The 49,366-nt window shown below is 74.8% G+C and carries 44 protein-coding genes, 1 tRNA gene and 2 pseudogenes (1 of these 47 only partly in view); 12 read left to right on the forward strand and 35 right to left on the reverse strand.

Going from position 1 to position 49,366, the window contains the following annotated elements:
- The 3 genes from selB to KJS59_RS00330 form a co-directional block, all read right to left on the reverse strand.
- Positions 1-1,416, reverse strand: partial view of a selenocysteine-specific translation elongation factor gene (gene selB, locus KJS59_RS00320; protein WP_213450149.1) — the 5' portion only. It extends 345 nt beyond the left edge of the window; only the first 1,416 of its 1,761 coding nucleotides appear in the window; its start codon is at positions 1,414-1,416; its stop codon lies off the left edge, out of view.
- Entirely contained in the window at positions 1,417-2,688 is a 1,272-nt protein-coding gene (gene selA, locus KJS59_RS00325) for an L-seryl-tRNA(Sec) selenium transferase (RefSeq protein ID WP_213450150.1), read from the reverse strand.
- 111 nt (positions 2,689-2,799) lie between these two features.
- Positions 2,800-2,895: transfer RNA gene (locus KJS59_RS00330), tRNA-Sec, on the reverse strand.
- A 59-nt stretch (positions 2,896-2,954) separates the two neighbouring features.
- Between KJS59_RS00330 and selD the strand changes: the two genes are divergently transcribed.
- Positions 2,955-3,983, forward strand: coding sequence for a selenide, water dikinase SelD (gene selD / locus KJS59_RS00335; protein ID WP_213450151.1), 1,029 nt, complete (start codon positions 2,955-2,957; stop codon positions 3,981-3,983).
- 34 nt (positions 3,984-4,017) lie between these two features.
- On the opposite strand, the gene nrfD is transcribed toward selD, so the two are convergent.
- The 4 genes and pseudogenes from nrfD to KJS59_RS30765 all read right to left on the reverse strand — a co-directional run.
- Positions 4,018-5,019: an NrfD/PsrC family molybdoenzyme membrane anchor subunit gene (gene nrfD / locus KJS59_RS00340; RefSeq protein ID WP_249713747.1), complete on the reverse strand. Its 1,002-nt coding sequence runs from the start codon at positions 5,017-5,019 to the stop codon at positions 4,018-4,020.
- Positions 5,016-5,984, reverse strand: coding sequence for a 4Fe-4S dicluster domain-containing protein (locus KJS59_RS00345; protein WP_213450152.1), 969 nt, complete (start codon positions 5,982-5,984; stop codon positions 5,016-5,018). Before KJS59_RS00345 ends, nrfD begins: the two co-directional genes overlap by 4 nt.
- Entirely contained in the window at positions 5,981-9,250 is a 3,270-nt protein-coding gene (gene fdh, locus KJS59_RS00350) for a formate dehydrogenase (RefSeq protein ID WP_213450153.1), read from the reverse strand. Before fdh ends, KJS59_RS00345 begins: the two co-directional genes overlap by 4 nt.
- 98 nt (positions 9,251-9,348) lie before the next feature.
- A pseudogene (locus tag KJS59_RS30765) lies at positions 9,349-9,570 on the reverse strand (cellulose binding domain-containing protein); the annotation flags it as partial.
- A 216-nt stretch (positions 9,571-9,786) separates the two neighbouring features.
- On the opposite strand from KJS59_RS30765, the gene KJS59_RS00360 reads away from it, so the two are divergent.
- Positions 9,787-11,115, forward strand: a complete 1,329-nt coding sequence (locus tag KJS59_RS00360; protein ID WP_213450154.1) for a LuxR C-terminal-related transcriptional regulator — start codon at positions 9,787-9,789, stop codon at positions 11,113-11,115.
- Positions 11,116-11,143: 28 nt separating this feature from the next.
- Here KJS59_RS00360 and KJS59_RS00365 read toward each other — a convergent pair whose 3' ends face one another.
- The 8 genes from KJS59_RS00365 to KJS59_RS00400 form a co-directional block, all read right to left on the reverse strand.
- Positions 11,144-12,271, reverse strand: a complete 1,128-nt coding sequence (locus tag KJS59_RS00365; RefSeq protein ID WP_213450155.1) for a DNA polymerase III subunit beta — start codon at positions 12,269-12,271, stop codon at positions 11,144-11,146.
- A gap of 93 nt (positions 12,272-12,364) precedes the next feature.
- Positions 12,365-14,032 carry a hypothetical protein gene (locus tag KJS59_RS00370; RefSeq protein WP_213450156.1) on the reverse strand — a complete coding sequence of 556 codons (1,668 nt, stop codon included), beginning with the start codon at positions 14,030-14,032 and terminating at the stop codon, positions 12,365-12,367.
- Positions 14,033-14,064: 32 nt separating this feature from the next.
- Complete coding sequence (locus KJS59_RS00375) at positions 14,065-14,943, reverse strand: phosphatase PAP2 family protein (protein ID WP_213450453.1); 879 nt, start codon at positions 14,941-14,943, stop codon at positions 14,065-14,067.
- A gap of 175 nt (positions 14,944-15,118) precedes the next feature.
- Positions 15,119-16,096 (reverse strand): hypothetical protein, encoded by a 978-nt coding sequence (locus KJS59_RS00380; RefSeq protein ID WP_213450157.1) that lies wholly within the window; start codon positions 16,094-16,096, stop codon positions 15,119-15,121.
- 139 nt (positions 16,097-16,235) lie between these two features.
- Positions 16,236-19,085: a putative bifunctional diguanylate cyclase/phosphodiesterase gene (locus tag KJS59_RS00385; RefSeq protein ID WP_213450158.1), complete on the reverse strand. Its 2,850-nt coding sequence runs from the start codon at positions 19,083-19,085 to the stop codon at positions 16,236-16,238.
- Positions 19,086-19,208: 123 nt separating this feature from the next.
- Positions 19,209-19,877: a hypothetical protein gene (locus tag KJS59_RS00390; protein ID WP_249713748.1), complete on the reverse strand. Its 669-nt coding sequence runs from the start codon at positions 19,875-19,877 to the stop codon at positions 19,209-19,211.
- 741 nt (positions 19,878-20,618) lie between these two features.
- Positions 20,619-20,822: a cold-shock protein gene (locus KJS59_RS00395; protein WP_213450159.1), complete on the reverse strand. Its 204-nt coding sequence runs from the start codon at positions 20,820-20,822 to the stop codon at positions 20,619-20,621.
- A 285-nt stretch (positions 20,823-21,107) separates the two neighbouring features.
- The gene (locus KJS59_RS00400) at positions 21,108-21,482 is read right to left on the reverse strand and encodes a tetratricopeptide repeat protein (protein ID WP_213450160.1); all 375 of its coding nucleotides are present in this window, start codon (positions 21,480-21,482) and stop codon (positions 21,108-21,110) included.
- Positions 21,483-21,790: 308 nt separating this feature from the next.
- Here KJS59_RS00400 and KJS59_RS00405 point away from each other — a divergent pair, with 308 nt between their 5' ends.
- The gene (locus KJS59_RS00405; RefSeq protein WP_213450161.1) at positions 21,791-22,495 is read left to right on the forward strand and encodes a DUF4142 domain-containing protein; all 705 of its coding nucleotides are present in this window, start codon (positions 21,791-21,793) and stop codon (positions 22,493-22,495) included.
- Here KJS59_RS00405 and KJS59_RS00410 read toward each other — a convergent pair.
- From KJS59_RS00410 to KJS59_RS00420, 4 genes are all read right to left on the reverse strand, one after another.
- Complete coding sequence (locus KJS59_RS00410; protein ID WP_213450162.1) at positions 22,464-22,724, reverse strand: hypothetical protein; 261 nt, start codon at positions 22,722-22,724, stop codon at positions 22,464-22,466. The genes KJS59_RS00405 and KJS59_RS00410 overlap by 32 nt on opposite strands.
- A complete protein-coding gene (locus tag KJS59_RS31660; RefSeq protein ID WP_283775671.1) occupies positions 22,714-22,839 on the reverse strand; it encodes a hypothetical protein in 126 nt (41 codons plus the stop codon). Before KJS59_RS31660 ends, KJS59_RS00410 begins: the two co-directional genes overlap by 11 nt.
- 116 nt (positions 22,840-22,955) lie before the next feature.
- Positions 22,956-23,816: a patatin-like phospholipase family protein gene (locus KJS59_RS00415; protein ID WP_213450163.1), complete on the reverse strand. Its 861-nt coding sequence runs from the start codon at positions 23,814-23,816 to the stop codon at positions 22,956-22,958.
- Positions 23,817-23,832: 16 nt separating this feature from the next.
- On the reverse strand, positions 23,833-24,471 hold the full coding sequence (locus tag KJS59_RS00420) for a hypothetical protein (RefSeq protein WP_213450164.1): 639 nt from the start codon (positions 24,469-24,471) through the stop codon (positions 23,833-23,835).
- Between the two features lie 31 nt (positions 24,472-24,502).
- Between KJS59_RS00420 and KJS59_RS00425 the strand changes: the two genes are divergently transcribed.
- Positions 24,503-24,679, forward strand: coding sequence for a hypothetical protein (locus KJS59_RS00425; RefSeq protein WP_213450165.1), 177 nt, complete (start codon positions 24,503-24,505; stop codon positions 24,677-24,679).
- Positions 24,680-24,836: 157 nt separating this feature from the next.
- Here the strand turns inward: KJS59_RS00425 and KJS59_RS00430 are convergent, their stop codons facing one another.
- Genes KJS59_RS00430 through KJS59_RS30775 form a run of 3 tightly spaced genes read right to left on the reverse strand, consistent with a single transcriptional unit; the run spans position 24,837 to position 27,032 of the window.
- Positions 24,837-25,445, reverse strand: coding sequence for a hypothetical protein (locus tag KJS59_RS00430; RefSeq protein ID WP_213450166.1), 609 nt, complete (start codon positions 25,443-25,445; stop codon positions 24,837-24,839).
- 19 nt (positions 25,446-25,464) lie between these two features.
- Positions 25,465-25,986, reverse strand: a complete 522-nt coding sequence (locus KJS59_RS30770; RefSeq protein ID WP_249713749.1) for a helix-turn-helix transcriptional regulator — start codon at positions 25,984-25,986, stop codon at positions 25,465-25,467.
- Entirely contained in the window at positions 25,869-27,032 is a 1,164-nt protein-coding gene (locus KJS59_RS30775; RefSeq protein WP_249713792.1) for an ATP-binding protein, read from the reverse strand. Before KJS59_RS30775 ends, KJS59_RS30770 begins: the two co-directional genes overlap by 118 nt.
- A gap of 215 nt (positions 27,033-27,247) precedes the next feature.
- Here KJS59_RS30775 and KJS59_RS30780 point away from each other — a divergent pair, with 215 nt between their 5' ends.
- Positions 27,248-27,727, forward strand: coding sequence for a hypothetical protein (locus tag KJS59_RS30780; protein WP_249713793.1), 480 nt, complete (start codon positions 27,248-27,250; stop codon positions 27,725-27,727).
- 35 nt (positions 27,728-27,762) lie between these two features.
- Here the strand turns inward: KJS59_RS30780 and KJS59_RS31970 are convergent.
- Positions 27,763-28,503 (reverse strand): annotated as a pseudogene (locus KJS59_RS31970) (ATP-binding protein); the annotation flags it as partial.
- On the opposite strand from KJS59_RS31970, the gene KJS59_RS00440 reads away from it, so the two are divergent.
- Both KJS59_RS00440 and KJS59_RS00445 read left to right on the forward strand, forming a co-directional pair.
- Positions 28,433-29,299, forward strand: a complete 867-nt coding sequence (locus KJS59_RS00440) for an NAD(P)H-binding protein (RefSeq protein ID WP_213450167.1) — start codon at positions 28,433-28,435, stop codon at positions 29,297-29,299. The pseudogene KJS59_RS31970 and the gene KJS59_RS00440 sit on opposite strands and share 71 nt — an antisense overlap.
- A gap of 62 nt (positions 29,300-29,361) precedes the next feature.
- Positions 29,362-29,814 carry a MaoC family dehydratase gene (locus KJS59_RS00445; RefSeq protein WP_213450168.1) on the forward strand — a complete coding sequence of 151 codons (453 nt, stop codon included), beginning with the start codon at positions 29,362-29,364 and terminating at the stop codon, positions 29,812-29,814.
- Positions 29,815-29,943: 129 nt separating this feature from the next.
- Here the strand turns inward: KJS59_RS00445 and KJS59_RS00450 are convergent, their stop codons facing one another.
- The 5 genes from KJS59_RS00450 to KJS59_RS00470 form a co-directional block, all read right to left on the reverse strand.
- Entirely contained in the window at positions 29,944-30,813 is an 870-nt protein-coding gene (locus tag KJS59_RS00450; protein ID WP_213450169.1) for a carbohydrate ABC transporter permease, read from the reverse strand.
- Complete coding sequence (locus tag KJS59_RS00455) at positions 30,810-31,802, reverse strand: carbohydrate ABC transporter permease (protein WP_213450170.1); 993 nt, start codon at positions 31,800-31,802, stop codon at positions 30,810-30,812. The genes KJS59_RS00450 and KJS59_RS00455 overlap by 4 nt, the downstream gene beginning before the upstream one ends.
- Before the next feature lie 40 nt (positions 31,803-31,842).
- Positions 31,843-33,135, reverse strand: coding sequence for an extracellular solute-binding protein (locus KJS59_RS00460; protein WP_213450171.1), 1,293 nt, complete (start codon positions 33,133-33,135; stop codon positions 31,843-31,845).
- A 758-nt stretch (positions 33,136-33,893) separates the two neighbouring features.
- Positions 33,894-35,348 carry a lipopolysaccharide biosynthesis protein gene (locus tag KJS59_RS00465; protein ID WP_213450172.1) on the reverse strand — a complete coding sequence of 485 codons (1,455 nt, stop codon included), beginning with the start codon at positions 35,346-35,348 and terminating at the stop codon, positions 33,894-33,896.
- Positions 35,341-36,558 carry a glycosyltransferase gene (locus KJS59_RS00470; protein ID WP_213450173.1) on the reverse strand — a complete coding sequence of 406 codons (1,218 nt, stop codon included), beginning with the start codon at positions 36,556-36,558 and terminating at the stop codon, positions 35,341-35,343. Before KJS59_RS00470 ends, KJS59_RS00465 begins: the two co-directional genes overlap by 8 nt.
- Positions 36,559-36,697: 139 nt before the next feature.
- On the opposite strand from KJS59_RS00470, the gene KJS59_RS00475 reads away from it, so the two are divergent.
- Positions 36,698-37,630, forward strand: a complete 933-nt coding sequence (locus KJS59_RS00475; protein WP_249713750.1) for a 5'-3' exonuclease — start codon at positions 36,698-36,700, stop codon at positions 37,628-37,630.
- A gap of 26 nt (positions 37,631-37,656) precedes the next feature.
- On the opposite strand, the gene KJS59_RS00480 is transcribed toward KJS59_RS00475, so the two are convergent.
- Positions 37,657-40,422, reverse strand: coding sequence for a DEAD/DEAH box helicase (locus KJS59_RS00480; RefSeq protein WP_213450175.1), 2,766 nt, complete (start codon positions 40,420-40,422; stop codon positions 37,657-37,659).
- Positions 40,423-40,564: 142 nt separating this feature from the next.
- Here KJS59_RS00480 and KJS59_RS00485 point away from each other — a divergent pair, with 142 nt between their 5' ends.
- Positions 40,565-41,296, forward strand: a complete 732-nt coding sequence (locus KJS59_RS00485; protein ID WP_376771101.1) for an HAD family hydrolase — start codon at positions 40,565-40,567, stop codon at positions 41,294-41,296.
- Positions 41,297-41,362: 66 nt separating this feature from the next.
- On the opposite strand, the gene KJS59_RS00490 is transcribed toward KJS59_RS00485, so the two are convergent.
- From KJS59_RS00490 to KJS59_RS00515, 6 genes are all read right to left on the reverse strand, one after another.
- On the reverse strand, positions 41,363-42,274 hold the full coding sequence (locus KJS59_RS00490) for a diacylglycerol kinase family protein (protein ID WP_249713751.1): 912 nt from the start codon (positions 42,272-42,274) through the stop codon (positions 41,363-41,365).
- 8 nt (positions 42,275-42,282) lie between these two features.
- Positions 42,283-43,254 carry a twin-arginine translocase subunit TatC gene (gene tatC, locus KJS59_RS00495; RefSeq protein WP_249713752.1) on the reverse strand — a complete coding sequence of 324 codons (972 nt, stop codon included), beginning with the start codon at positions 43,252-43,254 and terminating at the stop codon, positions 42,283-42,285.
- Positions 43,255-43,282: 28 nt separating this feature from the next.
- The gene (tatA, locus tag KJS59_RS00500) at positions 43,283-43,549 is read right to left on the reverse strand and encodes a Sec-independent protein translocase subunit TatA (RefSeq protein ID WP_213450177.1); all 267 of its coding nucleotides are present in this window, start codon (positions 43,547-43,549) and stop codon (positions 43,283-43,285) included.
- Positions 43,550-43,659: 110 nt separating this feature from the next.
- Positions 43,660-43,890 (reverse strand): hypothetical protein, encoded by a 231-nt coding sequence (locus tag KJS59_RS00505; RefSeq protein ID WP_213450178.1) that lies wholly within the window; start codon positions 43,888-43,890, stop codon positions 43,660-43,662.
- 49 nt (positions 43,891-43,939) lie between these two features.
- Entirely contained in the window at positions 43,940-44,896 is a 957-nt protein-coding gene (locus KJS59_RS00510) for a helix-turn-helix transcriptional regulator (protein ID WP_213450179.1), read from the reverse strand.
- On the reverse strand, positions 44,893-45,888 hold the full coding sequence (locus KJS59_RS00515) for a helix-turn-helix transcriptional regulator (RefSeq protein ID WP_213450180.1): 996 nt from the start codon (positions 45,886-45,888) through the stop codon (positions 44,893-44,895). The genes KJS59_RS00510 and KJS59_RS00515 overlap by 4 nt, the downstream gene beginning before the upstream one ends.
- Positions 45,889-46,083: 195 nt before the next feature.
- Between KJS59_RS00515 and KJS59_RS00520 the strand changes: the two genes are divergently transcribed.
- From KJS59_RS00520 to KJS59_RS00530, 3 genes are all read left to right on the forward strand, one after another.
- Positions 46,084-47,340, forward strand: coding sequence for a S1 family peptidase (locus tag KJS59_RS00520; protein WP_213450181.1), 1,257 nt, complete (start codon positions 46,084-46,086; stop codon positions 47,338-47,340).
- Between the two features lie 109 nt (positions 47,341-47,449).
- Positions 47,450-48,445, forward strand: a complete 996-nt coding sequence (locus tag KJS59_RS00525) for a cation diffusion facilitator family transporter (protein WP_213450182.1) — start codon at positions 47,450-47,452, stop codon at positions 48,443-48,445.
- 10 nt (positions 48,446-48,455) lie between these two features.
- Positions 48,456-49,366: DUF3866 family protein (locus KJS59_RS00530; RefSeq protein ID WP_249713753.1), on the forward strand; the 911-nt coding region annotated here is incomplete at its 3' end.

Consider the following 49,366-nt stretch of genomic DNA (forward strand, 5'->3'; position numbering starts at 1 on the left):
CGCGGGCGGCAGGGCGTCCGCCAGGGCGGCCCGCCCGACCCGGCCGGCCCGCGCGACCAGCGGCGGCGCCACCAGCGCCGCCACCAGCGCCCGGTCCGGCAGGCCCAGCGCCTGCCGCAGCGCCTCGACCGGCGCACCCTGCTCCAGCGGGTGCCGCTCGGCGTACCGGGCGACCGCCTCGGCGAGCCGGGCACGCAGCGCCGCCCAGTACTCCGGGTCGGCGAGCCACTCCCCCGCCACCGGCGCGGCGACGGGCGACACGCCCATCCGCTCCAGGTCCGATTGGCGGACCAGCCCCCGGCGGCGCACCTCGGCGGCCCCGTCCGGACGGCCCTCCATGGTGGACAGCTCGGCGGCCCGGGCACGGGCCGCTCCCCGCCTGGTCAGCGGCGGGGGCTGCACGTCCAGCACGGTCACGCCGCCCGCGACCCGCGGCCCCTCCCGCCCCGGATCACGCAGCAGCGCCCGGTCACCCAGGCGCAGCGGCAGCGCCCGGTCCAGCCGCAGCCGGGCGGTATCCGCACCCAGCGGGCGGACCCGCGCGGTCACCGCCGCCGCGCCGGCGTGCAGGGTCACCTCCGGGGGCAGGTCCGCGACCGCCTCACCGTGCAGGCGCACGTCGATGACGTCCGCGTACCGGAACCGCCCCGGCGTGAGCAGGGCGTCGCCCCGGGCCACCCGCTCGCGGTCCACCCCGCGCAGGTTCACCGCCACCCGCGCGACCGCGCCGATCTCCGCCACGGGCTCGCCCAACGACTGGAGGCCCCGCACCCGGACCGGGCGCCCACCAAGCTCCAACTCGTCGCCGGTCCGCAGGCGACCCGCCCCGAGGGTGCCGGTGACCACGGTGCCACTCCCCCGGATCGTGAACACCCGGTCCACCCACAGGCGCACCGGCGCCTCCCCGTCGGGTGCGGGAACGCGGGCGAGCAGCCGGTCCAGGGCCGCCCGCAGGTCGGCCAGGCCCGCACCGGTCGCGCCGCTGACCGCGACCGCCTCGACCGTGCCCAGCGCCGTCCCGGCGATCCGGTCCAGCGCCTCCTTCATCGGCGGCTCCGGGTCGGCCAGGTCCGAGCGGGTCACCGCCAGCAGCCCGTGCCGGACCCCGAGCGCGTCCAGCGCCGCCAAGTGCTCCGCCGACTGCGGCATCCACCCCTCGTCCGCCGCCACCACGATCATGGCCGCCGGCACCGGCCCCACGCCGGCCAGCATGTTCGGCACGAAGCGCTCGTGCCCCGGCACGTCCACGAACGCCACGGTGCCGCCGGCCGGCAGCCGGGTCCAGGCGAAGCCCAGATCGATGGTCATCCCCCGGCGGCGCTCCTCCGCCCACCGGTCCGGCTCCATTCCGGTCAGCGCCCGGACCAGCGTGGACTTGCCGTGGTCCACGTGCCCGGCGGTCGCGACGACGTGCACCTAGCCCCCCACCGCGGCGATCGCCTTGACCAGGTCCGCGTCCCGGCCCGGCGGCACGCAGCGCAGGTCCAGCAGGAGCCGGCCCTTCTCCACCCGACCGAGCACCGGCGGGTCGCCCAGCCGCAGCGGCACCGAATACCGCTCGGGCAGCGCCACGGCCCAGGACGCCAACTCCACACCGGGCGCTCCCCCGCCACCCACGACGGAGACACTCGCCACCGCCACCCCGCCGCCCAGCGTCGCGATCTCCTCGGCCCGCCGCCGCAGCCCCTCGGGATCGGCGCGCAGCGCCTCCCAGGTCGGGTTGCCCGGCCCGCGCAGCGTCGCCTCCAGCGCCGCCAGGGTCAGCTTGTCCACCCGCAGCGCCCGGGCCAGCGGGTGCCGCCGCAGCCGCTCCACCAGCGCCGCCGCGCCCAGCAGCAGCCCCGCCTGCGGGCCGCCGAGCAACTTGTCCCCGCTCGCGGTGACCAGCGCCGCCCCCGCCCGCAGCGCCGACGCCGCGTCCGGCTCCGCCGGCAGCAGCGGGTCGGGCCCGAGCAGCCCCGAACCGATGTCCACCACGACCGGCGCGTCGAGCGTCGCGAGCCGGTTCACCGGTACGGCTGACGTGAACCCGGTGACCACGAAGTTCGACGGGTGCACCTTCAGCACGAACCCCGTCTCCGGGCCGACCGCGGCGGCGTAGTCCGCCAGTGTGGTCCGGTTCGTGGTGCCCACCTCGCGCAGCCGCGCCCCGGTGCTCGCCAGCAGGTCGGGCAGGCGGAACCCGTCCCCGATCTCCACCAGTTCGCCCCGGCTCACCACGATCTCCCGCCCCGTCGCGAGCGCCGTCGCGGCCAGCACCAGCGCCGCCGCCCCGTTGTTCACCACGTGCACGGCGGCTGCGTCCGGCACCGCCGCCGCCAGCGCCGCCAGCGCCGTACGCCCCCGGCGCGCCCGCCGCCCGTCCGCCAGACTCAACTCCACGTCCGTGTGCCCGGCCGCCCCCACCACCGCCTCGACCGCCGACGCCGACAGCGGCGCTCGCCCCAGGTTGGTGTGCAGCACGACCCCGGTCGCGTTGATCACGGGCCGCAGCCCGGTCGCCGGCAACGCGTCGAGGGCCGCCGCCACCACCGCCTCGGGCCCGATCTCCCCCCGCCGCACGCGCTCCTGCGCCACGCCGACCGCGCCCTTCACGGCCGCCCGCCCCAGCCGGGCGAGCGGACCCGCCAGGCGCGGATCGGCCAGCACCACATCGGTACGCGGCACCCGCCGCCGCGGATCGGTCACCCGACCATCCTTTCCGCAAGGTCACCAGCGTCGCCGGTTTCGTCGCCCCGCCCTGCTGGCCCGGCCGCCCGGCCTTATCGGCGGCGGCGGACGGCGGCGGTGGACATGACGTGGCGGAGGCGGACGGGAATCGAACCCGCCTGACCCGGGTCCCGGGTCACACCGGTTTTGAAGACCGGGAGGGGCACCAGCCACCTGAACGCCTCCGCTGGCACCCTAACGCGTAACCCCTGCCGACGCGCCCGGTGAGGTGACAGAGTCGGGGCATGACGACCACGCAGGCGCAGACGGGGCAGCCGACCAGACTCACCCAGTACGCGCACGGCGGCGGCTGTGCGTGCAAGATTCCGCCCGGCGAGTTGGAGGCGGTGGTCGCCGGCATCACCGGCGGCGGGCCCGCGGCCGAGGGCCACGACGACCTGCTGGTCGGGCTGGACGGCGGCGACGACGCGGCGGTCGTGCGGATCATGCCGTCGGCGGCCGTCGTGGCGACCGTCGACTTCTTCACCCCGGTGGTCGACGACGCGTACGACTGGGGGCGCATCGCCGCCGCCAACGCGCTTTCCGATGTGTACGCGATGGGTGGTACGCCCGTGGTGGCGGTGAACCTGCTGTGCTGGCCCCGGGGTGTCCTGCCGATGGAGTTGGCGGCGGAGGTGCTGCGGGGCGGCGTCGCGGTGGCGCGCGAGGCCGCGTGCCATGTGGCCGGCGGGCACAGTGTGGACGATCCGGAGCCCAAGTACGGCATGGCGGTGACCGGCCTGGCGGAGCCGGACCGGCTGCTGCGCAACGACGCGGGCCGGCCGGGGTTGCCGCTGACGTTGACGAAGCCGCTGGGCATCGGCGTGCTGAACAGCCGGCACAAGGCGACCGGCGAGGTGTTCCCGCAGGCGGTCGCGGCGATGACCACCCTGAACCGGGACGCGGCCAGGGCCGCGGTGGAGAAGGGCGCCACCTGCGCCACGGACGTGACCGGCTTCGGGCTGCTCGGGCACCTGCACAAGCTGGCCCGCGCCAGCGGCGTCACCGCGTACCTCGACGCGCGGGCGGTCCCGTACCTGGATGGCGCGCGCGATGCCCTCGCCCGGGGCTACGTGAGCGGCGGCACGAGAAGGAACCTGGACTGGGTGCGCCCGCACCTGGCGGCGGGCGGCGTCGCCGAGGACGACCTGCTACTGCTGGCGGACGCGCAAACCTCCGGCGGGCTGCTGGTGGCCGGCGAGGTGCCCGGCCACCCGGTCGTCGGCGACCTGCGGCCCGCCCGGCCCGACGGGGTCACGATCGTGCTGAGGTGATCTTCCCCGGTTCGGTGGGGGCCTCCGTCCGCGGCTACGTGTCGGTGCTCGTTTTCGGCCCCCGCGCGGCCCGCCGCTCCCGCTGCGGGACAACGACGTACTTCGGGTCGACGGCGGAGGCGATGCCGCCCTCGAAGATGCCGAACCGGGTCGCCAGCGACGCCGTGAGCAGCGCCGCGCCGGACAGCGCGGACAGCACCCGGCTGCGCCGCCCGAGCAGCGCGCCGGCCACCCCGGCGGCGGTCAGGGCGCGCCCGGTGCGCAGCAGCCGGCCGGCCTTGCCGGTCCGGTACGGCTCGCTCAGCAGCCCGAGCCGCGTCTCCACCCGGTGCGCCGCGGCCAGTTCCAGGGCGGCGCCCGCCACCGCCATCCGACGGGCCGGGCCGGCCTGCTCGGGCGGCGCGGCGAGCAGGCCCACGCCGGCGCCGCTGGCCAGCGCGCTCCCCGCGAACACGAACGGCAGTTGGGGGTACGCCTCGTGCCAGGACGGCATGGCGGTGTCCGCGAGCAGCACCCCGGTGTACGTGGCGAGCGCCGGCGCGGCGGCCGCGGCGCCCAGCCCGGCCAGGCGGCCGGCCGGTGGCAGGGCGCGGCGGGCCAGGCCGAGCGCGCCGCGCCGCGGCAGGTACCCGGCCAGCTCGCCGGCCGCGGCCAGCCCGGCCGCCGGTCCGAACGCGGCCAGGATCCAGGTGCCCACCGACATCGGTGAGGTGGGTTTGGCGACCCGCAGCATGTGGTGGAAGCGGCCGGGCCGGCCGAGGTCGTGGATGAGGAAGTAGGTGCCGGCGCCGATCGCGCCCAGCGCGGCCAGCCGCCCCGCCCGGCGCAGCGCCGGCCGGCCGGTGAGGTCGCCGCCGGCAGCCAGCAGCGCGGAGCCGCCGGCGACGCCGCCGGCGAACAGGTACGCCGGGATGTCGTACCGCCAGGTCGGCCGCTTGAGGATCGGGCGGCCGTAGTACGAGCGGAACTCCGCCCGGGGCACCATGACCCGGTCCCCGCCGGGCCCCCGCCGCGGGCGTCGCTCCACGGACGTCATCGGGCTCCTCCCAGGAACGCGGCGGCCGCCGCGGCCGCCATCGCCAGCGCCGCCAGCCCCGCCTTGCGCCACATGTCCGGCAGGTCGCGAGTGGTCACCACCGGGTCCGGTGGCAGGCCGTACACCTCGGGCTCGTCCAGCAGCAGGAAGAACGCCCCGTCGCCGCCGACGCCGTCGTCCGGGTCGTGGCCGTACAGTCGGGCCTCCGGCACACCGTTGGCGTTCAGCGTCTCGACCCGGCGCGCGGCCGCCGCGCGCAGGTCGTCCAGCGGACCGTACTGGATGGACTGGGTGGGGCACGCCTGCGCGCAGGCGGGCATCAGGCCGTCCGAGATGCGGTCGTAGCACAGCGTGCACTTCCACGCCCGCCCGTCGCCGGCGCGCTGGTCGATCACCCCGTACGGGCACGCGGGGATGCAGTACCCGCAGCCGTTGCAGATGTCCTCCTGGACCACGACCGTGCCGAACTCGGTGCGGAACAGCGCCCCGGTCGGGCACACGTCCAGGCAGGCGGCGTGGGTGCAGTGCTTGCAGACGTCCGAGGACATCAGCCACCGGAAGTCGGTCCGCTCGCGGACCGGGCCGTCGCCACCGGCACCGTTCCCGCCATCACTCCCGGCCCGACCGGGCAAGTCGAACGCGGGCATGCCGAGGAACCGCGGCTCCCGCTCGCCCGCGCCCATCGGCGAGACCCGCGGCTCGGCCGGTCGGGCCGGCAGCGGCTGCTCGACGAACGCGACGTGCCGCCAGGTGTTCGCGCTCAGGCTGCCGGTGTTGTCGTACGACAGGCCGAGCAGGTTCAGGCCGTCCTCGGGGACGAGGTTCCACTCCTTGCAGGCCACCTCGCACGCCTTGCAGCCGATGCAGACGCTGGTGTCGGTGAAGAACCCCATCCGCGGCGGCGGGTCGGCGTACCCGGCGTCCGGTGCCGGGTCCAGCGGCCCGAAGAGGCTGTTACCGCTCACGCTCCGGCTTCCTCCCCTTCCCGCCCTTGGTTCGACCGCGGGGCCGGCTCCGCCGGCAGCCCCGCCCGCTTCCGGTACTCTGCCACGTACGCGAGCGACGCCCGCCCGGCCGGCCGCCGCCCGGCCCGGATGTCGCAGGTGCCGACCTTGCTCTCCTGGATCAGCACGTTCGGGTCCAGGGTCACGCCGAACAGGTCGTTCGCCGAGTCACCGGTGGTCAGGCCGGTGGTGCCCCAGTGGTAGGGCAGCCAGATCTGGTGGACCGTGCGCCCCTCGACGCGCAGCGGGGCGAGCCGGTCGGTGACCAGCACCCGCCCCTCCACCACCGCGCGGGCGGTGACCACGTGTGCCCACCCGAGGTGGGTGAGCCCGCGCTCCCGGGCCAGCTCCGGGGACACCTCGATGAACATCTCCGGCTGGAGTTCGGACAGGTACGCCAGGGTGCGGCTCATCCCACCCGCCGTATGGTGCTCGGTGAGCCGGCTGGTGGTGAACACGAACGGGAACACCGACGTGTCCGGGTCCGGTGGGCTCGGGTTCAGCGGGTTGTCCGGCCGGTCGTAGATGTTGCGGGTCGGGTTGTCCTGCTGGCCGTAGAGCGGGTTGCGCACGATCGACTCGGCCGGCTCGTAGTGCGTCGGCAGGGGGCCGTCGATCAGTCCGTCGGGCGCGTACAGCCAGCCCTTCCCGTCGCCCTGCATGATGAACGCGTCGTCGCCGGCCAGCCCCTCCGGGCCGCTGGTGCCCGGCACGGGCCGGTAGGCCGGGTCCTTGTTCTTCTCGAAGTCGGGCACGTCGTGGCCGGTCCACTCGGCCCGCTCCGGGTCCCACCAGACGTACGCCTTGCGCTCGCTCCACGGCCGGCCCCGCGGGTCGGCGGAGGCGCGGTTGTAGAGGATCCGCCGGTTCATCGGCCACGCCCAGCCCCACTCGGGCGCGACCCAGCTCTGTTCGTCACCGGGTCGGCGCCGGTTGGCCTGGTTGACCCCGTCGGCGTAGACGCCCGAGTAGATCCAGCAGCCGCCCACGGTGGAGCCGTCCGCCCGCAGCTCGGTGAATCCGGACAGCGGGCGCCCGGTTTCCACCTCGTAGCCGTTGATCTCCCGCAGCACCGCCTCGGCGCTCGGCTCGTCCAGCTCCCCGTGGGTGGGGTACTCCCAGGCCAGGTCCAGCACCGCACGGTCCCGCGGCAGCGTCGACGACGCCAGGCGCTGCTTGATCCGCTTGCCCAGGTGGTAGAAGAACCACAGGTCCGACCGGCACTCGCCCGGCGGGTCCACCGCCTTCTCCCGCCACTGGAGCAGCCGCTGGGTCTGGGTGAACGTGCCCTCCTTCTCCACGTGCGAGGCGGCCGGCAGGAAGAACACCTCGGTGCGGCACCGCTCCGGCGCGATCTCGCCGGTGGCCACCTCCGGGCCGTCCTTCCAGAACGTCGCGCTCTCGATCATGTAGAGGTCGCGGACCACCAGCCAGTCCAGGTTGGCCATGCCCAGGCGCTGGGCCCGGCCGTGCGCCGAGCCGACGGCCGGGTTCTGGCCGACCAGGAAGTACCCCTTCACCTTCCCGTCGATCATGTTGAAGACCTGCTGGTACGTGCCGTGGTCGCCGGTCAGCCGGGGCATGTACCCGTAGCCGAAGTCGTTCTCGGCGGTGGCCCGGTCGCCCCAGTACGCCTTGAGCAGGCTCACCGCGAACGCCTCGGCGTTGCCCCAGAAGCCCTTCTGCCCCGGGTTGCGGATCGCGTCGATCCAGTTCCGCAGCGTCTCGTGGTTGGCGTGGTGCGGCATCGGCAGGTACCCGGGCAGCAGGTTGAACAGGGTCGGCACATCGGTCGAGCCCTGGATGCTGGCGTGCCCGCGCAGGGCGAGGATGCCGCCCCCCGGCCGCCCCATGTTGCCCAGCAGCAACTGGATGATCGCGCCGGTGCGGATGTACTGCACGCCGACGCTGTGCTGCGTCCAGCCCACCGAGTACACCAGCGCCGTGGTGCGCTCCCGCCCCGAGTTGGCGGTCCACGCCTCGCAGACCGCGAGGAACTTGTCCCGCGGCACGCCGGTCACCCGCTCGACGATCTCCGGGGTGTACCGGGAGAAGTGCCGCCTCAGGATCTGGTACACGCAGTTGGGGTGCTGGAGCGTCTCGTCGCGCTCCGTCTCGCCCCCGACGCCCGGGCCGTGCGACTCGTGCTGCAACGGGCTCGCCGTCTCGCGCTGCACCTCGTGGTCGTGCTGCCGGGCGCCCTCCGGCTCGTGGCCGGCGTACTGCCAGCTCTGCGGGTCGTAGACGCGCCGGTCCTGGTCGTACCCGGAGAACAGCCCGTCCAGGTCCTCGGTGTCAAGGAATTCGTCGCTGACGATCGTGGCCGCGTTCGTGTAGGCGACCACGTACTCCCGGAAGTCCTTGTTGTTGCTCAGGATGTAGTTGACCACGCCGCCGAGGAACGCCACGTCGCCGCCGGCCCGCATCGGCACGTACAGGTCGGCCAGCGCGCTGGTGCGGGTGAACCGCGGATCCACATGGATGATCTTTGCGCCGCGCGCCTTCGCCTCCACCACCCACTGGAACCCCACCGGGTGGGCCTCCGCCATGTTGGAGCCCTGGATGATGATGCAGTCGGCGTTGACCAGATCCTGCTGGAACGTGGTGGCGCCGCCGCGCCCGAAGCTGGCCCCCAGACCGGGGACGGTGGCGGAGTGTCAAATCCGGGCCTGGTTCTCGATCTGTATCGCGCCGATCGCCGTGAACAGCTTCTTGATCAGGTAGTTCTCTTCGTTGTCCAGCGTGGCCCCGCCCAGGCCCGAGATCCCGAGCGTCCGGTTCAGCGGCCGCCCCGCCGGGTCCCGGTCCTCCCAGGTCGCCGCCCGCGCCGCCACGACCCGGTCGGCGATCATGTCCATCGCCGTCGCCAGGTCCAGCTCCTCCCAGTCGGTGCCGTACGGCCGCCGGTAGAGGACCTTCTTCTGCCGCAGCGGGCCCGTCACCAGGCTCCTGCTCGCCGAACCCTTCGGGCACAGCCGGCCCCGGGAGATCGGGCTGTCCGGGTCGCCCTCGATCTGGACGACCCGCTCGTCCTTCACGAACACCCGCTGCCCGCAGCCGACCGCGCAGTACGGGCACACCGAGCGGGCCACCCGGTCGGCGGTTTCGGTACGGGCCACCAGCTCCGCCGAACCCTTCGACTTCGCCGCCGCCCCACGGCCCAGCGGATCGGCGCCCGTGAGCTGCCGGTACACCGGCCAGCCCGCGATGAAGGTGCGGACGTCCATGCCACCTCCCGGGACCGATCATCACTGACCAGGTCGACCCTATGCCACCACCCGGACCCGCGCACCCGTTCCATCCCACGCCGGCCGGTCACCGGGAGGGTCGATCCGGCGGTGGTCAGCGTGCCGTTCCACAGCTGGGTGACGGTCTGGCCCGAGGGAACGATCCAGGTGACACGCCAGCCGGTCAGGGGGTGGCTTCCGCTGTTGCGGACGCCTGGTAGCCGCCCGTCCGCTGGCCGGTCGTGGCGTAGGTGGCGGCGCACGCACGGCCCGCGCCACCCGTGGGGGTCGGCGTGGTCGGGGTCGCGGCATTCCCGCACATCTATGCTTTCCGGCGACCCCTAGGGTGTCAACGCCTCACCGCAACGCCGGATAGACGCGGAGAGTAGCCGGAGTTAACGTCCGCGTAGCGACCGTCGGCACCTCGTCAAGCGGTAGCGCCGCTGCGGCGGCGGCACGGCGGCCCGCGCCCGGCGAGCGCGCAGGCGCGCGCCGATCGTGAGCAGGCGCGTCGGGAGGCAGGCGAGGCATCGGTGATGAGTGGTGCGGCGGGCGGCGTCGCCATCCGGGTGGCCGTACAGTGCGCCGGCCGGCTACGGCGGGAGTGCCTGGCGGCGTGTGTGGACGCGATGGCGGACCTGACGGTGGTCGGCCGGGTCGCGGAGGCCGCGGGGGTGCTGCCCCTGTGCGAACTCCAGCGCCCGGACGTGCTGCTGACCGACGCCGGCGCGACCCCGGGCCGGAACGTGGGCATGTACCGGCTGCTACGGGACCGGCTGCCCACGGTGCGGGTGGTGGTCATCTACGAACGGCTGACGGCGGAGGAACTGGCCGAACTTCGGGAGGCCGGGGTGGCGGCGGCGGTGCCGCACGCGCACGGGCTGAACTCGGTGCTGTCGGTGCTGCGCCGGCAGGTCGCCCACCCGCCGCCCGCCGCCGGCTCGGCGAGCGCGCTGACCGACCGGCAGCGGGAGATCCTGCTGCTGCTCGCCTCCGGGCACAGCGCCGCGGAGATCGCCGACCTGCTGGACATCAGCGCGGCCACCGTGGAGAGCCACAAGCAGCGGGTGTACCGGAAGCTGCACGTCACCCGGGCCGCCGAGGCGGTGGTGCGGGCGGCGTCGCTGGGCATCGTGGACGGCCGGCGGGGCCCGAACGGGTTCGACCCGCAGCGGCTGGCGGTGGCCGAGCCGGGGCGGCTGCCGGTGACGCTCGTCGTGGGCGACCCCGGGCCGGTCACCGACCGGGTCCAGGCGACGCTGATCGCGAACCGGCTGCCGGTGGTCCGCGAGCCCGGGCCACCGCCGGTCTCGCCGATGCACTGGCCGCGCTGGCACCGGGGCTCGATCCTGCGGGTCCTGGTCAACCCGACGGCCCGGCACTGGAACGCGGTCGCACCGACCGGGCACGCCCCGGTGGTCGTCTACGACGCCACGGGACCCGACCCGGACCTGGCGCTCCAGCAGGGCGCCGCCGCGGTGCTGCACGCCAACGACATCGCGCACCAACTCGTCCCGGTCCTCACGCTGGTCAACCGGGGGTACGCGGTGATGCCGGCCACGGTGGCCGAGCCGCTGGCCGAGGCGGCCCGGGTGCGGACCGCCGAGCCGGCCAGCCGGGTACCCACGCTGACGCCGCGCGAACTGGACATCCTGCGCTGCATCGGGCGCAGCGACACCGTACGGCAGACCGCCGCGAAGCTGGGAATCGCGGTCAAGACGGTGGAGAACGCGCAGGTGCACCTGTTCCGCAAGCTGGGCGTCCACAACCGCGCGGCCGCCCTCACCGCGGCGTACGCGCTCGGTCTGCTGCACCCGTCGGACGTGGTGGTACCGGACGTGGTGGTGGCACCGCGCGCCCGGTGAGCGCACGGCCCACGGCGATGGTCGAGCGCTACCGGGCATCCTCCGTCCGCATCGGAACGACCAGGTAGCGCAGCGCCACCTCGTCCTCCCCGGCCGCGCACAGCAGCGTCGCGAGCAGGCCCGCCTGCACCTCCACCCGCACCGTGCGGCCGGCGAACGGGCGCAGCGCGTCCAGCAGGTAGCGGGCCTGGTAGGCCCGGGTCACGTGGTCGCCGCGCACCGACGCCTTGACCGCCTCCTCGGACTCGCCGGCCAGCGGGTCGCTGCCCCGGACCACGATCGCCCCGTCCCCCACGTGCAGGGCGATCCTGCCGTGCGGCCCGGCGTACGGCGCGGCCCGGTCGACCGCGCCCGCCAGGTCGCCGGCCGCAACCTCCACGGCGCACTCGGGGCGCACCGACAGGAGGCGGTCGATCTGCTGGTCGGGGAACGGTGTGCCGAGCGAGGACGTGACCGCGTGGCCGCCGTCCCAGGCCAGCCCGAAGCGGTCCGCGTCGGCGTGCACGGTCACCTCGCCGGCCCGGCCGACCTGACGTGCCACCTCGGCGAACAGGGCGGCCGGCAGCAGCGTGTCGACGCCGGCGCCACCGGCCGCGGGACGCCACGGCAGCGCGGCGGCCGCCATCCGGAACCGGTCCGTCGCGACGACGCGCAGCGCGCCCTGCCCGGACCGCACCCGGACGGCGGTGAAGATCGGCAAGGCGTGCTCCCGGGAGGCGGCGCTCGCGACCGGCACGACGGCGGCGCGCAGCGCCCCACCCTCGACGGTGCCCACCACGGGCGGCGGCCCGGCCGGCGGGGGCAGGGCGGCCTCCTCCAGGCGGGGCAGGGCGAACCGGGCGCCCGGCAGGCGCACGGCCAGCCGGGAGCCCTCCGCCACCAGCCGGACCTCGGGCGAATCCAGGCCGGCGAGCGTCTCCGCCAGCCCTCGCCGCGACACCGCCACCGCGCCGGCGCCGTGCACCGCGGCCGGCACCCGGACAGCCGCGCTCTGCTCCCCGTCGCTGCCCGCCAGCACGACCTCGCCGGCCGCCGGATCGGCCGTGACGAGCACCGCGGCCAGGGCCGGCTGAAGCGTCCGCGCGGGCAGCAGGCGCGAGATCCGCGCCGCCGCCTCGGCCAGCGCTCCACCGGCCACCGTCAGATCGAGTTGCACGCCGGCAGGCTAGCCGCAACCACCGACACTTTCCGGTGCACCACAGGCCCGCCGCAGCCACCGGCGCTCTGCACCGCAGCGGAGCACCGCAGACTAGCTGCGACCGCCGGCGCTTTCCGCCACGGCGGAGCGGATAGCCGCCAGGTCCGCGGTCGCGCCCTGGCCGGCCGCGGCGAGCCGCCCCCGCAGCTCGGTCAGCTTCGCCACGGTACCGGCGACGCGGCGCTCCGCGCCGGTGCGCTCGGACCCGCGCTGGACCTCGCGTTCGGTGCTCCGCACCCGCTCGCCGCGCCAGCGCACGCCCGCGGCGACCAGCAACGCGACCCCGGCCAGGGTGGCGAGCACGGCGAGCCCGCGCGGCCAGAAGACGAGCCCGCCGAACAGCACGACGCCACCGGCGGCCAGGGCGACCGTCCAGCGGCGGGGGCCGGGCTCGGGCCCGTACCGGGCGTCGATCGCGGCCAGCAGCCCCTCCAGCCCCCGCACCGCGCCGTTTCCGTCGACGGTGACCGTCCCGCCGGCCACCTCAAGGGTGGTGGTGGCGGGCGCGTCCAGGGCGGCGCGGGCGGCCAGCGGCTCGGCGGCGGCGAGCAGCCAGGCGGCGCCGGCGCGGCGGGCCGCCGGGCCGAGCGGAGTCGCCCCGGCGTGGAACGCGTCCGCGAGCAGGAGGTCGGCACCGGTGCCGGCCGGGTCGCCCCACGGCGGGCACTCGGGCCCGGCCCCATCCTCGATCACGGCGCGCAGGTCGGCGGCGCGGCGCAGCAAAGGCGCCTCCTCCTCGCTGCCCTCGTCCACCAGCGCGCGCAGCACCTGCCCGAGATCGATCCGCTCCGCGTCCCGCTCGGGCGCGGTACCCGCCCCGCGGAAGGCGCCACCTTCCGCCGGCGCCGGCTCGGGCCATGCCGTTCCCGGCGCGGTACCCGACTCGCACAGCTTGCGCAGGGCCTCCAGCCGGCCGGCGGCGGACAGCGCGGTCGCGGTCGCCGGATCGAGCGGCAGCATGCCCGGGTAACCGGGTGCACCCCCACCGCCGGGCAACGCCTCCACCCGCCCCGCCCATCGGCCGGCCGCCTCCGCCCGCTGCTGCGCAGGCATCTCCTCGACCATGGCGGCCAGGCGGGCGGTCACGAGGGTCACGCCCGCGTCGCCGAACCGGCCGCACAGGCACTCCGTCCACAGCATCCGCTGCGCCCGGGTGACCGGCGCGTCCGCCCGCAGCGGCGGGAACGCGCGCTCGATCCAGTCCGCGCCGATGTCGGGGCGGCCGGCGACCGCCGCGACCGATGCGATCAGCAGCGCGCTGCGGCGGGCGTCGCGATCGAGGGCCGTGGCTAGGTCGGCGCCCGGCTCCTCGCCACGCAGCAGGGCGACCAGCGCGCGGAGGGCGGGCGGCAGCCAGTACCCGGGAACGTCCTCGACGGCGGGCAGAGCCGGCACGACGGAGTCGGACGCGGCGGCGGCGACCTGCCGGGCGCGGTGCCGGACGAGCGCGGGCGGGTCGAACATGGACAGCGTTACGCGCAGGTCGCTCAGCTCGACGAAGGCGTCGAAGGCTCGGGTCAGCCGGCGCATGCGCTCCTCGAGCGAGCCCTCCAGGTAGCTCAGCCGCGACCGCAGCCGGCTGCTCTCCCGCGCCTGGGTGGACAGCGACGACGTGAGCGCACTGACCTGGCTGTCCAGCTCCCGCAACTCGCGCCGCTGCCGGTAGTCCACCCAGTTGCCCGAGCTCAACCAGTCCGCGAACGCCCCGGGTTCCGACATGGCCCGTACCGTACCGGCCGGGCGCCAGCCGGTCAGGCCGCGACGCGCTCGGCGGCCTCCTCGTGCCGGGTCCGGTAAGGCACGACCCGGTGCACGGTCGCCAGAACGACGGCCATCACCACCGCGGCGGTCCCGGCGATGCCGGCGGCGCTGCCCGCGTACGCGGTGAGCAGGGCCCTGCGCCCCAACCCGTCGGGCGGGGTCGCCAGGACCCGGTCGGTGAGGCGCAGCGCGACCGCCGCGGTGAACAGCAGCGCCGCGCCGGCCACGGCCAGCAGCCCGACGGCGAGGCGGTTGGCGTCGGCCCGGGCCACCACCGCGTCCCGGCGCTGGGCGGCGACCAGCAGCAGACCGGCGAGGGCGGCCCAGCCGCCGACGATGAGGATCGACGCGACGGCATCGCTGGGCCGGTGCCACCCGGCCGACATGGTGGCCACGCCGGCGAGCGCGGCGTAGCCCGCACCGAGCACCGCGCCGACCCCACGGACCCGCGCCGGCAGAACCAGCACCAGGGCCACGGCCACCGACGCGGCGACCGCGGTGTGCCCGCTCGGGAAGCTGTTGCCCGCCCGCTCCACGTCCACCCCGAGCGCCGGCCGGACGATGCGGAACTTCAGCAGTTGCGCGGTGGCGTTGGCGCCGGCCACCAGCAGGGTGGCCAGCACGGCCAGCGCGTACCGGCGGCGGATCAGCGCGATGAAGCCGATCACGGCGGTGGTGACCGCGAGGGTCACCAGCGACATCGCGTTCAGAACGGTGTGCACGACGGACCCGATCCGGCGCTGCCCGATCCGGTTGCCGGACAGCGCGATGAAGTCGAGCAGCTGGCCGTGGCGGGTGTCCACGAACAGGTGCCACACCTGCCCGAAGGCCACCGCGTGGGCGGCCACGACGAGCAGCAGCCAGAGCATGAGGAGGCCGAAGGTCCGGGCGCGCACGCGCACACCGTAGCGGTCCGTGCCACCGACCGCAGCGGCGGCCGTCCCGCCCGTCCGACCGTCCGATTTGGACCTGCGGGCCGGGTGGCGCGTCCCGCGGCGGCGCCGGCCCACCGCCGACACCGGCCCGACCACCACGGCCGGGTACCTATCGGCCGTGGCGCACGGCTTTCCAACCCAGGGTCCGGGCGACCCGGTTCGACAGCAGCCCCTTACCGCCCTTCGCGCCGCCCCCGATCGTCCTGCCCATGATCTTGCGCCCCGCCGGTCGGCCCATCATCTTCATGCCCACCGCGAACGTGCCGGGCATCATCCGGAGCATCATCGAGCGCCGCGCCTTGGGGCGCCCCATGATGTGCCCCATCCCCATCCCCATCCGGCCCGGCCCCAGGCCGAACACGCTCCACCCGGTCCGGCCCATGCCCGGCATCATCCGGGCCATGATGCCCCCGCGATGCCGGCCCCCGGGGAGCATGCCGCCGCCCTTCGCGCCCCGGCCCGGCATCATCCGGCTGATCATGTGCCCGCCCAGGATGCCCTTGCCCAGCACGGCACCGCCCTTCACGCCCTTGCCGACCAGGGTGCCGCCCATCATGCCCTTGCCCAGCGTGGTTCCGCCGCGCATCGCCTTGCCGGCCAGCATCGCACCGAGCAGCGGCCCGCCCGGGAGGCCGCGCGCCGCCATCGGCCTCCGGCGGCGCATCAGCAGGCCGGCGGCGAGCCCGGCGATCGCCACCGCCTGGGCGCCGAGGGCGAGGCCGGTCACGTCCACCGCCGGCCGCCAGCGGACCCGCCCCTGGGAGATGACGTACGCGCCGATCGGCTTGGCGGACAGCGCCATGCCCGCGCCGGAGCCGCCGCCCTTGTGCGCGCCGCCCGCGCCGGGCCCGTTCCCGCGGTCGCCGCCCGGCATCCCGCCACCGCCGCCACCCCCACCGCCGCCACGGCCGAAGACCCGGGCCGCTGGAATCACCGTGGCGTCGCCACGGGTGATCGGCTCGCCGAACACGGTGGCGGCGCCGGCGCTGTCCACGGCGTCGCGGACCGCGTCCAGCAGGCCGCGCGCGGCGTGGCCGCCGCCGTCGGACGGGTGCGGGTGCCGTCCGCTCTGCTCCTGGGTGCTCATCGTTGCCTCCTCGGGCCGGTTCGGTGTCTGCTGACCGATACGTCGCGGCGGCGGACCTAAACCTCCGCGTGGGCCCCGCGGCGACGCCGTGACAACCGCCGGCACGCAGACCTGCCGCGCCGGTGCCGCCGGCGGCGGGTCACTCCGAGGTGACCGCCGAGCCCAACGAGGCGGACGGCGGCCCGGCGCCGGCGATCACGGTGCGGGGCGCGGGGACCGGCGAACCCGCCGCGCCGAGGGGCGGACCGGGCCGCCCGGCGGAGATCATCCGGGCCGCCTCGGCGGCGCGCAGCGGCGTGGCGAAGAAGTGGAAGCCCTGCGCCCGGCGGTACCCCAGGTGCGCCAACTCGCGCGCCTGGTCCGGCGTCTCCACCCCCTCGGCGATCAGGTCCAGCCCCAGCGCGCCGGCCAGGCCCACCACCGCGGCGGCGACCCGCCGGCGCCCCGGATCCGTGCAGCCCTGGGTGAACGAGCGGTCCAGCTTCAGCTCGTCGACCGGGCAACGGTCCAGCAGCGCCAGCGCGGACTGGCCGGTGCCGAAGTCGTCCAGGGAGATCCGCACGCCGCGCCCGTTCAGCTCGTCCAGGGTGCGGAAGGACGCGGCGTCGGCCACCACCAGGGACTCGGTCACCTCGATCGTGAGCAGCCGCGGCGGCAGCCCGGTCTCGCGCAGCACCGCGTCCACGTCGCGGATGAATTCCGGGTCCCGCAGTTGGCGGGCGGAGACGTTCACGTTCATCGTCGGGCTGCGCTCGCCGTGCTCGCGGTACCACGCCACCGCCTGCCGGCACGCCTGCGCCAGGATCCACCGGCCGAGCGGGACGATCAGGCCGGTCCGCTCGGCGACCGGCACCACCTCGCCCGGCGGCACCTCGCCCCGCCGTGGGTGCTCCCATCGCAGCAGCGCCTCCACCGCCACCATCCCGGCCGGCCCGTCGCCCCGGCCGTCGCCGCCGGGCAGCCGGACGATCGGCTGGTACGCGAGGTACAGCTCGCCCAGCACCTCGACCGGCACGCCCTCAAGCAGCGCGCGCAGTTCCCTCTCCAACTGGCCCCGGGCGGCCAGGGCGGCGTCCATGGCGGAAGTGTGGTGGGCGCACCGGCTCTCGCCCCGCTCACCGGCCGCCTTGGCCGCGTACATCGCCATGTCGGCGCGGCGCATCAACTCGTCCGGGGCGCCCGCGACGGGCTGGGTGGCCGGGTCCGCGGTGTGGTGGGCGATGCCGACGCTGGCACCCACCCGGGGCCATCGCTCCCCCTCGTCGGGCGGCGGCCCGACCCGCTCGACCAGGCACTCGCCCAGCTCCGCGAGCGCGTCCTCGGTCGCGTCGTCGACGAGGATGGCGAACTCGTCCCCGCCGAGCCGGGCCACGGTCGCGCCGGGCGGGGCGAGCCGGCGCAGCCGCCGCGCCACCGCGACCAGCAGGCCGTCGCCGGCCGCGTGCCCCAGCCCGTCGTTGACCTTCTTGAAGTCGTTGAGGTCGATCAGGATGACGGCCGGGCGGGCCGAGCCGGGCACGGCCAGCGCGGCGGCCAGCCGCTCGGCGAACAGCGCCCGGTTCGCCAGCCCGGTGAGCGCGTCGTGGCTGGCCTGGTGGGTCAGCCGCTGCTGGAACTGGCGCGCCTGGGTCACGTCCCGGGCGTTGCTGACCACACCGGCCACGCCCCGCTCGTGCAGCAGGTTGGCGCTGGTGATCTCCATCCACCGCCACGTGCCGTCCGCGTGCGCGACCCGCACCTGGTAGCAGGTCGTGGCGCCGGGCCGCTCCGCGATGCCCGCGTACCACCGGTACGCCGTGGACCGGTCCTCCGGGTGGACCAGGCGGCTCCCGTGCCGCCCCGCGAGTTCCGCCGGCTCGTACCCGAGGACCGTGACGATGCTCGGGCTGACGTAGGTGAGAAAGCCCCGCGCGTCGGCGATCGTGGTCACGTCGGTCGAGTTCTGTACCAGGGAGCGGAACCGGTGCTCGCGGACGCGCAGTTCGGCCATCCCCCGGTCCAACCGGGCCAGCAGGCGGGCGATCTCCCGGAACGCCGTGGCCTGCCGCAGCAGCACCAGGCTCACCAGGACGACCGTGCCGGCCGCCACGACGGCGCGCTCGGCGCGATCCGCGTAGAGCGCGCTGACCACCAGCAGCACCTCGGTGGCCAGCACCGCCGCGTACGGCAGGAGCGAGTACGCGCGGCGGCGGGGCGCGGCGACCGGGCCGGCGGTACGGCCGGCGGCGCGCCACTGGCGGCGGGCGGCGAGCACGACGATCCAGCAGACCAGCGGCAGCGACACCTGTGCCACGGTCAACTGGGTGTGCGTGGACAGGAACGCGTCCGGCGCGGTGCCGAGCGTGCCGAGGATCAGCGCGAGCCCGAACAGCCGCAGGGCGCCCGCATCGACCGTGACGCTGCCGGTCAGCGCGACCTTGGCCAGCACGAACACGGCGACCTGGGTGAGCGCGATCGTGGTCAGCGCCATCATCACGGCGCCCTGGTCCTGGGCGCCGCCGGTGAACAGGCGCCGGTACACGACTTCCCAGAAGAACAGCCCGGCACCGGTCATCACCGTGCCGATGTCCAGCAGGAACGCGGTCAGGCCGGCTCGGCCGTTCAGCCCCAGCGGCAACCGGCACAGCGCCCACGCATCGATCAGCATGGCCGCCAGCGCGAGTACGGTCGCGGACCGGAACACCCGGTTGTCCGCCGGACCGGCGCTGACGATCAGCAGGTACGCCCGCACCGCGCAACTGGCGGTGGTCAGTGCCGCGCTGAGCGCGATCTGGCGCCAGAACCGCGCGACCGCCGGCGGGTGGGCACCCCGGGCGGCGCGCAGGCAGGCCGCGACGGTGAGCCCCATCGACGCCGGCACCAGCACCCAGCCCCAGGTGGGCGGCGCCAGACCCGCCGTGCCCGCGGCGAGCCACCCGGCCGCCGCCAGCGCCAGGCCGCCCGCGGCGGGTACCAGCCGCTCGCCGGCCGCGCGACGGTACTGCTTCACAGTCCCCCGTTCCGCGGCCCAGTCGATGATCGTTAACGGTCCGGCACTCCGGTTCACCAATACACGGATACGCCGATGGGCGCTACCCCCGCCGGGGTAGCGCCCATCATCGATATTGCTGAATTACTTCTGCGCCTGCTCGGCGTGGTACTGCTGCACCAGGCCGGCCGCCATCTGCTCCCACTTGGCGTAGGCGTCCGGGTACGCCGAGACCTGCACGGTCTGCGCCGCGTCGGTCAGCGGCATCGAGTCGTACCCCGGCACGTCCTTCAGCTGGCTGTAGAACGCCCGCGACGCGTAGTCGGGGTCGGTCAGCTGGTCCGGGCTACCCCACCCACTCGACGGGCGCTGCTGGAACAGGCCCAGCGAGTCGTGGTCGTTGGCGTCACCCAGGTGACCGTAGTTGTTCAGGTGGGTCTCCTGCAGCGACGTGGCCACCGCGATCACCTGGGCGCGCGGCGGCAGGTCCATCTGCTCGCCCACCTGGATGATCTCGTCGGCGTTGGCCTTCTGGTCCGCCGTCGGGGCGAACGAGACCTGGCCGGCCGGGACGCCGTTCGGCATCAGCGTGTCGGTGCTCGGCACCCCCTGCGGGGACCGGTCGGCACGCGACGCGTGCCCCTGGGCGGCCACCGTGCCGGCCGGCGCATTCGCCGGGGCGGTGTCCGGACCGGGTGCCACGTCGCCGAGCGCCAGGCCCCCGAACAGGGCCAGGCCGGCGGCCGCGACGACGGCGCTGTTCTTGTTCTCGTTGAGGATCTTCTTGAGGGTCTTGCGGTCGAACGTGAACACAGTTATACGTCCTTTTCTGGTGTTTGTCCGCACGACCCCGGGTACAGACCATCTAGCGGAATGGACGACCCGGGGCGGGCCTCGCGACGAAACATCAGGTGAAACCGGTCCGAGACCCGAGAGGAAAATCCGCGCTTCAGGCGCGCGGCCCCGGTATAACCATGGGCCCGCGGCCGGGATTCCCGGCGAGCCGGTCCGTGGCCGGCGCGCCTACCCGATCATGCGCGGACCATGCACAACGCACGCCGGCCGCCGGCAATTCCCGGCCGGAAAATGGGCGCGTTGCAGCCAACCGTTACCTATGCGGCCGGTGGTGCGTTTGGGGCGTGCGGGGCGTGCGCCGGGCGCAGATCCCGGCGAGATCTGGTACGGGTCCGCCGGTTTCGGGCGATTATCCGTACCTAAGATGCTTGCCGCGCGATCGAGGGCGCGAGACGCCCTTTGCTCCGCTCCGTATCGGAACCGCCCGGGTCCGATTGTCGAACAGCCGGGGTTTCTTATCGGGAAGCAGAGCAAAGGGCTCAGACGCGATACTTCCCGGCTGCAACGACAACGATCGACGGGCCACGGGCACCCCGCAGACCCGGCTGCGGTTTCGCCGTCGGCGGGGCAGGCATGCCTCCCCGTGGACCACGAATCCCGCCCCGGGTGAGGACTGGCCGCGCTGCCAGGACTGGTTGATGGGGCTGGGTTGACGGGCGGGCCGCCCGGGGATGCGGGCACCCCCGGGCGGCCGGTCGATCACAACGGCCGGACGTTGGCCGCCTGCGGACCCTTCTGACCCTGGGTGACCTCGAACTCGACCTTCTGGCCCTCGCCCAGCTCCCGGTACCCCGAGGTCTGGATCGCGGAGTAGTGGACGAACACGTCCGCGCCCCCGCCGTCCTGCGCGATGAAGCCGAAGCCCTTTTCCGAGTTGAACCACTTCACGGTGCCGGTTGCCATGCACTTCTCCTTCAGGGGCGGGCGAAGGGTCCGGCCGTCACCACTCCTTCGGTGACGGATGATCGCCCGCTCTCCCGGTTCACATTAGTCGCCCCGATTACGCCGCGTGGCATGGGCTTCGACACTGGCCCAACCCATCCGTGTCGCGCGCGCCGGGAAGGACTCACCCGCGCCTCGTCGGGCAACTGGCGCTCCGGGAGTCACGGGAGGCGAGCACGCTCCGGTTACGCCCGGTACGCGCGGGGTAGCGATGACGCCCGGACCGAGGGGCGTGGCCGCGGGTCACTAGCGCGGCCGGCGGCGGGCGTCGACCCGCGCCGCGACCCGGCGGACCGCCTCGTGGTAGTCGGTGTGCGGCGACATGGCGGCGGCCAGGCGCAGGTGGGCGAGGGCATCGGCGGGGCGGTTCTGCCGCTCCAGGGTCCGCCCGAGCACGTGCTGGGCGTAGTGGTCGCTGGGATCCCGGTCGATCAGCACGCGCAGGTGCTCCTCGGCGCGGGCCAGTTGCGCGGCCCCGAACAGCGCCCGGGCCAGGAGCAGCCGGACCTCCGAGTTGGCCGGCTCGGCCGCCACGATCGGCTCCAGGATGCGGGCCGCCTCCGCCGGCTCGCCCGCGGCGAAGAACGCCTCGGCCCGCCGGTACTCCTCCATCAGCTCCACCCGACCATATTGCCCAAGATGATCGCCCGGCGCCCACCCGACAAGCCGGCCGACGCCGGCGAGGTGGACAGCGCCACGCTGCCCGACGCCGCCGGGTGCGGGCGCGGTACCCTGTCGCGGGTCGGATGTTCGGCTTCCACCCATTTGGGCACCGGATGAGGGCGCCGACCGGCGCCGCGACGGGTGCCGTGCGGGGTGCCACGCCGGCGCGGCAAGGGCGGCACGCAGGCGCCCTGGGGGCGCCACCGGGAACGCGGGCGCCGCGAGAGGCGCCACCAGAGCGTGGGCGAAGGCGGTTGGAAGGGGTCATGGCGAGACGACTGGCGCTGCTGATCTGCCTGCTCGGCGGCGCGGCGGTCGCGGGCCTGGCGCTGCCGGCCGCGCCGGCCGCCGCCGCGCCGTCCCGGGCGGACGCCCAGTTCCTGCGCGCCGCGCACGAACTGAACCTGGCCCAGATCGACGGGGCCCGGCAGGCGCAGCGCCGGGGCGCCAGCAGGCAGGTGCGCGACCTGGGCACCCGGTTCGCCAACGACCACGACCGGCTGGACCGGGCGCTGCGCCAGGCGGCCGGCATCCTGCGGGTGGTCCTGCCGACCGCGCCGGACCAGGAGCAGCGCACCATGCTGGCCGGCTACGCGGCCGCGCCGGTCGAGCAGTTCGACGCGCTGTTCCTCGCCACCCAACTGGACGTGCACACGGCGGCCATCCGCGCGGCGACCGGCCAGGTCGCCACCGGCACCGACGCCCGGGCGGTGAAGGTGGCCCGGGACCTGCTGGCCGCCCTGCGCACCCAGTACGACGCCCTGAACGCGGTCGCCCTGGAACTGGACCTTCCGAGCCAGCACAGCATCGAGCCCGCCGGCCCGCCGACCGTCGGTCCGGTGCTGATGAGCGTGCTCGTCCTGCTGGCGATGGGGCTGATCGCGTCGGCGGGGCGGGCGTACCGGGCCGTCCCGGAGCGGCCCCGTCACCGCGCCGAACTCAGTACCCCTCGTTCGCGTAGTGCCGGGTGACCTTCAGCATCCGGGTGGTTTCGACCCCGGCCCGCACGACGGTCGTGTTCATCTCCACCTTGCCCAGGTGACTGGAGCGCAGCGTCTTGACCGTCTCGCGCCGCCGCTCGGGCGCCGGCTCCTCCGGCTCGGCCGGGTTGACGGCCGCCGTGGCGCGCACCACCTCGTGCCGCTCGGTGCGGCGCCGGGTCGGCCACCAGCGGCGCTCGGGCTTACCCTCAGTAGCCACCGCCACCACCCCCTCCGCCCCGCGAGTTCAGGGCAATGACCAGCACGATCAGGGCCAGGACGATGATCGCCACAGCGATCCACACGCCGGTTCTGCGCCGGGTGTTCGCAGGCATACTCTCACCCCCGGTAACCCCGGTACCCGCCTCACCGCCGATCACCCGGGCTTTCGTGAGCATCGTTCGCGACGGGGCGCCGCCGGCCGGCCGCGGGACGCCGCCGTTGAGGTCCGCTAGGCGGTCCCGTCCCAGACCGCGGCGACCCGGGCATGTACCCGCGCGGCCTGGGCGCGCCCGGCGCGGGCGGCGTCGGCCCGGCGGGTGGGGTCGAGGACGTTGCGACCGATCGCGCGGCGGGCGGTCGCGTCCGGCGCGACCGCCTCGACCCGGGCTCCGCCGGCGGCGAGCCGGGCCACCTGGGCGGCCACGCTGCCGGACCGGCGGGCCGCGCGGGTGAGCGGGGCGATCACCACCACCCGGTCGGCGCCCGCGGCGAGGTCCGCGTTGGCCGGGGAGCGCATACCCCCGTCGATGTACCGGCGGCCGTCGATGGTGACCGGCGGCCAGACCCCCGGCACGGCGCAACTGGCACCCACGGCGTCCACCAGGGCGGCGCCGCTGTCCCGGTCGAGGACGGCGAAATCGCCGGTCTGCGCGTCCATGGCGGTGATCTGGAGCGGGCGCGACGGCCAGCCCGCCGCCGGCAGCCGGGCGACGAAGACCTCGCGGCGCTCGGCCTCGGTCATCGTCCGGGCGCGCAGCGCCATCCGGCCGAGGCGGGCGCCGTACTCCTGGGGGCTGCGGGCGCGCAGCGCGCAGTACAGGTAGTACGCCATCGTGCGGCGCCGCAGCCGCGCCGGCACCTCCGCGACCGGCGGGACCAGTTGCGCCCCGTACATCTCCTCCACGCCGACGCCCCCGGCGACCAGCGCGCCGACCACCGAGCCGGCGGACGTGCCGATGACCCGGTCCGCCGCGGTCAGGTCCACCCCGCGCTCGGCCAGGCCGGCGAGCACCCCGATCTCCCACGCCACCCCGGTGACCCCGCCGCCACCGAGCACCAGCGCCGAACCGCCCGCGCCACTGAAGCCCATGACCCGCAAGTCTGCCCTACCCCGGCGGGATCTCCACGGCGATCTCCTCGCCGAGCCGGAAGCCACCGGTGAAGGCCAGCTCGTCGCCGCTCCAGAACCGCCCCGGGTCGTACCAGTGGGGGCGCCGGCCGGCCGGCAGCAGGCCCATCGCCTGGTACGTGACGGCCACGACCTCCGCGCAGTAGGCGGTCTCCAGATTCTCCTCCCGGGTGCGGGCCAGTCCGGCCGGGACGCGCCCGCGCAGCCAGCGCAGGGCCAACTGGGCCGTGGAGGGGAACGGCGTGCCGTCCAGCCGGGCGATGGTGCGCAGCAGCGCGTCCTCCTGCTCCCGGCTGACCGGCCGGTCAAGCTGGCGCAGCCAGGCCCGCTGCCCGTACCGGCGGGCCCAGACCAGCACCGCGGCCCGCAGGTCGTGCAGTTGGACGCCCCGCTGGTGGGCGCCGGACCACAGGTCGGGCAGCGACCGGCCCAGTTCGGCGTGCCACATGAGGGGCGGCATGTCCTCGATGGTCACCGCCATGCCGACGTGGTTGACCGGGCTGTTCGTGGTGAGCTGGATGGCCCGGTCCGGCATGGATCGGCCGCGGAACACCCACAGGTCGCCGGTGCGGGTCAGCTCCACCGCCTCGTCGAGGCCGATCGTGGTTGCGGGCATCCGCTCACGGTACCGGTACTACGCTGTGGCGATGCGGTGGTGGAAGGTGATCGGGCTGGCCGGTGTCGTGGGCGTCGCGGCGACCGGGGTGGTGATCGTGCGGGCGGAGCGGCGGCGCCGGGCCTACACCCCCGAACAGATCCGCGAACGGCTGCTGGCGCGGGCCGCCGAGGCCGAGCCGCCGGCGCCGATCAGTCCGGAGCGGTGACCGCCCGCGCCACGACGAGCGCGGCAGTCCGGGGTGGAGCGTCACCGCCCGCCTGGCCCAGCGCGAGCGGTCGGCCGGTACCCGGGCAGGGCCGCTCGCCCACCCGCTGGTTCCCCGAACTCCGTGGCGTCCACGTCGGCCGGCGCCGGGGCGGGGGTCAGCGCCGGGCGAGGGCCAGGGCGTCCGGGTAGTGGGCGAGCCGGAGCAGGAGCAGCACCAGCAGCACCAGGCCGATGACGACCGCGGTCAGCCGCCGCCGGCGCCGCGTCTCGTAGGCGTGGAACCAGGCCAGCGCGGCCTCGGCCAGCGGGGTCACAGTGGACCGGGAATCGGCCCGCAGGAACGGCGCGATCCGCGTCGCCGCACTGCTGCGCCGGCGGGCGGCGGGCGGGGCGGCCAAGCCCTCGGGGTCGGCGAACGGCCGGGGCAACGGGGGCGGTGGGGCGCCGGGGCGCAGCACCACCATCGGCAGCGTCTCCCGGCCGTCGTCGCCCACCTGGCCGCGCCGCCAGCGCTGGCTCTCCCGGGCGAACGCCTCGCCGAGGTAGCTGTCCGCGGCGTCGCACCGGCCGAGCCGGGTGCGCAGCAGTTCCAGCCAGCCCCAGCGGGCGGCGACGGCGGTGAGCACCTCCGGGTACAGTTCGTCGGCGTGGTGGTCCGCGCCGACAATGCCCGCGGCGGCGGAGCGCAAGGGCTCCAGGTGCTGCCGGACGAACACCACATACCGGTCGGGTGGCTCGGGCGGCATGCGCGTCAGTCGCGGCACGCCCTCCATTGTGGGGGAACTACGCGTCGCGTACCACGTCCCGCACCTGGCCGCGGGACGAGATGCCGAGCTTGTGCAGGATGTTCGACACGTGCACGGCCACGGTCTTCGGCGAGATGTACAGCCGGCGGCTCAGCTCGGCGTTGGTCAGCCCGGCGGCGACCAGCAGGGCCACCTCCCGCTCCCGCGGGGTCAGCGCCGCGGCGCCGGTGACCGGCCGTTCCCCGCCCGGGGGCGCGAGCCCGAGCTGGCCGCGGACCGCCGCCAGCTGCCTCACCCGCCAGCCGGACCACCTCGCCAGCAGCTCGCCCGCCGCGGTCAGGTACTCGACGGCGTCGTCCCGGTGGTCGTGCGCCAGCGCGCAGCGGGCCGCACCGACGTACGCGGTGCCCCGCATGCACGCCGGCAGCACGGTCGACCCGGTCACGCCGCGGTACCCCACCAGCGCGGCGGCGTGGTCGCCCTGCGCCTCGGCGAGCTGCGCCTCCACCAGCCGGCGGTAGTCGACCCACACGTCCGCGTCGAGCAGCTCCTCGCGCATCCGCAGCAGCCGGGGCAGCGGCAGCCCGGCGGCCAGCGCGGCGGAGACCAGGTCGTGCGCCTGCGCGCCGCTGCGCCAGCTCTGGGTGGCCAGCCCGGCGAACAGCTCCGCCAGGAACCCCTCGGCGGCCGGCCGGTCGCCCCGCCGGCAGGCCAGGTGGAACGCCAGCCCCGGAATGATCGACGGGGCGAGGCCCGGCTCTCGCTCAGCTGCGCGATCACGGCGGCCACCTTGTCCAGCTCCTCAGCCTCCAGGTACAGGCCGGCCAGGAAGACCGCGTGATAGTCCTGCCGGCGGCCCCGGTACTGGTACCCCCGCTCCCGCTCGCGGCCCTGCTCCAGGGCGACGGTCGCGGCCGCGAGATCGCCGGCGCGCATCGCCAGCCGGGCCCGGCCCTGGTAGTACGCGGCGACGGCCAGCGCCTCGAACCCGGCCCGCTCGGCGTCCAGCCGCATCCGCTCCAGCAGTTCGGCCTGCTCCGCCGTGGACTCCGTGGACGGCTGACCGACCAGGATGTTCAGCGCCCGGGCCGCCAGCACCCACTCGCCCAGCTTCTCCGCCTCGTCGACCAGACCGGCCAGCAGCTCGCGACCCTCGGCGTGGCTGCTGGTCCGGTCGGTCAGCGCGGAGCCCTTCTCCACCAGGGCCGCCAGCCGCACCCGCGGCAGGCCGAACTCCTCGGCCAGCGCGATCGCCCGGTCCGCCCACTCCAGCGCGGCGTCGGTCCGGGCGCTGAGCGCCCGCGAGTGCGCCACCGCGGTCATCGCCCGGGCCCGCTCCTCCCCCGGGCTCAGCTCGGCGATCAGCCGCTCCACCTCGCCGGTCAGCGCGTCCATCTCGACCAGTTCGTCCTCTTCGGAGGCCAGCCGGATCAGCAGGTACAGCGCCTCCGCCCGGCCCGCCGCGGTGCCGGCGTCGTCCCGCCACCGCCGCCCGTACCGCAGCGCGTCGTCGACCAGCCCCGCCAGCCACGCCGCCCGGGCGGCCGACGACAGCAGCGGCACGTCGTCCGGCGCCTCCTGCAGGCCCAGCTCGGCCAGCTGCAACGCCTGGTACGCCGAGCCGATCGACAGGTACGCCCCGGCGCGCCGCGGCCACCATGTCGTCGTACCGGCCCGCCGCGCACGCGTGACCGGCCACCAGCGCCGGGTCCGAACCGCCCTCGGCGAGCAGCACCTCCAGGGCCGCCTCGTGCAGCCGCCGCCGCTGCCGGCCGAGCAACTGGTCGCAGACCGCCTCGCGCAGCAGCGCGTGCCGGAACGTGAACTCATCCTCACCGGACTCGGTCAGCACGCCCCGGTCCACCAGTTCGCGCAGCGCCGCGATCAGCCCGTCCTCGCCCGTGCCGGTGACCGTCGCCAGCAGGTCGAACGGGACCCGGTGGCCCAGCACCGCCGCCGCCTCCACGATCCGGCGCACCGGGGCGGGCAGCCCGTCCACCTGGCGGCGCAGCACCTCCGCCAGGCTCCACGGCAGCGGGCGCTCGTCCAGCGACTCGAGATCCTCGCCCTCGTGCCCGCGCAGCAACTCCTCAAGGAAGAACGGGTTACCCCCGGTGCGCCGGTGCAGCGCCGCCACCGCCCGGTACGGCGCCGGCCGGCCGGTCACCGCGGCCAGCAGCGCCGCCACGTCGGGCTCGCCCAGCCGGTCCAGCACCACCCTCGTCACGGTGTGCCGCCGCTCCAGCCGCTCCAGCAGCGCGGCGAGCGGGTGCCGCCGATCCACTTCGTCCGGTCGGTAGGTGCCGATCAGCAGTCGCGGACCCGGCCCCTCCGCGACCCGCTCGAACAGCGCCGCGCTCTCCGAGTCCGCCCAGTGCAGGTCCTCGAAAACGATCACCGCCGGCCGCTCCCCGACGATCCCGGCCAGCAGCGCCAGGCTCGCGTGCAGCCGCTCCACCGGGCTGCGCGCCGGGTCCGCGAGCGCCGCGAGCAGCGCGTCGTCGACCCCCTCGCGCCCGTCCAGCGCGTCCAGCAGCACCTCGTACGGCCGCGCCAGCGATCCCGGCTCCGCGTGCCCGACCAGCGCCAGCGTCCCCGCCGGCAGGCCGGCCAGGAACTCCTGGATCAGCCGGGTCTTGCCCACGCCGGGCTCCCCCGCCACCACGGCCACCCGCGGCCCGGCCCCGGCCGCGAGCCCCAGCAACTGGCGCAGCTCACGGTCCCGCCCGATCATGATCGGACTGGCTCCCCCACGCGTGATCCGCACGCAGCCAGGGTACGACGCCCGGGCCGCGCGCGGATTCACGCAACAATGGGCACCAGGAGTCTCGCGCATGTCGCCGCCGGGATGGTGAAGCCGCTGTACCGGGCGGGCGGCGGTGACGTGGGCGACCATGTTCCCAGCCGGTCGAAATCGGCGGACTGTCTCCGCCCGGGCGGGGCATCCCGTCCGGGCAGAACGGCGATAGATCGACCATGTGGGGGCACGCAGAGGGGAGCTCAACATGATCACCGTGACCGCCGCGACCGGCAACCTGGGCCGGCTCACCGTCGAAGCGCTGCTGGACTCGGGCATCGCGGCCGGCGAGATCGTCGCCGCCGTGCGCAGCCCGAGGCGCGCCGCCCACCTGGCCGAGCGGGGCGTGCAGGTGCGCTACGCGAACTACGACGAGCCCGAATCCCTGCCCGCGGCGCTGGCCGGCACCGACCGGTTGCTGCTCGTCTCCGGCAGCGAGGTGGGCCGGCGCCTGGCGCAGCACAGCGCCGTGGTCGACGCCGCCGTGGCGGCCGGGGTGCGGTTCCTGGCGTACACGAGCATCCTCAAGGCGGACACGTCGAGCGTCCCGCTGGCCGCCGAGCACCGGGCGACCGAGGAGTACATCGCCGCCACCGGGCTGCCGCACACGTTCCTGCGCAACGCCTGGTACGTGGAGAACTACACCGAGAACCTGGCGCCTGCCCTGGCCAACGGCGTGCTGCTCGGCGCGGCCGGCGACGGTCGGGTGGGCGCCGCGCCCCGGGCGGACTACGCGGGCGCCGCGGCGGCGGTCCTGACGGCCGACGCGCCAGCGGACGTCTACGAACTCGCCGCCGACCACCCGTTCACGATGGCCGAACTGGCCGACGAGGTCAGCCGCCAGGGCTTCACCAAGGTCGCGTACCAGGATCTACCGGTCGACGAGTACGCGGCGGCGCTGACCGGCGCGGGGCTGTCCGCCGACTACGCCCGGGTGTTGGCGGCCTCCGACCGGGCGATCGCGGCGGGCGACCTGGCCACCGACACCGGCCACCTGAGCACGCTGCTCGCCCGGCCCACGACCCCGCTGGCCGAGTCGGTGGCCGCGGCGCTGCGCAGGCGGCAGCCCGCCTGATCCGCCGGCCGCTCGCGCATGCCGCCGCCAGGCACGACACCGGTGGTTACTACCATGCCCGGGTGCGCATCTTCGACTCCATCGAGGCGCTGACCGCCGCCGCCGGCGAGCACCTCGGGTACAGCGACTGGCACCCGGTCGACCAGGCGCGGGTCACCGCGTTCGCCGAGGTCACCGAGGACCCGCAGTGGATCCACGTGGACCCGGAGCGGGCCCGGCAGGGTCCGTTCGGTGGCACGGTGGCGCACGGCTTCCTCACCCTGTCGCTGCTGCCGATGCTGGCCCGGGAGGTCTACCGGGTGGAGGGCGCCCGGATGGGCGTCAACTACGGGCTGGACCGGGTCCGCTTCCCCGCCCCGCTGCCCACCGGCAGCCGGGTCCGTGGGGGCTTCCTGTTGGCGCGGGTCGACCCGGTGGCCGGCGGCGTGCAGGTCCACGCCGAGGTGACGGTCGAGTGCGAGGGCGGCACCAAGCCGGTCTGCGTCGCGAACACGCTCAGCCGCGTCTACGTCTGATTCCCGCGGGCACGGGCGGCTGCGCCGCCGAGTGGGCGCATCGCCCATATAGGACAGCCCGGTCGCGGGCCGGAACCCGGGCCGGCGGGGACGGGTGTCGGTCCATCCCCGCCGGAGTCAGCCCCTCGGTCAGCCCTTGGTGGCGCCGGCGGTGAGTCCGCCGATGAGCTGGCGCTCGGCGACGGAGTACAGCGCCAGGGCGGGGATCATCGCGAGCACCACGTACGCCAGGATCCGCGCCGTGTCGCTGGCGTACTGGCCCTGGAACTGCTGCACGCCCAGGGGGAGTGTCCACCAGCTCGGTTCGTTGAAGACGACCAGCGGCAGCAGGAAGTTGTTCCAGCTCGCCACGATGGCCAGCACGCTGACCGTGGCCAGCGCGGGGCGGGCCATCGGCAGCAGGATCTTCCAGAAGAAGCCGAACGGCGTGCAGCCGTCGACCGTGGCCGCTTCCTCGATCTCGTGCGGGATCTCCCGGAAGAAGCCGCGCAGCACGATGATGGTGATCGGCAGGCCGAACGCGGCCTGCGGGAGGATCACGCCGAGCGGGTTACCGAGCAGGCCGGTGGTGCGCAGCAGAATGAACAGCGGGAGGATCGCCACCGCGAACGGGAACATCAGCCCCATCGCGAAGAGGGTGAAGAAGAACTCCCGCCCGCGGAAGGCGAACCGGGCGAACACGAACGCCGCCATGGCCGAGACCCCGACCACGAGCACCGTCGTGGCGATGGCGATCAGCAGGCTGTTGCCGAGCTGCCGCCAGAACGAGGACGACGCGAGGATGTCGGTGTAGTTGCTGGGCACCCAGGGGTGCGGCAGCCCGAACGGGGTGTTGGCGAGCTGCCCGTTGTCCTTGAAGCCGCCGAGCGCCCCGTAGATGATCGGCACGATGATGGCCAGGCCGATGAGGATGCAGATGGCGTGCAGCAGGGCGGTGACCGCCGGGCTGCGCCGCCGTGGCCGCCGGCGGACCGCCGGTGCCAGGGTTCTCGTGCTCATGCCCTCGTAGTCCTCACTACCGTGATCGCACCTTCCATGTCGCGGCGCAGGACGAAGCGCTGGTACAGCAGCGCGAAGACCAGGCTGATGAGGAACATCGCCATGCTGATCGCGCTCGCGTAGCCGACCTCGTAGCGGCGGAAGCCGTACTGGAACATGGTGATCGCCATGGTCTCGGAGGCGTTCACCGGGCCGCCGCCGGTCAGCACCCAGACGGCGTCGAACAACTGGATCGTGCCGATGACCGACAGGAAGACCGCGATCCGGATGGTCGGGCCGAGCAGCGGCAGGGTCACGTGCCGGAACGTCCGCCAGGCGTCGGCGCCGTCCACCGAGGCCGCCTCGGTGAGTTCGTTGGGGATGCTCTGCCGGGCGGCCAGGAACAGGATCATGTAGAAGCCGAAGTACTTCCACGTGATCACGACGAACACCGCGTACAGCACGGTCGCCGGGTCGGACAGCCACTCGGTGGCCAGGCTGCCGAGGCCGACCTTCTCCAGCACGTTGTTCGCCAGGCCGACCTCGGGCGACAGCACCATCGTGAACAGCACGGCGGTGATCACCTCGGACAGCACGTACGGGGCGAAGAACATCACCCGGTACACGGCCCGGCCGCGGATCTTCTGGTTGAGTAGGAGCGCCAGGCCCAGCGCAACCGGCAGCTGCACGAAGACGGACAGCAGGATCAGGATCAACCCGCGCCACAGGTCGCCGATGAAGACGTCGTCGTCGATCAGCCGCCGGAAGTTGTCCAGCCCGATGAAGTCCTTCGGCAGGCCACCGAACCCGTTCCACTTGAACAGGCTGGTGTAGGCGGCCAGCAGGATCGGGCCGATGACCACGGCGACGAACAGGATCAGGGCCGGGGCCATGAACACGGCGATCGTCGGCCAGCCGCGGCCCTGGCGGGCGCCGGCGGACCGGCGGGGGCGCGGCGCGCGGGCCGGCGCCACCGCGGTCCGGGTGCGGGTGGCCGGCGGGCCGCTCATCGGCTCCGCCGGCTCCCCCTGGGCCGTGCCAGCCCGGTCGCTATCGCTTCGCTGCATCGGTGATGGCACTCGCAACCTGCTCGGGCGTCGCCTTGCCGGCGACCAGGGCGGCGACGCTGTCGTTGACCTGCGTGCCGATGGCCGGCGCCCACGCCTGGTCAAGGTACAGCTGGAAGCCGGTGGCGTCGGTGACGGTCTGCGCCACGACCTTCTGGTTCGGGTCGGTGAGCGCGTCCTCGGCACCCTTGGCGACCGGGATGATCGAGTTGGTCGCGGCGCACTTGCGCTGGCTGTCCGCCTCCAGCAGGAACTTGAGGAAGTCGACGGTCTGCGCCGGGGCCGTGGCGCCCACCGCGAACCCGTTGCCGCCACCGAACACGTCGGTGATCTTGCCGGCGCCGCCCTCGACCGCGGGGAACGGGAAGAAGCCGATCTTCTCGCCCTGGCCCTTCTTGTCGGTCGAGAACGCGGCCTCGGTCTCCGGCCCCCACTGGCCCATGAGCTCCATCGCGGCCTTGCCGTTGCCCATCGCGGCGGCCTGGCCGTCCGGGTTCGGGTAGGTGGCGGCGAGGAAGCCCTTCTGGAACGGCTGGAGGTCGACCAACTCCTTGAGGTGCTGACCGGCCTGCAGGATGGCGGGGCGGTTGAAGTCCTTGGCCGCGTTCGCCTCCTCCAGCGCGTTCATGCCGCCGACCCGCAGGGCCAGGTAGGAGAAGTAGAAGTGGGCGGGCCACTTCTCCTTGCCGGCCAAGGCGATGGGCGTGATGCCCGCGGCCTTGAGCTTGCGCACGTCATCCAGGAACTCGGCCCAGGTCTTCGGCGGGGCGGAGATGTTGGCCTTGCCGAACAGCTCCTTGTTGTACCAGAACCCGACCATGCCGTTGTCGAACGGCAGCGCGTACTGCTTGCCGTCCACCTGGTAGTACTTCAGCGGCACGGCCGAAATGTTGCTCACCCAGGACGAGATGTCGTTGGTGATGTCCTTGACCAGGCCGGCCTCGACCTGCTGGCGGAGCACGCCGCCGCCCCAGGAGCTGAACAGGCTGGGCGCCTTGCCGGACTGGGTGACCGTGGTCAGCTTGGCCTTGAACGCCTCGTTCTCCAGCGGCGTGATCTTGATGGTCACGTCCGGGTGCGCGGTCATGTAGTCCTTGGCCAGGTTGGCCCAGACCGACAGCAGCGGATCCGTGTTGGAGATGTGCCACCAGTCGATGGTGGCCTTGCCGCCACTGCTGCCCGAGTCGTCGTCGGAGCCGCAGGCGCCGAGCGCCATGGCGCCGACGCCGGCCCCGGCCAGGCCCAGGAGCGATCGGCGAGAGATACGGGTCGTCATAGCTGTCCCTTCAGCGGGCATGCGGGTCGGAGCGCCCGGGATCGGCCGCTCGGTGGTGGTACCGAAACATCCGGCTGAGTATCGAAAAGCTGGTTCGATGGCCGCACGTTACGACCACGTGACCCGAAGGTCAAGACCTGCGGCGTGGCTGCATAGCAACGGTTATCTCGATCTAGGCTCGGAGCACGCTTCCCGATTTAGTTTCGGAAAATCCCCGAAAACTTGCTCCGGAACCTTGCCGGTGCGGCGAGCGGCGTCGACGCAGCCCCGGACCCCACAAACTTTGCTATTCGTCGATGTCGTTGGAACCCACCGTATACCCAAAACCCCCGGCCACGGCGCTCCGTCCCACCCGCTGCCCGTGATCGACCGAGGCCACCCGGCGATCCGGCGCGACGGGCACCAAGCACCCGAATCGGACCTCCCGCACGCGCTCCCCGCTCGCCGAATTGCCTTGTGGCGCCCGGATTGGCGCGCTTCTGACCGCTTCGCACCCACCCCAAGTCCACGATCGCGGCGCCAAAATACGAGCAAAAGCACCTGGGACAGAGCCAGGCAGGCCGGTCCGGCGGCGGCCGGCCGTGGAACGTCGAATGGCGCGACGAGACGCCGGCGCGCAAAGGCCCCGTGGCGACCTGCGAGCGGGCGGAACCCCGCCGCTGCGGCGGGCGCTGCTCCAGTCGCGCCGGGATCCCAGCGGCCCGCGACGCCGTCAGCGAGCAGGCGCCGCCGTCAGCGAGCGCGGGCGAGGGCGGGGGTCAGCGGGCGCGGGCGGCGCGGGCGGCGGCGAGCAGGGTGGCCAGGTCGGGACGGAGGATCGCGGCGCTGAGCGCCCCGGCGGCCAGCGCCGCGGTAATGGCGGCCGGCGCGGGAAGCCCGCTCCCCAGGGGCGCCAGCAGGAGCCCGCCGGCCAGCACGGCCAGCGCCCGGCCCGCCGGGCCCGTCCAGTGCAGCCCGTGGCGCCGCCAGGCGATCACCACCGGGCCGCCCGCCGTGACCACGGTGCCCGCCAGGTACCCCAACGCGACGCCGCGCGCTCCCAGCGGGCCGCCGAGCGCGGCCACCACGCCAAGGCCGGTGAGGCAGCCGGCGACCGCGCAGAGCACCGGGATCCGCACGTGCTCGCCGCTCGACAGGGCGTTCACCGCCGGTACGGCCACCACGGCGAGATACGTGGCCGCCAGGATCAGCCGCAGGACCGGCGCGCCCTCGGCGTACCCGGCACCTCCGTACACGGACAGCACCTGCGGGGCCAGGACCAGCGCGGCGGCGAACGCCGGGGCGGGCAGCGCCAGCAGGGCGCGGGTGGACAGGTCCGCCTGCCGGCGCACGTCGGCCAGGTCGCCGGCGCCGTGCGCGCGGGCCATCGCCGGGAACAGCACCAGGCCCAGCGCGCGGGGCAGGAAGTACGCGGGGGCGACCAGCGTGACCGCGGCCGCGAAGTACGCCACCTCGGCCGGTGCGGTGAAGCGCTGCGCCAGGAGTTGGGTGCCCTGGAGGAACCCCATCGAGCAGAACGTGCCCAGGCAGGCCAGGCCGACGTAGGCGGCGATGTCGCGGCGCTCGGCAAGCGCGGGCGGGCGGCGCTGGCCGCGTCGCGCCGGGCGCAGCGCCCACCAGCCGCCGGCGGCGAACAGCGCGTACCCGGTGGCCAGCGGGAGCAGGTAGAGCCGCGAGCCGGCCGCCACGACCGCCGCCGTGGCCAGCAGCGAGACCGCCGATCCCGCCAACTCCAGCCGCGTGTACGCGGGCACCAGGCCGTACCCGTACAGGATGGCCTTCTGGACGCTGTAGACGCAGAAGGCGAAGCAGAGCGCGGCGACCTGCGCCGCGTCCACGGCGCCGAGGTGGAACGCGGCGGTGGCCCCCGCGGCGGCGCCGAGCGCGAGCAGCGCGCCGCCGGCCAGCCCGGCGCGTGCCAGCACCCGGTCCGCACCGCGGGCCGCCGCGGGGTCCGCGCGCCCGTGGTGGAACGGGATGTACCGGGACGCGGCGCTGGCGACCCCGGCGGGCAGCAGCAGGCTGGCGATGGTGGTGACCGCGATCAGCGTGCCGACCAGTCCGTAGGTCTCCCGGTCGGTGGCGTGGCTGACCAGCACGCCGTGCAGGAGCCGGGTGACGCCCAGCGCCGCCAGGGCGGCCATGGACAGCAGACCGGAACGCACGATCCCGGCGCGGGCGGGCGCCGTGGTCGCGGTCGCGGTATCAGTCACGCCGACCGGCGAGGCGGTCGATCACCTCGAAGTAGCGGTGCTTCTGGGCGCCCCAGCGCAGCGTCGCCATCACCTCGTCCGCCCGGCGGGCCTGCCGCAGCGCCCGTTCCGGGTCGCGCGCCAGGTCCAGCATCGCCCGGTACAGGTTCTCCGGGCTGGCCGGGTCGACGTAGCTGACCGAGTCCGCGGGGAAGTAGCGCTCGATGACCGGGTTCCGGAAGGTGATGACCGGGACGCCGATCGCGGCGTACTCGAGCAGCTTGGTCGGGAGCACCTCGTCGGTCCACGGGTCCCGCTGGCTGGGCACCAGGCCGAGGTGGACGCGGCGCAGTTCGGCCGGGATGTCGGTGATCGGGTACAGCCGCTCGGGCAGGTCGACGGCGTCGGCCAGCCCCAGTTCGCCCACCGTGGCCCGCAGTTCGTCCAGCCCGTCGCCGCTGCCCCGCACCTGGAGGCGGGCACCGGGCAGCTCGGGGCGGAGCCGGGCCAGGGCGGCGGCGGCGTTGGCCAGGCCATGCCGGGGCGCGATCAGGCCGTGGTAGCTGAACACGACCTCGCCGGCCGGGTCCCACGAGCGGGGCTCGCCGGGGGCGAACAGCCGCTCGTCGGGGCAGTTCATCACCACGGTCACGGGCCGTCGGGTCCGCTCGCGCAGCTGGTCCGCGTACGGGTCGTGCACGGTCAGCACCTCGGAGGCGAACCGCAGCGAGGCCGTCTCCGTGGCCCGCACGCCGGCGAGCACCCGGGGGCGCCGCGCGAACTTCGACGCGAACAGCCGCGACGTCAGGTCGTGCACGTCCAGCAGCACCGGGACCCCCGCCAGGCGCTGCACGGCGGCGGTGAACACCAGCGCTTCGGGCATCGAGTGCGCCTGGAGCACGTCGAACGTGCGCGGGCGCCGGGCCAGCCAGGCCGCCGCGCGGGCGCCGAACCCGCCGTACAGCGACAGGTACGCCTTCGCCGAACTGCCCCGGTACTTGCGCACCGGCAGGTGGACCACGCGGACGCCGTCCACGGTGTCCGTCTCGGGCCGGCCGGCGGCGTGCAGGGCCAGCACGGTCACGTCGTCCCCGCGGGCGGCCAGCGCCTCGGCCTGGCGGCGCACCCGGGGGTCCGACTCGTACTCGCTGACCACCACCATGCCCACCCGCCGGGGGCGGGTCGGTGCCGGGGGCTTCGCGGGATGCGTACGCAGCGTCGGTGCGGTCACGGCGCCGAGGATAGGAGCCGTACCGGGTCCGGTGACAGCGGGTACACGGCTGTGTACGGAGCTTTCATACGGCGGTTGCCGGTACGACACCGGGACTTCACCGGGCGGCACCGTCGCACCGGTGTGCCACCCTTGTCCGGTGAGCGACCGACCGATTCTGCTCGTGGACACCCCCAGCCTGTACTTCCGGGCGTTCTTCGGCATCCCCGAGTCAGCCGCCAAGGCGCCGGACGGCAGCCCGGTCAACGCCGTCCGCGGCTGCCTGGACATGCTGGCCACGCTGGTCCGCACCCGCCGGCCGGACCGGCTGGTCTGCGCCCTGGACTTCGCGTGGCGGCCGTCCTGGCGGGTGGCGCTGATCCCGTCGTACAAGGCGCACCGGGTGGCGCCCGACGGCGGCGAGACGGTGCCGGATCCGCTGGTGCCGCAGATCCCCGTCATCCTGGACCTGCTGGGCGCCGCCGGCATCGCCACGGCCGGCGCCGAGGACCACGAGGCGGACGACGTGCTGGGCACCCTCGCCACCACGGAACCCGGTCCGGTGGAGATCGCCTCCGGCGACCGGGATCTGTTCCAGCTCGTCGACGACGCCAAGCCGGTCCGCCTGCTGTACTGCGGCCGGGGCGTGGCCAAGCTGGAGCCCTGCGACGACGCGGCGGTCCGGGCCAAGTACGGGATCCCCGGCGCGGCCTACGCCGACTTCGCGGCGCTGCGCGGCGATCCCAGCGACGGGCTGCCCGGCGTCCCCGGTGTCGGGGAGAAGAGCGCCGCCCGCCTCATCTCCCGCTACGGCACCCTGGAGAACCTCCTGGCCGCCCTGGACGCTCACAACTCCGGCGACCGCGGCTCCGACTTCGCCCCCGGGCTGCGCACCAAGCTCGCCGCGGCGCGCGACTACCTGGTGGCCGCCGGCCCGGTCGTGCGGGTCGCCCGCGACCTGGACCTGCCGGCCATCGACACCACCCTGCCCGCCTGCCCGGCCGACCCGGACCGCCTGCTCGACCTCGCGGAGCGGTGGAACGTCGCCGGCCCCTGCCGCCGCCTCGTCGACGCGATGTCCGCCGCCGCCTAGCTCCGGCCCGGTCTGCCCGGGCCGGGTCAGCCGATGGCGTGGTAGGCCAGGACGCCGCGGTTGATGGCGGTCATCGCGGCCCGGGCGGTCTCCCGGAGGCCGGGCGACGCCGCGCCGGCCTCGGCGAGCTGGCCGAGCAGGTCGACGACCTGGCGGGCCCAGCGGACGAAGTCGCCCGCCGGCATGTCGCCGTCGACCGTGTGGCCGCTGGCGAGCACCTTGGCCAGCGGTTCGCCGCGGGCCCACCGGTAGATCGGCCAGGCGAAGCCGAGGTCGGGTTCGCGGGTGAGGTCCAGCCCCCGGCGCGCCTCGTCGGCCTCCAGGTCGGCCCAGGTCTTCAGGGTGGCCTCGACGGCCTCGGAGACCGGCCCGCGGGGCAGCGAGGCGCGCTCGTCGGTCTCCCGGCGCGCCTCGTACAGCACCGTGGAGGCGGCGGCGGCGAGTTCGGCGGAGGCCAGGCCGTCCCAGGCGCCCCGGCGCAGGCACTCGGCGACGAGCAGGTCCGCCTCGGTCCAGATCCGGGAGAGCATGCGCCCGGCGGGGGTGACCTCACCCTCGGGGCTGAGGTAGCCGCGGTCGGTCAGCAGCGCGCACACCCGGTCGAAGGTGCGGGCCAGCGACCCGGTGCGCCCCGCGACGCGATCCTTGAGCGTGTCGGTGTCGCGCTGGAGGCGCTGGCGGCGCTCCGCCCAGCGGGCGTGCTCCTCGCGCTCCGGGCAGGCGTGGCACGGGTGGGCGCGCAGGGCCCGGCGCAGGTCCAGCAGTTCCTGGTCCTCGCCGGTGCCGCGGGACCGGCCCGCGCGCCGGCCGGCGGGGTGCCGGTCCACGCCGGTGGCGCGCATGCTGGCGGCCAGGTCCCGGCGGGCGGCGGGCGAGCGGTGGTTGAAGTGCCGGGGCACCCGGACCCGGGCCAGCGGCTCCACCGGCGCGGTGAAGTCGGTGGCGGGCACCCGGCCCGCCCACCGGTCCTCGGTGAGCACCAGCGGGCGGGGTTCGCCGAAGCCGTTGACGTCCGGGTCGAGCACGACGGCCAGGCCGGCGCGGCGGCCGGACGGGATGCGGATGACGTCCCCGATCCGCAGCCGCTCCAGCGACGACACCGCCTGGGCGCGGCGCTGGGCGGCGTTCTGCCGGGCGAGCGCCTTCTCCCGGTCGGCGATGGTCACCCGCAGCGCGAAGTACTCCTCGAACTCGCCGTGGTGGCACCGCATCTCGGCGGTGTACGCGTCGATCGTTTCGCCGTTGCGCTGCACCTGCCGGGCCAGGCCGACGACCGAGCGGTCCGCCTGGAACTGGGCGAAGGAGGACTCGAGCAGTTCCCGGGAGCGGTCGAAGCCCACCGTGCCGACCAGGTTCACCGCCATGTTGTACGAGGGCCGGAAGCTGGACTTGAGCGGGTAGGTGCGGGTGGAGGCCAGGCCGGCGACGTGGCGCGGGTCCACCTCGGGCGTCCAGACGACGACGGCGTGCCCCTCCACGTCGATGCCGCGCCGGCCGGCGCGCCCAGTGAGCTGGGTGTACTCTCCCGGGGTCAGCTCGACGTGCGCCTCGCCGTTGAACTTGACCAGCCGCTCCAGGACCACGCACCGGGCCGGCATGTTGATGCCCAGGGCCAGGGTCTCGGTGGCGAACACGGCCTTGACCAGGCCGCGCACGAACAGCTCCTCGACGACCTCCTTGAACGCGGGGAGCATGCCGGCGTGGTGCGCCGCGAGCCCCCGCTCCAGGCCGTCCAGCCACTCCCAGTACCCGAGCGCGCCGAGGTCCTCGTTCGGGATCGCCTCGGTCCGGGACTCGACCAGGGTGCGGATCTCCAGCCGCTCCTCGGGGCTGGTCAGGCGCAGCCCGGCGGCGAGGCACTGCTGGACGGCGGCGTCGCAGCCGGCGCGGCTGAACACGAACAGGATGGCCGGCAGCAGGCCCTCCCGGTCCAGCCGGTCCACGATCTCGGGGCGCAGCGGCACCGGCCAGCGGCGCCCGCGGGGTGGGCGGCCGACGCGGCCCCCGCCGGTGTCCACGTCCAGGCGGCGGACCAGCTCCCGGGTGTACCGCAGCAGTTCCGGGTGCACGTCGTGCTTGCGGGCCGCGTCCGCGTCGTGGAACAGGTCGAACATCCGCCGGCCCACCAGCATGTGCTGCCACAGCGGCACCGGGCGGTGCTCGCTGACCACCACGGCGGTCTCGCCGCGCACGGTGACCAGCCAGTCGGCGAACTCCTCGGCGTTGGAGACCGTGGCGGACAGCGAGACGAGCGTGACGCTGGCCGGCAGGTGAATGATCACCTCCTCCCAGACGGCGCCGCGGAACCGGTCCGCGAGGTAGTGCACCTCGTCCATCACCACGTAGGACAGCCCGCCCAGGGCGGCGGAGCGGGCGTACAGCATGTTGCGCAGCACCTCGGTGGTCATGACCACCACCGGGGCGTCGGCGTTGATGGCGTTGTCGCCGGTCAGCAGGCCGACCCTGGCGGCGCCGTACCGGTCCACCAGGTCGTGGAACTTCTGGTTCGACAGCGCCTTGATCGGCGTGGTGTAGAAGCACTTGCGGGGCCGGCCGTCGCCGCTGGCGCGCAGCGCCAGGTGCACCGCGAACTCGCCGACCACGGTCTTGCCGGCGCCGGTCGGCGCGCAGACGAGCACCCCGCTGCCCCGCTCCAGGGACTGGCACGCCTCGCGCTGGAAGTCGTCCAGGTCGAAGCCCAGGTCCGCGGCGAACTCGTCGAGCGCGGGGTACGCGGCGGCCTGGGCGGCCCGCCGGCGGGCCGCGGCGTACCGCTCGGCGGGGGAACTCATACGGCTAGGCTATTCCATTCCCCTTCCGGATCTGGCGGCCCTGCCGGCTCCCGGCGACCCCGCCGCCCGCACGCTGGCCGGTCACCCGCGGTGGGCGGACCACGCCGGAGCGCCCGGTGCCCGGGTCGGTATGGTGCACGTCGTGCCGGACAATGCGGATCCGCCCCGTACGCCCGACCCCCGGCCGCGCCGGGACGCCGTCCTGTTCGACTTCCACGGCACCCTGGCGCAGGTGGAGCCGGCGGTGGAGTGGGTGCTCGCGGCGGCCGCCGAGGTGGGTGTCGACCTGGACCGGATCCGCGCCACCCACCTCGCCGACCGCCTGGTGACCGCAGGGCGGGCGGGCGGCCCGGTGCCGGGACGGGTACCGCCGCACCTGGCCGAGGTCTGGACGGACCGGGACCTGTTCGAGCACTGCCACCGGGCGGCGTACGTGGGGCTGGCGGAGACGGTCGGCGCCGGCGTGCCGGGCCTGCCGGAGGCGCTGTACGACCGGCTGCTGCGCCCCGAAGGCTGGGCGGTGTACCCGGATACGGCACCGACGCTGAAGGCGCTGCGCGCGGCCGGCGTCCGGGTCGCGGTGGTGAGCAACATCGGCTTCGACATCCGGCCGCTGTTCGACGCCTGGGGGCTGGCCGACGCGGTCGACGAATACGTGCTCTCGTACGAGGTGGGCGCCTGCAAGCCGGACCCGATGATCTTCCTGCGGGCGTGCGCCGCCCTCGGGGTACCGCCGGAGCGGGCGCTGATGGTCGGCGACACCCCGGCCGACGCCGGCGCCGTACGGGTCGGCTGCCCGGCGCTGGTGCTGCCCGCGGCCGACCCGGCCGAGCCGAACGGCCTGGGCGCGGTGCTCGGCCTCGTCACGCCATAGTGGCGCTCGGACCGGCCAACCGGCAGCAGCGCTCCGCCCGCCAGCCCCGCAGCGGCGCTGGGCCCGTCAACCCGTAGCGGTCAGCACCCGCAGGGCGCCGGGCACGGCGGTGATCTCCACCGGGAGCGGGCAGGTGCGCTCGCCGTCGGCGTACGCCCGGATGCCCTCGGCGGCCAGGCCGACCCGGCGCGCCCGGTAGGTGCTCACCGCCGGGTGGTTCACGTGGGTGCCCAAGTACACCTGGGGCTTGATCCGGGCGAACGTGGTCCGGCTTATCGGGCGAACGACCACCACGTCGAGCAGACCGTCGGTCGAGTCCGCCGCCGGGCAGATCCGCATGCCGCCGCCGTAGCAGGGCCCGTTGCCCACGGCGACCAGCACCGCGTCCAGGTCGGCGCGCTGGCCGTCCAGGTGCAGGGCGTACCGGCGGGGGCGCAGGCGGGCCAGTTCGAGCGCGATCGCCACGTCGTACCGGCGGGGGCCGCGCGGGAAGCGCATCGTGTTGGCCCGCTCGTTCACGATCGCGTCGAAGCCGGCCGCCAGCACGGCCCCGTACCAGCGGCGGTACCCGCCGGGGCCGGCCAGATCGGCCAGGTCCACCGGCCGGGTGGTACCGGCGCGCAGCGCGGTCGCCAGCGCCCGGGCGGCGGCGAGCGGCTCGCCGGGCAGCCCCACCTCGGCGGCGAAGTCGTTGCCGGTGCCCGCCGGCACGGTGCCGAACGGTACTGCGGTACCGGCGACGGCCTGGAGCCCGAGGTGGACGGTGCCGTCGCCGCCGACGGCGACCAGCGCCCCGGCGCCCTCCGCGACCGCCGCGCGGGCGGCCTGCGCCGCCGCGGCGGCGCTCGGGGCGTCGAGCAGCCGGACGGGCCGCCCGGCCGCCCCCAGCGCGTCCAGGACGGCCGGGAGCAGGCCCTCGTGGCGACCCCGGCCGGCGGTCGGGTTGGCCAGCACCGCGACCGGCCCGTGCGGCGTCACCGGCGGCGTCAGGTCGTCTCGTCGTAGCGGTCGTCGAGCGGTCGCGGCCGCTGGATCGGGGCCGGCGGATCGACCGGCGACGGCGGCTCGACCGGCTCGGCGGTACCGATTGGCTCGGCGGCGCCCACCCGCTCGTACTCCATCTCCAGCGGGGACACCTCGTCGTCGTCCAGGCCGGCGTAGATGGCGTTCTTGCGGGCCCGGCGACGGTCGTTCAGGTACGCCACGAACACCGCGCCGAAGTACAGCAGGCCCATCGCGGCGGCCAGCGCGGTCATGCCGAACGGGTCCGGTGTCGGGGTGACGATCGCGGCGAACAGGAAGGTCAGGAAGATGACCGGGCGCCACCAGCCGAGCAGCCGGCGGGCGGTTACCACGCCGGCGAAGTTCAGCATCACCACCGCGAGGGGGAACTCGAACGCGATGCCGAACAGCAGCATGACGCCGGTGACGAAGTCGAAGTACCCGGTGACGTCGATGCTGATCTGGAAGTCGTTCATGCCGAGGAAGAAGACCAGGCTCTTGGAGACGACGAACCAGGCCAGGAACGCGCCCGCCGCGAACAGCGGGACGGCCACGGCGGTGAACGCGTACGTGTAGCGGCGCTCCCGGCGGTGCAGGCCGGGCGCGATGAACGCCCACAGCTGGTAGAGCCAGATCGGCGAGCCGATCAGCAGGCCCGCGTACAGGCCGATGCGCAACTGGAGCAGGAACGTGTCGACCGGCGACCGGGCGTTGAAGTCGCAGCGGAACGCTCCCGGCCCGGTCCAGTGCTCACGCTGGAAGTCGCAGTAGGGCGAGTTCAGGAAGTCCTGGATGTGCCGGGCGAAAAACACCCCGACCACCAGGCCGGCCACCACGGCCAGGCTGGCCTTGAACAGCCGGCTGCGCAGTTCGCGCAGGTGCTCGACCAGGGTCATCGAGCCGTCCGCGGCGCGCTCGAAGCTGCCGGCGGCGCGGCGACGGGGAAGGAGGTTCATCGCGGCGGGGCGGGTCGGTCAGGCCGGCTCAGCGGTCCTTGACGCGCTCCACCGGGTCGACCACCGGCGAGGGTGACGGCTCGTTGTCGCCGGGCAGCGGCTGCCGGGCGGCCTGGGCGTCGGCCTTCTCGGCGAGATCCTTGTCGTCGTCCCGCAGGCCCGCCGTCTCCGCCTTGATGATCCGCATCGAGCGGCCCAGCGAACGGGCGGCGTCGGGCAGCCGCTTGGCGCCGAACAGCAGGATCAGCACGACCACGACGACGATGATGTGCCACGGCTTGAGAGCGCCAGTCATGGGGAACTCCGTTGGTCTGAGGGTGTCGACGCCCATGGTACGTGCGCGGGGGCGCCGCGCCACCATACCCCCGGGCCCGATCATGGAGTTTCGACGCCCGGCTCCTGCCGTTAAGGACGAGTTCGTCCCCGCTGCGTCGCGGCGACCTTGGACTCCAGGCCGGCCAGCTTCTCCCGCAGGGACTCCGCGGTGGCCTGGAGTTCGCGCGCCCGCCCGGCCGTGCGCTCCAGGCGGCGCAGGGCACGCTCCAGCGTCGGCAGCCGGCGCACCACCGGCCACGCGGCCAGCGCGAGCACGACCAACCCCAGCACCAGACCGCCGAGCAGGATCAACCACACCACGCCGAACACCCTAGGGCACGACCGCCGCCCGCGCCGGGTTCTCCGGCGTTCACCCGTTCGGCGCGGCGTACGCCGCGAGCGCCTCGGCGGCCTGCTCCCGGACGCTGGCGACCAGTTCCGGCGGGCCGAGCACGGTGACCCCGGGCCCCACCCCCAGCACGAACCGGCGCCCCCAGGACAGGTCGGTGACCCGCAGTTCCACGATCCACTCGTCGCCCGAACCGGGCCGCACCGCCTCCACCGGGTAGTACTCGGTGATCCACCGGGCGTGCCGGCCGACCCGCAGCGTGATCAGCGGCAACTCGGGCGAGGGCCGGAACACGCCGGCGCCCAGGTCCTTCGGGCGGGCCTGGGGCGGCGGGGCGGCCGGCTCGTCCAGTTCGGCGAACGCGTCGATGCGGTCCACCCGGAACAGCCGCACCGCCCCGGCGCGGCGGCACCACGCCTCCAGATACCCGCGCCCCTCCACCATCAGCACCCGCATCGGGTCGACCACCCGCTCGGTGGTCTCGTCCCGGGTGCGGGCGTAGTACGTGATGCCCAGCGCCCGGCCGCGCTGCACCGCGCCCCGGATGGTGTCCAGGCGGTCCTCGTTGCCGGGCAGCCGCACCGCGACCTGGGGGCCGGGCACGTCCCCGGCCGCGTGCTCGATCTTGGCCAGGGCGCGCTCGATCGCGTCCCGCTGCGCGACGCCGGGCGTCTCGGCGAGCATCCGCAGCGCCACGGTCAGCGCGAGCGCCTCGTCCGGGGTGAGCCGCAGCGGCCGGTCCATGCCGGCGTCGTAGGTGATCGTGACGGTGTCACCGTCGAAGGCCATGTCGATCAGGTCACCCGGGCCGTAGCCGGGCAGCCCGCACACCCACAGCAACTCCAGGTCCTCGCGCAACTGGCGCTCGGTCACGCCGAGGTCGGCGGCCGCCTCCGCGACGGCGATGCCGGGCCGGGCCAGCAGGTACGGCACCAGGTTCAGCAGCCGGGCGAGCCGGTCCGCCGAGGCGGCGCTCACGTCATCACCGCCGGATCCGCCGCTTCGTGCCGGGCGACGGCCTCCTTGAGCAGTTGGATCACCGCGTCGCGGACCTCCGGCGGCTCGAGCACCCGCGCGTCCGCGCCGTACCCGACGATGCCGGCGGCCACCCCCTCGGCGTCCGAGTACGGCAGGACCAGGCGGTCCCCCTCGGGGGTCGGCACGCACTCGGCGGCCCACCGGCGCAGCCCGGCGGCGCGCCCGGGGCGCACCAGCACGGTGGCCCGCCCGGTCCGCTCGACCGGGCCGGACCAGGTCGCGACGTGGCTGATCAGATCCACGCCCGGCGGCGGCTCGTACGCGCCGGCCGGACCGGTCGCCTTCACCGGGCCGACGATCCGGGACAGCCGGAAGCAGCGGGCCGCCTCCCGGGCCAGGTCGTGCCCGACGACGTACCAGCGCCCGCGCCAGCACACCACGCCCCACGGCTGGAGGCGGCGCCGGTCCGGCGCGTCCCCCTCCGGGCGGCGGTACTCGAACGTGACCGCCCGCCGGTCCCGGGCGGCGGCGGTGAGCGGGGCGAACGCCGGGTCCACGGTGACCACCGGCTCGACGCCGAGCGTGGCCTGGGTGTCCAGGTCGATGCCGGAGGCGCGCAGCTTCGCCAGCCCGGAGGAGGCCGCCGCGGCGAGGCCCGCGTGCTGCCACAGCCGCGCGGCGATGCCGACGGCCGCCGCCTCGTCCGGCGCCAGCGAGATCTCCGGCAGGGCGTACGCCCGCGGCGCGATCCGGTACCCCGGCTCGGCGTCGAACACGCTGGCGGTGCCGGTCTCCAGCGGCACGCCCAGGTCGCGCAGTTCCGCCTTGTCTCGCTCGAATTTGCGCTGGAACGCCTCGTGGTCCTTCGGGTCGTCCGGGTCGTGCTCGTACCCGGGCACGGTCGCGGCGATCTGCGCGGCGGTCAGGAACCGTCGCGTGGCGAGCAGGCAGATCACCAGGTTGACCAGGCGTTCGGTCCGGATGCGGGACACCAACCGAACCTAGCAGCCATTGGTACGCCTGTGCGTATGCGGCACGGGACCCGTTCGGGTCACCGAGGCGCCGGTAGCGACTCAGATACATTCGGTCACCTATTAGTCACTAGCCGCGACTCGCCGTATCCACTGGGTCATGCTCATCGGCGCCAGGCAACCGGGCCTGGTGGTTCCTGGGGAGGAGACCCATTGATGGGACCGATCGGTTGGAAGCGGACCGTCACCACCCTGGTCGGCACGGCGGCCCTGGCCGCCGTGCTGGTCAACGGGGTGCCGGCCAACGCCGCACCCACCGCGAAGCCGGCGCCCGCACCGGGCGCTGACGCCTCGGCCGCCACTCTGGAGGCCGCCGCGATCAAGGCGTACCTGACGAACTACCCGGGGCTGACCGAGGCGCAGGCCCGCGCCGCGTACGCCCAGCAGCGACAGCGCAAGGCCGTGTACGAGCGGGTGGCCGGCGACACGTTCGGCGGCGCCTGGTTCGACCCGCGCGGCGGGGTGCTGCACCTCGCGGTGACCTCCGCGGCCGCGGAGGCGAAGGCCGCGGACGCCGGGCGCTCGGTCGGCGTCCCGGTGTCCACCCACCGGGTCAAGCACAGCTACGCCGACCTCCAGCGCCAGGCCGACGCGCTGCGCCGGGGTACCGGTGCGCTGAGCCAGGCCGCCCGCGGCCAGGTCGGCATCGACGTGCCGGGCAACCGAGTGGTCGCCGCGCTGCCCGCCGGCCGGCTGGCCGGGCTCCGGGCATCCGCGCCGGCCGGCGTCGCCCTCGCCGCCGACCCGGGGATCAGCACCGAGGAGGACGCGGGCTGCACCAGCCGGAACGCCTGCGACTACACGATCCGCGCCGGCTCGATGCTCTGGTACGGCTCGTCCGGGTACATCTGCTCGGTCGGGTTCACCGCACGCACCTCGTCCAACCAGCGGTACGTGTACACCGCCGGGCACTGCAACAGCGGCAGCGCCACCTGGGGCACCGGCGGGCAGTCCATTGGCCCGATGACCTCGTCGATCGACTCGGGCGCCTACGACGCCGGCATCATCCGGGTCGACAACTCGTGGTTCGCCTACGACGCGGGCGGCGAGATCTACCAGACCCTGTCGGTGAACTACGTGGCCCCCACCCTGAGCTACATCTGGGTCGGCGACGTGGTCTGCCTGGCCGCCAACTACCCCGACCCGGGCGCGACCTCGAACCTGTGCGGCACCGTCGGCAGCACCAGCGACGCCTCGGTGCGCGGCATGGTGCGGGTCGACGGGCTGGACGCCTGCCCGGGCGACAGCGGCGGCGGCTGGTACTGGCTGGGCTCCTCCACCTACCGGGTGGCGTACGGCATCCACAGCCGCAGCGACACCGGCTGCCACGGCGACCAGGGCGGTAGCCGGTCGTGGTTCAGCCCGCTCCCGACGGTCGCCCCGCTGTGGGGCCTGACGGTCGAGACGCGGTAGCCGGTCACGAGGAAAGCCGGCGGTGGGACGGGCGATGGGAGGCGCCCGGACCCACCGCCGGTGCCGTATGTGCCGGGCGCCCGCGCCCGGCGGGACTTAGGCTCGGGCCGTGCCCTCCGACACCGGCCGCGCGGACCTCACGCCCGAGGAACCGGCTACCGGGGAGGGCGCGGCGGGCGGCGGCGAGGAGAGCCTCGGCACCGTCATCATCGCCGGCCTGGCCAACCTCGCGATCGCCGCCGCCAAGGCGGTCGCCGGCCTGATGTCCGGCTCGGCCGCGATGCTGTCCGAGTCGGCGCACTCGGTGGCCGACACGGTCACCGAGGTCCTGCTGTTCACCGCGCTGCGCCGGGGCGCGAAGCCGCCGGACGACCGGCACCCGTTCGGGTACGGCAAGGAGCGGTACGTCTGGGCGCTGTTCGCCGCGATCTCGCTGTTCGCCGCCGGCGCCGGATACTCCTTCCTGCACGGGTACGACACCATCCGGTACGGCGAGGAGGTCGGCAGCTTCCTCGTCGCGTACGTCGTGCTGGCGATCTCCTTCGTCATCGAGTGCGTCTCGCTGACCCGGGCGCTGCGGCAGGTGCGCTCCGCCGCGGCGCGCTGGTCCACCACGCCGCGGCGGTTCCTGCGGCTCACCGCGGACACCGCGGTGAAGGCGGTGTTCCTCGAGGACACCGCCGCCCTGATCGGCCTGACCCTGGCCGCCGCCGGCCTGGCCCTGACCGAGCTCACCGGCAGCCGGTTCTACGACGGCGCCGCCTCCATCGCGATCGGCGTGCTGCTGCTGGTCGTCGCGGGGATCCTGACCCACACGAACGTGTCGCTGCTGGTCGGCCGGGCGGTACCGAAGGCGGTGTACCGGCGCATCCACGAGGATCTGTCCGGCGTGCCGACCGTGGACCGGGTCGGCACCCTGCTCACCATGCAACTGGGCCCGGACGAGATCCTGGTCGCCGCCCGGGTGGACTTCGCCGACGACGCCACCGGCGCGGACATCGAGGCCGCCGCGGACGAGGCGGAGCGGCGGCTGACCGAACGCTACCCCGGCATCAAGTACCTGTTCCTGGACCCGACCCGGGGCCCGTCGACCCGGAGGCGTTAACGTCGTGGCCATGATTCTCTGGCGGGACGGGCTGGTGACCGCGCTCGGCCGCCGGTGGCGCGGTGCCCTGGAACTGACCGCCGAGGTGGCGGGCCGGCCACTGCGCGCGCTGGCCCACCCCGACCTGGTCGGCGAGCCGGCCGTCGGCGACCGGGTGCTGCTCAACGCCGGCGCGCTGGCGCTGGGCCTGGGCACCGGCGGTTACGCCCTGGTGGTCGCGCTGCCCGACCGCCTGCCCCCGGACCCGCCCCGCCCCGCGCACCGGGACGCCGGCCACCTGGTCAAGGCCCGGTACACGCCGCTGCAACCGATCGTGCTCGGCGTCGACGAGCCCGCCTCCGAGCACCACGCGGCGCTCGCCGACGCCGACGACCTGGCCGGCCTGCCGGTGGTCGCCGCGGACCTGCACTCCGCCCTCCCGGCGGTCCTGGCCGGCGTGCTGGCCGAGCGCCCCACGGCCCGGGTCGCGTACGTGATGACCGACGGCGGGGCGCTGCCGGCCTGGTTTTCCCGCACCCTGGACGCCCTCGCCGGCACGCTGGCCGGCACGGTCACCGTCGGCCAGGCGTTCGGCGGCGACCTGGAGGCGACCACGGTGCACATGGGACTGCTCGCCGCCCGCCACGTCCTCGGCGCCGACGTCGCCGTGGTCACCCAGGGGCCGGGCAACCTGGGCACGGGTACCCGGTGGGGCTTCTCGGGGGTCGGCGCCGGCGAGACCGTCAACGCGGCGCACACCCTGGGTGGGCGGCCGATCGGCGCGCTGCGCATCTCGGCCAGCGACCCCCGCCCCCGCCACCGCGGCGTCTCCCACCACAGCCTCACCGCGTACGGCCGGGTCGCGCTCGCCCCCGCCGAACTGGTCGTTCCCGGCGGCCTCCCGGAGGATCTGGCCGCCGAGGTGGCGGGGGCGCTCGCTCC

Source organism: Rhizomonospora bruguierae, from assembly GCF_018397995.1.
Classification (GTDB): Bacteria; Actinomycetota; Actinomycetes; order Mycobacteriales; family Micromonosporaceae; genus Rhizomonospora; species Rhizomonospora bruguierae.

Bases quoted from the DNA above. Each gene is read 5' to 3' on its own strand.
- tatA (WP_213450177.1), bottom strand. From the start codon at position 43,549: ATGACTGGCGCTCTCAAGCCGTGGCACATCATCGTCGTCGTGGTCGTG.
- nrfD (WP_249713747.1), bottom strand. From the start codon at position 5,019: ATGACGTCCGTGGAGCGACGCCCGCGGCGGGGGCCCGGCGGGGACCGG.
- selD (WP_213450151.1), top strand. From the start codon at position 2,955: ATGACGACCACGCAGGCGCAGACGGGGCAGCCGACCAGACTCACCCAG.
- KJS59_RS00415 (WP_213450163.1), bottom strand. From the start codon at position 23,816: ATGGGCTTCAGTGGCGCGGGCGGTTCGGCGCTGGTGCTCGGTGGCGGC.
- KJS59_RS00420 (WP_213450164.1), bottom strand. From the start codon at position 24,471: ATGCCCGCAACCACGATCGGCCTCGACGAGGCGGTGGAGCTGACCCGC.
- KJS59_RS00360 (WP_213450154.1), top strand. From the start codon at position 9,787: ATGAGTGGTGCGGCGGGCGGCGTCGCCATCCGGGTGGCCGTACAGTGC.
- KJS59_RS00375 (WP_213450453.1), bottom strand. From the start codon at position 14,943: ATGCTCTGGCTGCTGCTCGTCGTGGCCGCCCACGCGGTGGCCTTCGGG.
- KJS59_RS30770 (WP_249713749.1), bottom strand. From the start codon at position 25,986: ATGCGCGAGGAGCTGCTCGACGCGGACGTGTGGGTCGACTACCGCCGG.
- KJS59_RS31660 (WP_283775671.1), bottom strand. From the start codon at position 22,839: ATGCCTGCGAACACCCGGCGCAGAACCGGCGTGTGGATCGCTGTGGCG.
- KJS59_RS00395 (WP_213450159.1), bottom strand. From the start codon at position 20,822: ATGGCAACCGGCACCGTGAAGTGGTTCAACTCGGAAAAGGGCTTCGGC.
- KJS59_RS00380 (WP_213450157.1), bottom strand. From the start codon at position 16,096: ATGAGCACCCAGGAGCAGAGCGGACGGCACCCGCACCCGTCCGACGGC.
- KJS59_RS00480 (WP_213450175.1), bottom strand. From the start codon at position 40,422: ATGAGTTCCCCCGCCGAGCGGTACGCCGCGGCCCGCCGGCGGGCCGCC.
- KJS59_RS00425 (WP_213450165.1), top strand. From the start codon at position 24,503: ATGCGGTGGTGGAAGGTGATCGGGCTGGCCGGTGTCGTGGGCGTCGCG.
- KJS59_RS00460 (WP_213450171.1), bottom strand. From the start codon at position 33,135: ATGACGACCCGTATCTCTCGCCGATCGCTCCTGGGCCTGGCCGGGGCC.
- KJS59_RS00405 (WP_213450161.1), top strand. From the start codon at position 21,791: ATGGCGAGACGACTGGCGCTGCTGATCTGCCTGCTCGGCGGCGCGGCG.
- tatC (WP_249713752.1), bottom strand. From the start codon at position 43,254: ATGAACCTCCTTCCCCGTCGCCGCGCCGCCGGCAGCTTCGAGCGCGCC.
- KJS59_RS00520 (WP_213450181.1), top strand. From the start codon at position 46,084: ATGGGACCGATCGGTTGGAAGCGGACCGTCACCACCCTGGTCGGCACG.
- KJS59_RS00450 (WP_213450169.1), bottom strand. From the start codon at position 30,813: ATGAGCACGAGAACCCTGGCACCGGCGGTCCGCCGGCGGCCACGGCGG.
- KJS59_RS00440 (WP_213450167.1), top strand. From the start codon at position 28,433: ATGATCACCGTGACCGCCGCGACCGGCAACCTGGGCCGGCTCACCGTC.
- KJS59_RS00455 (WP_213450170.1), bottom strand. From the start codon at position 31,802: ATGAGCGGCCCGCCGGCCACCCGCACCCGGACCGCGGTGGCGCCGGCC.
- KJS59_RS00370 (WP_213450156.1), bottom strand. From the start codon at position 14,032: ATGTCGGAACCCGGGGCGTTCGCGGACTGGTTGAGCTCGGGCAACTGG.